Here is a 57,255-nt window from a genome sequence, read left to right on the forward strand (position 1 = left end):
CGGCCAGTAGCCCTCGGGGTGGACCTGGTCGAAGGACGCCTGCCCGGTGCGGATGCTGTGGTCGAAGTGTGCCCACGCCTCGATGTCGGGTTCGAGCAGCGGGTACGCGTCGCGCAGCGACAGCGGGTGGTCGGTGCGCAGCGGCTCGGCGAGCTTGGTCAGCCCGAACACCTCCGGCTCGACCTCGGTGAAGATGCCCTTGCCGGCCAGCGCCCGCAGGGCGCGCAGCAGCGACGGCGCGTGCGCGCCGGTGGCCTCGGCCAGTTCGGTCACCGGTCGTGGCCCGTCCACGAGCTGGTCGGCGACACCCAGCTCGGCGACGGCGCGCACGGTGAACGGCACGATGTAGTCGGCCAGCTCGGTCAGTCGGAACACCGATTCGATGTCGATCCGGGGTCGGGTCGGGGCCATCGATACCTCCTAGGGGGACGTCGGCTGCGGCCCGGCGGGACCGGCGGCGATCACGGTGAGCGTGGGGGTGGCGGCGATGCGGTCCAGTCGCAGGCCGGCGCCGGCCAGCAGGTCGACGAGCTGGTCCCGGGTGCGGTGCCGGCCGCCGGTGAGCACCAGGGTGTGCAGGTCGACGAGCTTCGCGACGTCGAACACGTCGCCAGTGGGGATGATCGCCTCCAGCAGCAGCAGCCGGCTCTCCGGCCGCATCGCCTCGGCGATCCGGCGCAGGATGACCGTGGCGTCGGCGTCGTCCCAGCCCGGCAGGATCGTCTTGAGCACGTACAGGTCGGCGCCCGCCGGCACCGGGTCGAAGAAGCTGCCCGGGATGATCCGGCAGCGATCGGTCACCGCGGCGCGGGCGAGCAGCGCCGGCGCGGCCGCCACCACGTGGGGCAGGTCGAGCAGGGTGCCGCGCAGCTGCGGGCAGCGGGTGAGCAGGCCGGCCAGGAACGCGCCGTCGCCGCCGCCGACGTCAACGACGTCCCGGGCCCGCGCCCACGGCCACGCCGGCAGGACGGTACGCAGGTGCAGCCGGGTCAGGCTGGACATCCACCGGTCGACGGCGAGGCTGTCCGCCGGATTCCCGGCAAGGTAGGACCAGTAGTCGGTGCCGTGGATCCGGGGAAAGGCGGCCTCCCCGGTGCGCAGGCAGCGGCCGAGCCCCGCCCAGGCGCGGACGTCCGCGGCCATCAGCGGGTACGCGTCGCGCAGCGACAGTGGATGGTCGGTGCGCAGCGGCTCGGCGAGCTTGGTCAGCCCGAACACCTCCGGCTCGACCTCGGTGAAGATGCCCTTGCCGGCCAGCGCCCGCAGGGCACGCAGCAGCGACGGCGCGTGCGCGCCGGTGGCCTCGGCCAGCTCGGTCACCGGTCGTGGCCCGTCGACGAGCTGGTCGGCGACGCCCAGGTGGGCGATCACCCTTATGGCGAACGGCACGATGTAATCGGCGAGTTCGGTGAGCCGGGTCAACGCACCGAGGTCGGTACGGGGCCGCGCCGCCAGCATCAACCGCCTCCACTATCACGTGTCTTGTATCTCGCGTATCTGCACACTAGCTTGTGTTCCGGGTCGCTGTCACCGTCGTCGCGGGAGGCACTGAATGCTGGACGGATGGGTGAGCTGGCCGAGCGAGCTGGCCGAGCGCTACCGCACGGAGGGCTACTGGCGCGGCGAGTCGCTCGCCGACCTGGGCCGGGAATGGGCGCGGACGGACCCGGAGCGCACCGCGTTGGTCACCGCTGAGCACCGGGTGAGCTACGGCGACCTCGACCGCCGGGCCGACCGGATGGCCGCCGGGCTGCGGGCCCGCGGTGTCAGCCGGCACGACCGAGTGGTCGTCCAGCTGCCCAACGGCGTCGAGTTCGTGGTGGTGTGCCTGGCGCTGTTCCGCCTGGGCGCCCTGCCCGTGCTGGCCCTGCCGGCGCACCGACGGGCCGAGATCGGCCACCTGTGCGCGCACACCGAGGCGGTCGCCTACGTGACCGTCGACCAGGTCCAGGGGTACGACCTGCGCAAGCTCGCCGCCGATGTCCGCGCCGAGACGCCGTCGCTGCGGCAGGTGTTCGTGGTCGGCGACCCCGGCGAGTTCACCGCCCTGGCCGAGGTGGACGCCGACCCGGTGCCGCTGCCCTCCCCGGACCCGTCGGACGTCGCGTTCTTTCTGCTCTCCGGCGGCTCGACGGGCCTGCCGAAGCTGATCCCGCGCACCCACGACGACTACGCGTACCAGCTGCGGGCGACCGCGGCGGCGATGAACTTCGGGCCCGACGGTGTCTATCTCGCCGCGCTCCCGGTCGCCCACAACGCGGCCCTGGGCTGCCCCGGCGTGCTCGGCGCGCTGCGGGTCGGCGCCACCGCTGTGCTCGCCGGCAGTCCCAGCCCCGACGAGGCGTTCCGGCTGATCGCCCGCGAACGGGTCACCCTGACCACGCTGATGCCGCCCTTCCTGCCGTTGTGGGCCGACCTCGCGCCGATGCTCGGCGCCGACCTGACCGGCCTGGTGGTCGAGGTCGGCGGCGCCAACCTCAGCCCGGAGGTGGCCGCCCGGGTGACCCGGGAGCTGGGCATCCGCCTGGCCCACTTCTTCGGCATGGCCGAGGGCCCGATCTGCTGCACCCGCCCCGACGACCCGCCGGAGCTCGCGGCCCACACCCAGGGCCGTCCCCTGTCGGCCGCCGACGAGTTCCAGGTGATCGACGAGGACGGCCGGCAGGTCGCCGCCGGCGAAGTGGGCGAGCTGATCGTGCGCGGCCCGACCACGCTGCGCGGCTACTACCGGGTGCCGGAGTACAACGCGCGCACCTTCACCCCGGACGGCTTCCTGCGCACCGGAGACCTGGTCCGCTGGACCCCGACCGGCGAGCTGGTCGTGGTCGGCCGGATCAAGGAGGTCGTCAACCGGGGCGGCGAGAAGGTCCCGGCCGGCGAGGTCGAGGAGCACCTGCTCGCCCACCCGGCGGTCCGCGAGGTCGCCGTGGTCGCCGTGCCGGACCGGGTGCTCGGGGAGAAGACCTGCGCGGTGGTGGTGCCGCGCTCGGACGCCCCCACACTGGGGCAGCTGCGGGACTTCCTCACCGACCGGGGGCTGGCGGCGTACAAGCTGCCCGACCGGTTGGAGCTGCGCGGCGCGCTGCCGCACACCGGGGTGGGCAAGGTGGACAAGCGGGCGCTGGGCGCCGAGCTGACCGGCTGAGCAGGGCCACCCGTAGCTTTTCAGCGAAGAACGACGCCGAAAAGCTGCCGAACCATCCACTCAGGAGTGCCGGTGGTAGGCCTTGTTGGCGATGCGCCAGCTGTTGTCGACGTAGACCAGCAGGAAGATGTCGGTGAAGGTGTCCGTGCCGTGCCAGAGCGTCATGGTTGCGGTCGCGACGGTGCCGTGGACGTCGATGGAATCGATGCGGCGGGAGCGAATCGGTTCGTTCGGGGCCGGGTGGCCGTGGAAGAGAGCGCAGTAGTCGTCCAGGCGCCACGAGGCGAATGCGCCGTCCCGCATTCCCTCGATGTGGGCGGTGGGCAGGAACGCGTCGCGAAAGTGGGTGGGGTCGCCGGTGGCGTGTCCGCGGATGTAGGCGCGTAGCGGTTCGAGCACGGCGTCACCTACGGCGGGGACCGTGGCGGCAACGGCGATGTCGGCCTCAGGGTCGGCCGGGGTGTCGGCCAGGTCGGCTGCGCTGCGCAGCGGGGTGTTTGACGCGACCGCCAGCAGTGCCATGTCCTTGGCCAGCGCGCCGATCGTGAAGTCGGCCGTGGCAGCGGCTGGCTGGCCGCTGAGGAAGGGCCGTTTGCGGGCGACAAGCCCGCCGAGCTGGCCCAGTTCGAGGACGTCCAGCACCTGGGCACGGGGCAGGCCCAAGGCGTCGGCTTGCCGCAGTGAGTCGCGCAGCGCGAGGACGGCGCCGGCGAGGCTGCTGTTGGCGACCAGCTTGAGCGCCGCGGCGGCGGAGGCATCGTCGACGCGCCGCACGGTGCCGAGCGCTTCCAGAACCGGTCGGACCCGGTCGAACGCGTCCTGGTCGGCGGCGGCGAGAATCTGCAGGGTGCCGGCGGCAGCAGCTGGCACGGAGCCGAGCACCGGCGCATGGACGTAGGACGGGCCGAGTTGCCGGGCCAGCCTCGACGCCTCGGCGGGGGCGATCGTGCTGGTGTTCAGCACGATGGCGTCCGTTCTCAGCGAGTCGCGGACGTGGTCGACGACCTGCTGGCAGGCCCGGCCGTCGAACAACGCGAGAAGCGTGATGTCGGCCTTCGCGACGGCGTCGTTCGGGTCGCCGGTCGTCTCGACAACGCCTGCCGCGCGCCCGGAGCGTGTCCAACCGACGACGTCCCAGTCGTAGCCGGCGAGTCTTGTCGCGATCGCAGCGCCCATGCGGCCCAAGCCAAGAACAGCGATAGTGCGCGGTTCGGTCATGCGTCCCAGAGTGAGGTACCGCGATAGCTGCGACAAGCGCAGATCTCGCACGACAGCCATGCGGGACATGCATACCGACAAGGCACACTCGTGCCATGGAGTTGCTTGTGTGGCGGACGTTCGTGACGGTGTGCCGGCTCGGTTCGCTGTCGGCGGCGGCCGCCGAGCTCGCTCACACACAGTCGGCCGTCTCCCGACAGATCGCCGGTCTGGAGCGCCAGCTCGGCGTGCCGCTGTTGCAGCGGCACGCGCGCGGTGTGCGCCCGACGCCTGCCGGCGAGGTGTTCCGTCACCACGCCTTGGCCGCGCTCAACGAGGCCGACCGCGCCGTTCGCGCCGTACGGGACATTCGTGACGGGACGCTCAACCGGCCACTGGCCGTCGGCGCGACGCCATCTCTGGCCGCCGGGATTGTGCCCGCGGCGATCCGCCGCCTGATGGATACGGCCGGACCCATCCGGTGGAGTCTGCTGCCCGGGCTGAGCGCACAACTGCACGACCGCGTGATCGCCGGCGACCTCGACGTCGCTGTCGTCACCGATGCGCCACCAGGGCTACCCAACGACTCACGTCTCGAACGCCGATTCCTGGGGATGGACGAGATGGTCGTCGTGCTGCCCGTCGACCACCCGCAGGCCGGTCACGGTCCGGTGCGCATTCAGGCGCTGGCCGACCAGACCTGGGTCGAGGACAACGACGGCTCGGCGGCGCTGCTGCACCAGCACGCCGCCCGCGCCGGAGTCACCGCCCGCATCGACCTCACCGCGGCCGACCTGCCCGGCAAGGTGGCCCTGGTCGCCACCGGCCACGCCATCGCGCTCATACCTGGGGCGCTGACGTGCGCGCTGCGGACCGACGTCACCACAGTGACCCTCGCTGATCCCCCGACCCGCGGCATCTACACGATCACACCACGTCGCGACACACACCCGAGCGCTGCACCCCTGTTCGACCAGCTCACGCTAGCCTTCGACTCGGTTCGTCCTGCCCAATCCGCGCCTTGGCCGGCCGAAACGGGCCCCCGCTGAAAGCTACGGGCGGCCCGAGCCGGCGTGGGGAAGGAGCTGACGGCCCCTTCCCCACCCCCAACTCAGCCCGTCAGGTGGTACAGCCGGTGGAAGCGGTCGTCCACCGGCACGATCTGCACGTCCGCGAAGCCGGCCTCGGTGGCGAACCGGCGGACCTGGGCGGGACGCAGGACCGTCCCGGTGGCCGTCGAGTCGGGTCCGGCCAGACCGGCCGGCAGGCAGTGCAGCACGCTGGTGGCGTACTGGAAACGCTCGATCTCGTCGCCGGGCGCGACGAACCGGTGCGCCACCTTCGCGTCCAACACCAGCACCGCGCCGCCCTCGCCGCGCAGCCGACGGCAGGCCCGCAGCACCGACACCGGCTGGCACATCTCGTGCAGCGCGTCGAAGACGCAGACCAGGTCGTACCGGCCGGCCAGCTCCGGGTCGACGGCGTCGCGCCGGTGGAACCGGACCCGGTCGGCCACGCCGGCGGCCGCGGCGTTCGCGTCCGCCGCGGCGACCGTCGGCGCGTCCAGGTCGTAGCCGTCGATCTCGGCCAGGGGGTACGCCCCGGCCAGCGCGATCGCCGCCCAGCCCGCGCCACAGCCGATGTCGGCGATCCGGCTCGGCGCGGCGCCGAGCCGCTGGTGGATGCGCGGCAGTGCCGAGGAGAGCCAACCGGGCAGGGCGTACGTGAACAGCGCCCGGTTGGCGCCCGAGTGGCCGTGCCGCCAGTCGTCGCCGTACACCTCGTCCGGCACCCCGGCTCCGGTGCGGTACGCGTCGAGCAGCGCCGGCAGCGCCCCGGCCACCCCGCCCAGCGGCAGCATGGTCAGCGAGACCAGCGACAGCGGGCTGTCCGAGGCGAGCAGCACCTCGGCGTGCCCCGCCGGCAGCCGGTAGACCCGCCGCTCGGGTGCGGCCGCCACGTCGTCCACCTCGACGAACCCGGCGACCGCCTGCTGTTCCAGCCACTCCCGCGCGTACCGAGCGTCGATACCGGTACGCGCGCACAGCTCAGCCACGTCGGCCGGGCCACGGTCGAGTGCCTCGTACAGCCCGAGCCGGGCGCCTAGGTAGCCGGCCAGCAGCTCCTGGGTGTGCAGCATGGCCAGGAACAGCCGCAGCGACAGCGCCCTGGCCCGCTGGTCCCCGTCGCCGGGCGTCGCCGGGCGCAGTGTCGCCGCGCCCGGCCGGTGCCCGGAGCGCGCGGTCAACTGGCCAGCTCGCCGCGGGCCCGCAGTATGTCGTTCACGTGCTCCGCCACGGCGTCGATCGTGACGATCTTCCGTGCGGTCGTCTCGTCGATCGGCGGCAGCTCGAACTCGTCCTCCAGGGTGAAGGCCAGCTCCAGCAGCGCGAGCGAGTGGAAGCCGAGGTCCTCGACCAGCCGCGAGTCACCCGCCCCCTCGATCTGCTCCGGGTTGGGCGCCAGTTCGGTGACGATCGCCGTCACCGAGTCGCGCACCTCCGCCTCGGTACGCACCTCGGCTGTCGTCGACCTGGTCGCGTCGGTCATTCCCGCCTCCTGTCCGAACGTCCCTCAGGACGCCGTCGTCGTCTGCTCGGTCTAGTCCCGCTGACCGGCCGGTGCCGTGGTGACCACGGTGCCGGGCAGCCGGTCATCGACGAACGCCTGCCACAGCTGGCGCCGTTTGGGTTTACCGCTGGAGGTGCGGGCGATGGTGCCGCGCGGCGCGTCCACGATGACCACCCGCGCACCCTCTGCCCGGCGGCGCAGCTCCCGCTCCGCCTGCGCCAGCCACTCGGGCTGGGCCTGCTCGAACACGGCCACGACGGTCGCGGCGCCGGCACGGTGGCCCAGCAACGCGGCCATCCGCTGGGCCGGCACACCGGGGCGGCAGATGGCCCACTCGAGATCCTCGGCGAACACCGCCCGACCCCGCACCTTCATGCTGTCGCCGAGCCGGCCGAGCACGTGCAACTGCCCGTCGTGCAGGAAGCCGGCGTCGGCGGTGCGCAGCACACCTTCGCCGAGCGCGGTCTGCGACGCCGAGTCGCCCTCGTTGATGTACCCCTGCGCGACGGACGCGCCGTGCACCTCGATCTCGCCGACCACCCCGTCCGGCAGCGGCGTGCCGGACTCGTCCACGATCCGCACCCGCACCCCGGTCAGCGGCCGGCCGCAGCCCACCACCGGGTACGCGTCGACGGCGTCGTCGACCGGCTCGGCGGGGTCGGGTACCGCCCGTGCGCCCAGCCGTAGCCGGTCGGGGCGCAGCTCGACGGCGTGGTACAGCTCGTCCAATGGCAGCCCGGTGACCGCGAGGGTCGCCTCCGCCAGCCCGTACGCGGGCAGCAGGGCGCGCGGGTCGAAGCCGTACGGGACGAGCAGCGCGCAGAACCGGCGCAGCGCCTCGGCGTCGACGCGCTCGGCGCCGACGATGACCGCGCGCCAGTCGGAGAGGTCCAGCCCGGTCAGCGCGTCGGGGCGTACCCGGCGGGCGATGTACTCCAGCCCGAAGTTCGGCATCGAGGTCAGTCGCGCGCCGTGCGCCCCGAAGCAGCGCAGGTAGCGCCCGGGGTTGCGGACGAACTCCTCCGGCGGCATCAGCCACAGGTCGCTGGTGTTGACCACCGGGGTGACGAGGCACCCGATGAGGCCCATGTCGTGGTGCACCGGCAGCCAGGACGCGGTCGGGTCGTCCGGGGTCATGGCCAGCCACCGCCGGATCGCCGTGACGTTGGCGGCCAGGGCCGCGTGCGGCACCTGCACGCCCCGGGCGCGGCCGCTGGAGCCGGACGTGAACTGGAGCAGGGCGAGCGGGCCCGGTGCCGCGACCGCGCCCCGGGCTCCGCCGGCGGCGTCGGCCAGTTCGTCGGCGCAGAGGACCCGGCGGACTCCGGCGGTCGCGGCCAGCGGCTCGATGGCCGCGGTGAGGGTGGCCGCGCAGACCACCACCCGTGGCGCGGCGGCGCGCAGGAGGCCCAGCACGTGCTCGCCGTAGACCTCGCGGTCCTGAAAGGCCAGCGGTGGGGCGATCGGTGAGGGCGCCGCTCCGGCGGCCATCGCGGCGAACAGCGTCGCGACGAAGTCGGGGCCGGCGGGCTCGACGATGGACACCACGTCGCCCGGGACCACCCCGACGGCCCGCAGGCCGGCGAGGATCACCCGGGTCCGGTCGGCCAGTTCGGCGTACGACAGGAAGGTCCAGTCGTCACCGCTGGCCGCGAAGTGCACACCCCGGTCCTGCCTGGGTCGTTCCAGCCAGCTCAGCAGCGGCGAGCCCGAAACGGCGCGTACGGTCATCGGCCGGTCACCTCCTCCCCTGTACGTCTATCCGAGATCGATAGCAGATACAAGGCTAAACAAGATACGAGTGAGGCGATAGGGTGTATCCGTGACCAGTACGCTTCCCCGGGTCGACGGACTGCTCCCCGCGCTCGCCGAGCGGGCGCCGGAGATTGACCGGGCAGGCCGGGTCCCGGACGACGTCCTCGCCGACCTCAGCGCCGCGGGCTGCCTGCGGATGCTGGTGCCGTCCGCCCATGGTGGCGCCGACCTGCCGCTGGTTGAGGCGCTGCGGGTCATCGAGCAGCTGTCCACCGCGGACGGCTCCACCGGCTGGCTGATCGGCCAGGTGGGCCTGGCGCACCTGCTGTTCGCCTGTTTCCCCGAGGCCGCCCGGGACGAGATCTACGCGGGCGGTCCGGACGTGTTGGGCGCCGGCGCGGTCGCGCCCAAGGGCCGGGCAGCCCCGGACGGCGCCGGCGGCTGGCGGGTCAACGGCCAGTGGCCGTTCGTGACCGGCAGCCCCCAGGCGAGCTGGATCTACCTGAACTGCATCGTGCTCGACGGCCGCACACCCCGGACCCTGCCCAACGGGGCGCCGCTGACCCGGATGGTGCTCTTCCCCGCCGGCGAGCTGGAGCAGATCGACACCTGGCAGGTGCTCGGCCTGCGCGGCTCCGCCAGCCAGGACGTGCGGGCGGCCAACCGGACCTGTCCCGAGCACCGCGGCTTCAGCCTGGTCGGTGACGGCGACGACGTGCGCCGAACGGTCTTCCGGATCGCCCAGGCCGGTCTGCTCATCGCCGCGGTCGACCTCGGCATGGCACAGGGCGCCGTCCGCGACGCCGCGGCCCACGCCGCCGCCGGCCGCCGCCGTACGTTCAGCACCCGGTCGCTGGCCGACTCGCCGGTGTTCCACGACCGCCTCGGCGAGGCCCACGTGGCCCTGCGCGCGGCCCGGGCGCTGCTGCACCACGAGGCGGAGTCTGCCTGGGAGACCGCCCGGCGGGGCGAGGTGCTCAGCGCACTGGACCGGGCCTGCCTGCGGGCCACCGCCACGCAGGTCACCACCGCCGCGCTGCAGGCCGTCCAGACGGCGTACGCGCTGGTCGGCGCGTCGACCGTGTTCGACTCCTCGCCGCTGCAACGGCGACTGCGCGACATCAACACCGCGACCCAGCACTTCGTGAACAGCCGGGACAGCTACGGCACGGTCGGTGCACTGCTGAGCGGCGCGGACGTCGACACCACGATGTTCTGACCACGGCGTTCTGACCACGGCCCGGCCCGCACCCACCGCGCCGGGTCGCGGTCGGCGCCGGGAACCCGGCAGGTCAGCCGCGGGCGGGGGCGGATTCGACCGCTGCCCGCGGGTCCAACGCTGGCACCCGGGCCGGCACGGGCGCCCCGGCACCGAAGTAGCGCTCCCGCAGGGTCCGCTCCGCCGGGTCGTACGCGGAACGGAACAGGCCACGGCGCTGCAACTCCGGCACCAGCAGGTCGCAGATGTCGTCGATGCCCTGGGTGGTCGGGCAGGGGATCAGGTTGAAGCCGTCCACGTCGGCCACCGCGCACCACTCCTCCATCCGGTCGGCGACCTGCTCGACCGTGCCGAAGAGGGTCACCGGGGCGCCGGTGCGGGGCCGGCGGGCGGTGGCCACCAGGTAGCGCACGTCACCGACCGTCCAGGTGCGCTCGGGCCCGAGCCGGCGCAGGAAGCCCACGAAACTCTGACTGCCCTGCCCGGCGATCTCGGCCACCGGCGTCTCGTCCGGATACGCCGCGAGGTCGACGTCCATCCAGCCGCACCACTTGGCCAGCTGCCCCTCCCCGCTCCACAGCGCGACGTACTCCTCGGCCCGCCGGCGGGCCTCGGCGCGGGTCGGTGCGACCATCACCATGCTGCCCTGCAGCGCCTTCACCGAACGCGGGTCGCGCCCGTGCGCGGCGACCTGGGACCGCAGCCGGGCCACCTGCGCCGCGCCGCTGGCCGGGTCCGCCATGGTCAGGAAGACGACCTCGGCGTGCCGGGCCGCGAAGGTCATCCCCCGCCCGGACGCGCCGGCCTGGTACAGCACCGGGGTGCGCTGCGGCGACGGTTCACACTGGTGCGGGCCCCGCACCGAGAACCAGCGCCCCTCGTGGCCGATCTCGCGTACCCGGTCCGGGTCGGTGAAGACGTTCGCGGCGACGTCGCGGACCACCGCGTCGTCGTCCCAGCTCTCCTCCCACAGCCGGCGCGCCACCTCGACGTACTCGTCGGCCCGGTCGTAGCGCTCGTCGTGGTCCAGGTACGAACCCAGCCCGTTCGCGGACGCGGACCGCAGATACGAGGTGACGATGTTCCAGGCGACCCGTCCGCCGGTGAGGTGGTCCAGGGAGCTGAACACCCGGGCGCACTCGTACGGGGCGTGGTAGGTCGTCGAGTAGGTGACGGCGAGGCCCAGCCGGGAGGTGGTGGCGGCGATCGCGGGCAGCACGAGCAGCGGGTCGATCGACGGGAGCTGCACCGCGTGCCGCACGGCCGCTCGCCAGGATCCCTGGTAGACGTCGTAGGTGCCGTGCACGTCGGCGAAGAAGAGCGCGTCCAGGCAGGCTGCCTCCAGCCGCTGGCCCAGCTCGACCCAGTAGGCGAGGTCGCGGTAGCCGGTGGCGCTGCGGTCGGCGGGGTGCCGCCAGAACCCCTTGAACTGCGGCGACGGCGAGCACTGGGTGAACAGATTGAGATGCACGTATCAAGTGTCTCGTATGCTATCTGGTATCGCAACGCTCGACCGGATACGGTACGGACATGTCCGTGACGCCTCGCATCGACCTCGCGTCGGTCACCCGCCTCACCGAACTGGCCGACTACATCGTTCCGTTCACCATCCGGGTCATGTGCGACCTGGCGGTCGCCGACCACCTGGTCGAGGGCCCGTTGCCGGTGGACGTGCTGGCCCGGCGGGTCGGCGCGCATCCCGGCGCGTTGACCCGAGGCCTGCGCGCGCTGGCCGGGCGGGGGATCTTCACCGAGGTCACCCCCGAGGTCTTCGGGCTCACCCCGCTGGCCGAACCGCTGCGCAGCGACCACCCGTTCTCGGTCCGCGAGTGCTTCCCGTTGATGCCGCCGGACATCTACTCCTGGGCCCGGTTGACGCACAGCCTGCGTACCGGTGCGACGGCGTTCGGGCACGTGCACGGCGGCACCCGGTACTACGACCACTTCGCCGACCACCCGTACGAGTGCGTCCGGTTCGAGAAGTCGGCCGAGAGCGTCAACCCGTTCGTGCTGCGGACCGTACTGCCGGTGCTGGACCTGGCCGGGGCCCGGACGCTGGTGGACGTGGGCGCCGGGCACGGCACCTTCGCCGGTGGCCTGCTCGCCCGCCACCGGGAACTGCGCGCGATCCTGCTCGACCTGCCGCACGTGGTGGCCGAGGCGCCGGGCGTGCTGGCCCGCGCCGGCGTCGCCGACCGGTGCGAGATCCGCGGCGGAAGCTTCTTCGACCCACTGCCCGCCGACGCCGACGTGTACCTGCTCAAGACGATCATCCATGACTGGCCGGACGAGCAGGCCGCCGAGATCCTGCGCAACGTCCGCGCCGCCGCCCGGCCCGACAGCCGGCTGGTCATCATCGAGTCGGTCAGCCGCTACGGGAACCACGACGACACCGGCAAGGTGATGGACGTCAAGGCGCTCGCCCTGTTCGGCGGACGGACCCGGACCGAGCCGGAGTTCCGCGCGCTGCTCGCCGAATCCGGGTTCCACCTGTCGCGGATCACGCCGACCTCCTCGATGTCGGTCCTCGAGGCCGTGCCGGCGCCCGACGGCGAACCCGTCGCCGTCCGGCCGGCCGTCGCGGCGGCCGGCCGGACGGCCTGACGAGGCCCGCCATGCCGCGCCTGGACGGTCGCAACCACGTCAACCTCACCGTCGTCGACCTGGAGCGCAGCACCTCGTTCTACTGTTCGGTGTTCGAGATGGTGGTGGTCAACGACGTCACCCCGCCCGAGTCCGGCTTCCGCTTCCGCACCCTGCTGCACACGGCGTCGTTCGCCTCGGTCGTGCTGGGCTGCGTCGAGGGCCCGGCCGACGCCGAGGTGGGCGAGGTCGACCCGCAGCGCTTCGACGAGCGGCGCCCGGGGCTGCACCACCTGGCCTACCACGTGCCCGAGCGCGGCGACCTGGACGAGTGGGTCGCCCACCTGGACGGCATCGACGTCCCGCACTCCGGCATCACCACCTCCAAGCACGAGGCCGGATCGCAGATCTGGCTGCGCGACCCGGACAACATCTGGCTGGAGTTCTACTGGGTGAACCGGGACTTCTTCGTCGACCGGCTACGGCAGGTCTGGCGACGCGACCGTCGGACGGCCCGGGCCTGAGCGGGGGTTGAGGAACATCGGAACGAAAACCGGCGCTAAGCACCTGTCGGCCCTGGTGGGCGCCTGACGGGACGTCGGGCGCGGGACGATCTTGAAGTCATCCCACAGATAACGCCGCACCGCCCGGCTGCTGCCCTGGCTGCTCAAGGGCCGCACCCGCGGTCCGGTGTTCGTCACCGCCCGCCGTGCGGGGCCGGGGAAGGTCATTGGCCCTCGGGACGTGTGCCCAGACACCGGGGCGGCGCGCCTGTCCTACGGCCAGGCCCGCGCCCTGCTGGACATCCACACCGCCACACAGGGCCCGGGGACGGGCTGGGACCTGCACAAATACCGCCACTCCGCGCTGACGCACCTGGGCGAGGCTGGCGCGTCGCTGCTGATGCTGATGGCCAAGTCCCGGCACCGCAAGCCGGAGAACCTGCGCCGCTACTTCAAGCCGTCGCCGGACGCCATCGCCGAACTCACCAGCCTGCTCGCACCCGGCGACACACGCCGAGGCGGCGGCAAGTGACCGAGTCGGCCGACCCGTCGATCCTGATCATCCCGACCGACCCGAAACCACCGAGCCCTGGAGTTGACATGGCTGACATGATCGTGCCCGACCCCGTCACGCGGGACATTCTCGCGATCTTCGAACGCGCGCGATCCCGGCTGTTCGAGCGCCTTGAGGACCTGACCGACGCCGAGTACCACTGGGAGCCGGTCAGCGACTGCATCAGCATCCGCCCCGGCGACGACGGCGTCTTCCGCGTCGCCACGCTATTTCCGGAATCGAGTCCGGAGGCGCCGGACCCCCTCACGACGATCGCCTGGCGCATCTGGCACATCGGCAGCCTCTGCCTGCGCGGCTATGTGATCCACTTCTTCGAGGACGTCCCCGAGTTCGGCGACCGCCACGAGTGGCCGGGCACCGCGAAAGAGGGCGTCGAGGCGCTCGCCGAGGACTGGGAGCACCTCATCTCCCGTATCGCAGCCCTCGGCGACAAGCGCCTGTTGGCGCCGATAGGCCTGGGCCCCGGCGGTTGGGCCGATGAGACCTATCTGAAGCTCGCGCTGCACGCTCTGGTCGAGGTCGCGCATCACGGCGGCGAGATCGGCCTGCTGCGCGACCTGTACCTGCGCGAAGGCGTCTGATTTCGGCGGTGGGCGACCTTGCCCGGCGGCCGTGTGCCGCCAGGTCAAAGCGCTCTCAGGCCCGCGAGCGGCTTGGCGCCGGTTTCGTTCCGATGTTCCTCAACCCCCTGAGCAGCGGACCGCGCGAAGAAGGGGCCTCCCGGTCGGGCGGCCCCTTCGCATGTCAGGCCGGCAGGTCGGCCTCGCTGCGCGCCACCACCGCGTCCCCGAGCACCAGCAGGTCGATCTCCTTGGCCCGGACGAACGTGTCCACCGCGTCGGCGGCCGAGTTCACAATCGGGTCGCCGGCGAGGTTGAACGAGGTGTTGACCACCGCCGGCACTCCGGTGAGCTGCCGGAACTGCTCGATCAGCGACCAGTAGCCGGGGTTGGTGTCGCGGTACACGGTCTGCGGGCGGGCCGAGCCGTCCACGTGCGTCACCGCCGGGACCCGCAGCCGCGCGTCCGGGCGCAGCGAGGCGGCGGCCAACATGAACCGGGACGGATCGCCGACCGGACCGTCGACCAGCTCGGACACGTGCTCGGCCAGGACACTGGGCGCCACCGGACGCCACATCTCCCGCCCCTTGAGCACGTTGAGGCGTTCCAGGCTGCGCCGACCACGCGGGTCGGCCAGCAGACTGCGCGCGCCGAGCGCCCGCTGCCCGATCTCGGCCCGCCCGCGTGCCCAGCCCACGATCCGGCCAGCGGCGAGTTCACCGGCCACGGCGCGGGCCAACTCGTCGTCACCCAGGCGGCGGTGCACCATGCCGGCCCGAGCCGCCGCCGCCTCACCGGCCTCCGTGGTGATCGGCTGACCCCAGTACGCGTGGTCGAGACGGGTGGGCGCGAACTCACCGCACTCCCGCGCGGCGACCAGCGCGGCCCCCAGGGACACCCCCGCGTCGGTCGGCACCGGCGGCACGTAGACCCGCTCGAACAGGCCACTGCGGACCAGCACGCCGACCATGGTGCAGTTCATCGCCACCCCGCCCGCGAGCGCCAGCACCGGGGTGTCGACCCGCCGACGCAGCTCGGCGGCCAGCGACAGCACCGTCTCCTCGAGCCCTTGCTGGATCGTCGCCGCGAAGTCCGCGTACGCGATCGGCTCCTCCCCGGTGCGCGGCGCGTACGGGAACAGCTTGCCGAACTGGGGTTTGAGGGACTCGGCGACGGCCGGGTAGTACGCCATCAGCGGGCCGAGGGTCGCGGCCCTTCGGGCGGGCACGTCAGCGGTGGGCGTGCCACGGACCAGCTCGTACCCGCCGGGAACCGCCCGCACTGGCGCGCCGGGGCCGGGCCTTCCGTACGCGGCGAGGCCCATCAGCTTGCCGGTGCCCCAGTAGCCCAGCCCCGCCCACTCGGCGGCGGCGTTGTAGTAGAAGCCCAACGACTGCTCGACGGGCCACTCCCGCAGGATCTCGATGTCCCCGTCGGCGTAGCGCCCGAACGAGGTCGACTGCGTCTCGCCGGCGCCGTCGAGGACCAGGACCGCCGCCTCGTCACAGTCGACGCTGAACGCCGCGCTGGCCGCGTGCGCGACGTGGTGCGGCACCCAGCGGATCGCCGGCATGGTCAGGTCCTCGTGGCCGGGGAAGAGCATCGCCCGCAGCCCGTCGGGGGTGAACCGTCGGTTGCGCCCGAGCGGGATGTCCCGGAAGTCCCAGCCGATGGCGACGGTGTCCACCTCCTGCGGGCCGATGCCGGCCATCGCCAGGCAGGCGGCGACGGCGTCGGCGGGCGGTTGGCCCACCGCGTGCTTGCGCCGGCTGACCCGCTCCTGCTCGACGAGGCCGCAGAGCGCACCGTCGCGGACCAGCGCGGCGCTGGAGTCGTGGAAGCCGATGTTCACCCCGAGTACGTAGCGCGCCGACATGGTCGGCCTCCTTTCCGGTGTCTGGCGGTCATCCGACCTGGCGGGCCTCGTCGAGGGCGAGCACGGCACGGACGATGTTGTGGTAGCCGGTGCAGCGGCACAGGTTGCCCTTCAGGGCGTGCCGCACGTCGTGCTCGGTGAGCGGCCCCGGGTTCTCCTCGAGCAGGCTCACCACGGCGAGGACCATGCCGGGAGTGCAGAAGCCGCACTGCAGGGCGTGGTGCTCGTGGAACGCCTCCTGCACCGGGTGCAGCCGCTCGCCGTCGGCGAGCCCCTCCACGGTGCGGATCTCGGCGCCGTTGGCCTGCGCGGCCAGCAGGCTGCACGACTTGACCGACCGCCCGTCCAGCAGCACCGTGCAGGCCCCGCAGGAGGAGGTGTCGCAGCCCACGGTGGCCGCGGTCAACCCCAGCTCCTCGCGCAGCAGATGGACCAGCAGGGTACGGGCCGGCACCCGCCGGCTGTCCGGGCGACCGTTGACCGTGGCGGTGACGGCGACGGTCGTCGTACCGGGACGGGCGTCGATGCTCATCGTGACTCCTCCGGGATGGTGCCGTTCTCGGCCAGGGCGCGGGCCACCAGCACCCGGCTCAGGTGCCGCCGGTAGGCGGCCGAGGCGCGTACGTCGTCCGGCGGGTCACACCCCTCATCGGCGCGCGCCGCCGCAGCGACACCGGCGCCCTCAGCGAGGGCCACCTCGACCCCGTGCGCCCGCCGGATGGTCGGCCCCATGCCGGCCAGCGCGACCCGACCGTCGGCGACGGCGACGGCCACCAGCGACCACTCCAACGCCGGCCGGGCGAAGGTCCGGTAGCTCCACCGTGCCGGGCCGGGCAGCGGCACCCGTACCTCGGTGACGAGTTCGTCGGGCCGGCACACCGTCGCCCCGGGCGCCACGGCCAACTCGGCGGCGGGCACCTGCCGGGCGCCGGCCACGCTGCGCAGCACCACGACGGCGTCCAGCGCGACCAGGGCCAGCGGCAGGTCCGCGGCCGGGTCGGCCTGGGCGAGCGCGCCGCCCACGGTCCCCACATGCCGCACCTGCGGGTCACCGACCGCCGCGGCGGCGACGGCCAGCATCGGGGCGTACCGCTCGACCAGCGGGTCGGTGAGCAACCGGCGGTAGCGGGTCAGCGCGCCCACGGCCAGGTGGTCGTCACGGTGGGCCACGTACGACAACTCGCCGACCCGGCCGAGGTCCAGCAGGGTGTCGACGCGGTCGTGGCGCAGCTTCAGCGCCGGCAGCAGCGACTGCCCGCCGGCCAGCGGCCGCAGCTGGTCGCCGTACGCCTCGCGCAGCTCCAGCGCCTCGGTCAGGTCCCGGGCCCGGTGGTAGTGCAGGTTCGCCGGGATCACGGGCCGGCCGCCGACCAGGTGGGCACCGGGCTGCGGTGCGTGGCGCGCAGGATGGTCTCGATGAGCTGGTTGCGGCGCGGGAGCAGGTAGAAGTGGCCGCCGGGGAACGTGTGCAGGGCGAAGCCACCTCGGGTGCGGTGGGCCCAGTCGCCGGCCTCGTCCGCGGTGACCTCCGGGTCGTCCGCGCCGACGCAGGCCAGCACCGGCGTCCGTAGCGGCACCGGCGGCCGCGGACGGTAGGTCTCGGCGATCCGGTAGTCGGCGCGCAGCACCGGCAGGGCGATCGCGCGTACCCCCTCGTGTTCGAGGGCCTCCCGGCCGGTGCCGCCGAGCCGCCCGGTCTCCGCCCACAGCGCGTCGTCGTCGGCCAGGTGCACGCTGGTGGCCCGCAACCGGTCCGGCCCCGGGCGGCCGGAGACCACCAACGCCCGTAGCACGCTGCCGGGGCCGTCCAGCCGGCGTGCCGTCTCGTACGCCACGGACGCCCCGAGGCTGTGCCCGAACAGGACGACCGGGGCGTCGGCCGGCAGCGCCCGCACCGCTGCGGCGACCCCCTCGGCCAGGGTCGGCAGGTCGGCGGCGAACGGTTCCCCGGCCCGGTCCATGCGACCCGGATACTGCACGCCGTGCACCTCGACGTCGTCGGGCACCTGACCGGACCAGGGCCGGTAGAAGGCGGCGTTGCCGCCGGCGTGGGGGAAGCAGACGAGGCGCAGCGCCGGCCAGCGCAACGGCCGGGGGCAGCGCAGCCAGGTACGGCCGGCGGGCGTCACGGTCGCGCCCCGATCCGCACCGGCTCCGGCGTGTCGACCGCCCCGGCGGCAGCTTCGGCCAGTTCCGCCACGTCGGACGCGACGAGCATCCGCGGCGGTACGGAGTGCACCAGGTCGGGCGGCCCCAACCGGGTGGTGACGTCCTGCCACAACTGGCACAGGCTCAGGTGGTACTGGCCGTGTCGGGCCAGCTTCTCCCCGCCCAGCGCCGCCCGGTGCAGGTTGCCCAGGGCGTACCCGACGCCGGCCGGCCAGACCTCCTCGAACACGGTGCGATAGCTGGGCGCGACCGTGTCGGCCAGCGGCTGCGCGCTCGGCACGTCCAGGTGGTCGGGCTCGGCGCCCTCCCCGTCGGCGAAGTGCGGCCGGCCCACCCCCCGGTCCTGCACCTGCTGCGGAAAGTCCGGCCGAGGACTCCACACGGTGGGTCCGTGTGTGCCGACGAGGGTCAGGTTGCCGGCCTCGGTGCCGATGGTGACCCGGTGCAGCAGGTGCGCGTAGTTGTCCGGGTCCGCCGGGTCCATCTGGTTCTGCACCCGCAGGGTCAGCGGCACCCCGGCGAGCACCCCGTCGAGGCTTCGGAACGGCACGTCCACCCGGGACAGCCGGCGTACCTGCTCGGGCAGTTCGACCGCCGGGGCCAGGCCCCACGGGCGTACCCCGCCGAGGGTCTGGCCGAGGATGTCCAGCAGCGCGTACGCGACCTGGAAGCCGCAGGCCGCGTCGACGTAGCGCGCCGGCTGCCGGGCCAGCAGCGCCCGGGCCGCGGCGAGGAACCGGCGCACCGGGGCGGTGTGCACGTAGAACGAGTTCAGGTGGTAGACGACCCCGGCCCGACCGGCGGTCCGCAGACACTCGACCAGCTCGTCGTGGTGCAGCGGATGCTCCTGCAGCACGTGCAGCCCTCGTTGCATCAGCGCCCGGGCCACCTCGCCGCCCGGTCCGCCGAGCAGACCGCCGCGGATCACCACGCAGGCCAGCGTGACGTCGGCGGGCACCTGGGCCACGTCGGTCCACAGCGGCACCCCGTAGTGCCGGGCGCACGCGACCGAACGGGCGCTGCCCCCGGCGAGGATCCCGGCCAGCTCGAACGGAAAGTCGGGCTGCCGAAAGGCCTGCAGGTACACCTGGCCGAACTTGGTGCCGGCGACCAGCACTCTCGGTTTCACGCCACCCCCTCCTCGATCAGGTCGTGTGACCCCAGCGGGACGTCGTCGATGGTCAGCGACGTGACCGCCGGGCTGGTGCGCAGCAGGTCCACCGCCCATCCCGGGTCCACCGCCTCGGCGAGGTGGTGCACGCCGGGTGGCACGGCGCCGGCGGCGACCGCCAGGGCGCCGAGGGCGACCGCCGCGCCGGTGAGCGCGTTCGCGCCGACCCCCCGGCAGGCCAGCACGCGGCTGCCCGCCGGGCCGGTCACCTCGATGACCAGCAGCTGGTAGCGGAGCCGACCGAAGGCGTCCAGCTCGGCCGCCCGGCACAGCTCGGCTGCCGCGTCGGCGAGCTGCGCCGCCGTCGCGCCGTCACGCGCTCGCCGGGCGCCGGCGGCGAGCGCGGCCGGCAACCGGCTGCCGGCGAACGCCGACCACCAGTCGACGTCGGTGAGGCCGAGCCGGCGGGCGACCCGCTCGGTCTCGGTGCTGAGGTACGGCTGCAGCAGCACCGGCTCGTCGAAGAACGGCACCGCCACGTCGGCGCGGGCGGCGAGGACTCGGCTGTGCCGCCCACCGTTACGCCACGCGGCCAGCGGCTCGCCGTAGTCGGCGTTCCCGGCGGCGATGAAGTCCAGGGCGGCGCCGAAGGTGAAACCGTCGCGGCCACCGACGTACCCGGTCATCCGCCGTGCCGCCGGCAGCTGCGCGGCGAGGTAAGCGGGAAGCAGCCCGGACAGGCCGGGCATCAACCCGGCGGAGAGCACCGCGACCCGGTCCGCGGCTGCCGGCAGGGCGGACACCGCCGCGTGCAGCGGGTCGTCGCCGGCCGCGTCGACGTAGCCTGCACCGCTGCGCGCCGCCGCGCGGGCCACCGTGTCACCGATCGAGGCGGCCGGCCCGGCGCAGTTGACGACGGTGTGGCAGCCGGCGCAGAACGCGTCCAGGCTGGCGGCATCGGTGACATCCACCGCCCGCACGTGGACCCGCGGGTCGTCGGCGACGAGCCGGGCGGGATCGCGGGCGCCGGCCCGTACGGTGTCGACGCCCCAGGCCAGCAGGTGCGCCAGCGCGTGCCGGCCCACCCCGCCGGTGGCGCCCACCAGGGCCACCGTCCCGGGCACGTCAGCCGTCCCCGGCGATCGGGCCGGCCCAGGCGCCCGGATCGTCCGGCACCCGGCGCACGGTCAGCTCGCCCAGGCACACGTCGCGCCACCAGTCGACGCTCGTCGGGTCCGGCTCGGACGGGCAGAGCAGCGTGACGTCTCCCGCGTACGGGGAACTGCCGTAACCGTCGCCAGTCACCGGGTCGGCGACCACCAGCCCGACGACGTCCACCCCCGATTCGGTGAGCTGCCGAGCCAGCTCCAACGCCAGCACCCCGGCCTCGCCCCGGCCAACCAGCGTCAGCGACCCGGTCGACAGGTGCTCGGCCAGCGCCGCCGTGTAGTCGGCCGCGAGGCGTTGCACCAGCGGCGCCGGGTCCAGGCCGGCGTAGCGGTGCAGGCCGGTGTCCGCGATCCCGCACACGGCTCCCGAGCCGGCCAGCCGCTCGGCCAGCCCGGCGTACCCGTCGAGGCCGCCGCTACCGTCGTGGACCAGGACGTACCGGGGCGGGACCCCGCCGGCCAGCGACACCACCTCGCCGGTGTCGCTGCCCGCCGGTTGCTCGTCGGGCCGGACGCTGCCGACGGCAGCCAGGTGGTCGGCGAGGTCGGCCACGGTCGGGTGCTCCAGGATCCGGCGCAGCAACTCGTCGAAGAAGACGTCGGCGGCGGCCGGCACCCGCTCGGCGAGCTGGCCGGCGAGCTTCGCGGCGAGCAGCGAGTCACCGCCGAGGGCGAAGAAGTCCGCGTCCCGCCCGACCCGATCCACCCGCAGCACGTCGGCCCAGACGGCCGCGATCCGCTCCTCCAACTCGGTGAGCGGCGCCGCGGCGGCCACCTCGGGACCGGCCGTCGTGGCCGCCACCAGCCGTCGTACGGCCGTGCGGTCCAGCTTGCCGTTCGCCGTGCGGGGCAGCTCGTCGACCACCCGCAGCACGCCCGGAATCATGTAGTCGGGCAGCCGCTCGGCCAGGTGTGTCCGCAGCTCATCAGGTACCACCCGCCGCCGGTCGGCCTTGACCCGGGCGGCGATGATCCGCATGCCGAGCCCGGCCATCGGATCGCCGGCCGCCGGCAGGTCGAGCACGGGGGACGCGCCGGCGGCGGCGAGCAGGCTGCGCCACTCGTCGCCGGTGAGGAACGTCCGGTCGGTGCCGTGGCGCAGGTCGGCGAAGTCCCCGAGGTCGTCGTCGAGCCGGACCAGCAACTCCAGCGACGTCATGATCTGGTAGTGCTCCCGGGTCATCTCCAGCAGCACCAGGTGCCCGCCGGGGGCGAGCAGGCCGCGCAGCCGCGCCAGGGTGGCCGGTACGTCCCGGGTGGCGTGCAGGACGTCGCCGGCGATCACGATGTCGGCGCTGTTCGGCGGCATCCCCTGCCCGGCCAGGTCGGCGTCGAGGTCCAGTTGCGCGAAGCGGATGCCCGGCCGGTCGGCGAAGCGTTGCCGGCCGGCACCGAGGAAGAACGCGGACAGGTCGGTGTAGAGGTAGTCGACGTCGAGGCCGTCCAGCGCGTCGAGCACGGCCGCGGTGGTGCCGCCGGACCCGGCGCCGACCTCGACGATGCGCACCGGCCCGGTCAGCCGCTCGGCGAGGGCGCGGACGGTCGCGGCCGCGACCGTGTTGGCCCACCGGTTGAAAAGGGCGTCGGCGTAGAGGTTGTCCGACACCGACAGTTCGCCGCCGGGGAAGAGCAGCGCGAGGGGGTCCTCGTCGCCGCGCAGCAGCGCCGGCAGCGCGGCGGCGCTGGCCTGGAAGTACCGGACCAGCTCGGGAGACTCCCCGACCGACGCGGCCCGCTCGGCCGCCGCGTCCCAGGCGCGCGCGGCGGGCGGCGGCGCTGCCACCAGCCGGTAGCCGTCGTCGTGGCGAAGCACCCCGGAGTCGGTGAGCGCCCGCAGCCAGCGGCGCAGCAGCCGGCGGTGCCGGGGCGCGACGCGGGTGGCGGCGTACACCTCGGCCAGGCTGTGCGGGCGGTCGTCGAGGGCGAGCCCGGCGGCGCGCAGGGTGTCCAGCATGGCGGCGAGGCCGAGGCGGTCCAGCTCGCGCAGGTACGCGTGGTACACGCCGAGGTCGGTGCCGGCGACCAGGGCGGTCCCGGCCGCGGTGGGCCCGGCGGAGTCGACCGGCTGCCCGGGACCGGGTTCGACGGCGGCGGGCTGGACGACGGCGGCCAGTCGCTTCTCCAGTGGACGGTCACCGTCCACCACGGCGATCGCCCCGCCCACCGCGGGGTGCGTCAGCAGCGCCGACTCGACCTCGGCCAACTCGATCCGATGGCCGCGGATCTTGACCTGGAAGTCCTCCCGACCGAGGAACTCGATGGTGCCGTCGGGCAGGTAGCGCCCGAGGTCACCGGTGCGGTACAGCCGCTCGCCGCTGGCCGGGTCGGTGACGAACCGCTCGGCCGTGCGCGCCTCGTCGCCGAGGTAGCCCAGCGCCAGCCCCGCCCCGCCGATGTACAACTCCCCGGTGACCCAGTCCGGTCGGGGTCGCAGCGCGGCGTCACGCACGTGCCAGGTCTGGTTGGTCAGCGGCACCCCGTACGGGATGCTGCGCCAGGCGGGGTCGACCCGGCCGATCGGGTGGATGATCGACCAGATGGCGGCCTCGGTCGCGCCGCCGAGGCTGACCACGGCCAGGCCGGGGACCAGGTCGCGGATCTGGTCCGGCAGGGTCACCGGAATCCAGTCGCCGCTGAGCAGGGCCAGCCGCAGCGAGGGGATCCGGACCATCGGCGCGGCCGCGAGGTAGTCGGCGAGCATCTGCAGCTGCGCCGGCACCGAGTTCCAGACGGTCACCTCGTTCTCGGCGACCAGTTCGGCCCAGTGGGTGGGGTCACTCCGCCGCTCGGGCGCCGGCAGCACCAGCGCGGCGCCGACCGCGGGCGGGCCGAACAGGTCGTAGACGGACAGGTCGAAGCCGAGGTTGGCCAGGCCGAGCACCCGGTCGTCCGGGGTCACGTCGAACCGGCTGTTGATGTCCACCACGGTGTTCAGGGCCGCCCGGTGGGTGATCACCACGCCCTTCGGCGTGCCCGTCGACCCGGACGTGTGGATGACGTACGCCCGGTCGTCCGGGCCGACCATCCGCGCCGGCAGCTCCGTCGGCGCCGGACCGTCGCAGTCGTCCACCGCGATCGACTGCACCCCCGCCGGCCAGTCGCCGTCCACCCGGGCAGACTCGGTGAGGACGTGCCGGATCCCCGCGCCAGCGAGGATCAGGTCACGACGGGCGGGCGGCTGGTTGGTGTCGATCGGCACGTACGCGGCGCCCGCCAGCAGCGCCCCGAACACCGCGACCACCTGCCGCCAGCCCTTGTCGGCGACCACCGCGACCAGGTCACCGGGCCGGCAGCCCTTCTCTGCCAGCCGGGCGGCCACGGCGGCGGCACGGCCGGTGAGCTGCCGGTAGGTGAGCGTGCCGTCCGGGGCCACCACGGCCACCCGGTCCGGTGTCCGCAGCGCCTGGGCGAGGACGCCCTCGTGCAGCAGCCCGTCGGGCAGCGTCGCGGCGGTGGCGTTGACCTCGGCGCGGCGACGGGCGCTCGCCTCGGGCAGCGCGACCGGGGCCAGCTCCTCCCACGCCTCGTCGGTGCGCGCCAGCCGGCGCAGCAGCGCGGCGTACGCGGCGAACATCTCGTCGACCACGCCGTCGGGAAAGACGCCGTCGCGGACGTCCCAGTTGGTGGCCAGCCCGCCGGAACGCTCGATGTTCTGGCAGTCGATCCACACCTGCGGGGTCTGGCTGATGCCGTACCCCAGCTCGCCGAAGCCCTCCACGCCGGTGTCGCCGCCCAGGCCGATGGCGCTGGTGAAGACGATGGGCATCAGCGCGGCGTCGGCGCCCCGGCGGCGGGCCAGCTCGCGCACCACGTCGACGCCGGAGAACCGGCGGTGGTCCAGGTCGGACCAAAGCTGCGCCTGGATCCGCTTGGCCCGCTCCTGGACCGGCGCGTCCGGGCTCTGCTCCACGGCGAGCAGGCTGACCGAGGTGAAGTCGCCGACGATCCGATCCACCTGCGGGTGCGTCGGCGTCCGGTTGAGCAGGGTGACGTCGACGGTGAAGCGCGGGTGCGCGCTCCACGCGGCGATCACCTCGACGTACGCGGCGAGCACCGCCCCGGAGGGGCTGATCCCGTGCTGCCCGGCGCGCTGGCGCAACCCGGCCCACTCGGACGGGTCCAGCCGCAGGTCGAGGCGGCGGAAACGGGGCGGCGCGGCCGTGCCGTCGCCGCACAGGGGCAGTTCCGGGGCGGGGGGCAGGTCGTCGAGCCGGGCCAGCCACCAGTCCCGGTCGGCCTGGTGGCGGGGGCCGCCGCGCAGCGGCTCGGTGGCCAGCAGGTGGTCGCGGAACGTCAGCGTCAGCTCGTCGGCGGGCGGGTCACCGGCGTACCGGCGGCCCAGCTCGTCGAGCAGGATGTTGATGCTGACGAAGTCGCAGATCAGAAAGTCGATCGAGAAGTGCAGGACGCAGCGCCCCGGGCCGCGGGTGACCCGGAGCGTGAACAGCGGCCACTGCTGCGGGTCGTAGCGGCGGTGGTCCAGCTCCGCCCGGGTGGCGGCCACCGCGTCGTCGAAGCCGGCCGCGTCGGCGTCGCGCGCCTCGATCCGGTACGCCGGCACGTCGGGTCGTACCTGCTGGGAGCCGTCGCGGTTGACGACGGCCCGCAGCATGTCGTGTCGGGCGACGACCTCGTGCCAGGCGCGTTCCAGCCGGTCGACGTCCAGCTCGGTGAAGGTCAGCTCGCCGTACCCGTGGCAGCCGACGCCGCCGTAGGCGAAGCCGTCGCCCCGCCCGAGCAGGTACGCGCTCTGCACGTCGGTGAGCGGGAACGGCTCGTGGCGCTGCTCGGGGTGCGGCACGGCGGTGGGCGCGGCGGCGTCGCGCAGCACGGCCAGCACCTGTTCCTTGTGCTGGCGCAGCGCGGCGCGTCGCTGTTCGGTGAGGGCGCCGGTGGGGGCCCGGAAGCGGAGTTGGCCGTCCTCCTCCCAGAGTTGGACCCCGAACTGCGCCAGCTCGGCAACCAGGTCCTGCCCGTTCATATCGCCCCTTCCTCGTACGTGCCGGCGGCGTGCTGCACGGCGGTGGCCAGGTCCGCGATGGTCGGCCGGTCGAGCAGGCCCCGCATCGGCAGGTCGACGCCGTACCGCTCGCGCAGCACGGCCAGCAGCCGGGTGGCGAGCAGGCTGTCCCCGCCGAGGCTGAAGAAGTTCCGGGTGCGGCCGGGGACGGGGCAGCTCAGCAGGTCGGCCCAGAGCGCGCCGAGGTCGCTCTCCAGGCCGGGCCGGGGCGGCTCGTCGGCCGGCCCGCTGTCCCCGCTGGCCAGCAGGGTGGCCACCGCGCCCCGGTCGATCTTGCCGTTGCCGCTCAGCGGCAGCCGGTCGAGCACCGCGACGTGCTCCGGCACCATGTACGCCGGCAGCCGGTCGACGACGAACGTGCTGGTGACGTCCGGGTCGAGGGTGACGTCCGGCTCGGGCACGACGGCGGCGGCGAGCCGGCGGGTGCTCGTGCCGACGGCGACCACGACCGCGTCGCGTACCCCGGGGCACTCCAGCAGGGCCGCTTCGACCTCGCCCAGTTCGATACGGTGTCCGCGAATCTTGACCTGGAAATCGGCCCGGCCGAGGAACTCCAGCGTCCCGTCCGGCCAGTACCGGCCCAGGTCACCCGTGCGATACCACCGCACCCCGTCCTGCGCCACGAACCGCTGTGCCGTGCGCTCGGGGTCGCCCCGGTAACCCGCCGCCACCCCGGCGCCACCGATCCACAACTCCCCCACCACCCAGTCCGGACAGTCCCGCCCCCGCCCGTCCACGACCCGGTAGCGCTGGTTGGGCAGGGGGAAGCCGTACGGGATGGACCGCCAGTGCGCGGGGACCACGTCCACGTCGAACGCGTTGGACCAGATGGCCGCCTCGGTGGCGCCGCCGAGGGCGGTCAGCCGGGCGTCCGGGCGGCGGGCGACGAGCCGGTCGCGCAGGTCCAGGCCGACCCAGTCGCCGGAGACCAGGGCGTGCCGCAGCGCGCCGAGCGGTTCGTCGCCGGCCGCGGTGAGCAGCATGTCGAGCAGGGCGGGCACGGTGTTCCAGATGGTGACGCCGTGCTGGCGGACGAGGCGCAGCCAGGTGCGGGCGTCGCGCCGCTGCTCCTCCTCGACGAGCACCACCGCGCCGCCGACGCCGAGGAGCCCGAAGATGTCGAACACCGACAGGTCGAAGTCGAGCGCCGACACCGCCAGCACCCGGTCGTCCGCGCCGAGGCGCAGGCGGTCGCTGACCGCGGCGAGGGTGTTCAGGGCCGCCGCGTGGGACACCTCGACGCCCTTGGGCTCGCCGGTGGAGCCGGAGGTGAAGATGACGTACGCCAACGCGTCCGCGTCGACCGGCACGCACCCGTCGAGGGCCGGCCCGCCGTCGCCGGCCGGGGCGAGTCCGTCCGCGCCGACGACCGTCTTCACGTCGGCCCGGGTGAAGATCCGCTCCCGGCGGACCACCGGCTGGTCGACGCCGACCGGCACGTACACGCCCCCTGCCGCGAGCACACCCAACACCGCGACGACCTGGTCGACACCCTTGGGCAGGCACACCCCGACCGCGTCCCCGGGACCGACACCGGCCCGGCCCAAGGCCCCGGCCAGCGTCAACGCCCGTCCGGCCAGCTCCCCGTAGGACACCACCACCTCATCGCCCAGCAGCGCCACCCGCCCCGGCTCCCGCCCCGCCCGCGCGAAGAACCCGTCGTGCAGCAGGCCCGGTGGGGTCGGCGCGGTGGTCGCGTTCACCCGGTGGCGGACCGCCCGCTGCGCCTCGGGGAGCCCGACCGGCGCGGTTCGTGCCCAGTCGCCGGCGGCCAGGGTGGTCAGCAGCTCGACGTACGCGGCGAACATCGCCTCCACCATGCCGGCCGGGAACAGCTCGGCGACCACGTCCCAGTTGACGCTCAGGCCGCCGTCGCGTTCCATGACCTGGTTGTCCAGCCACACCTGCGGGGTCTGCGACGCTCCCCAGATCTGCTCACCGAACGGCAGGGACATGTTGACCAGTTCGTCGCTGATGCCCAACGCGCTGGTGAAGACCACCGGCATGGTGGCGGCGGGCGCGCCGGTACGCCGGGCGATCTCCCGCAGCACCCAGATGGCGGAGACCCCGTTGTGCTCCATGCCGTCCCACATCCGCTCCTGAAGGCGGCGGACCAGGGTCAGGAAGTCGTCGTCGACGCCGGGCCGGTGCGGGACGAGCAGCAGCGAGGTGAAGTCGCCGAGCACGTGGTCGATGTCGGGGTGGACCTCCCGGCGGTCGAAGAGGGTCAGGTTGAGGGTGAGGTCGCCTCGCCCGCTCCAGGCCGAGAGCACCTCGGCGTAGGCGGTGGCGAGCACGGCGGCCGGGCTCACCCCGTGGGCGCGGGCGGCGTCCACCAGGGCGGTCCACGCCGCCGGGGTGAGCCGAGCCTCGTGGCGGACGAAGCGGGGCGCGCGTACCCGTTCGGGGTCGACGGCGAGCGGTAGTTGCGGCGCGGGCGGCAGCTCGGCCGACTGCGCCGACCAGTAGCGCTGGTCGGCCTGGATGGTGGCCTCGTCGGGCTGGGCGGTGAGCACATAGTCACGGAAGGACACACCGATCGGGCGCAGTGGCGCGTCGAGGTCGACGTAGAGGGCGGACACCTCGGCGAAGACGGTGACGATGCTGAGCGCGTCGAGCACGATGTAGTCGAAGCTGAACGCCAGCCGGACCCGGCGCTCGCCGTACCGCACAGCCTCGATGGCCACCAGCGGCCAGCGCGTCGGGTCGGCGACGCGGTGTGACAGCCGCTCGCGCAGGTCGGCGAGCGCGGCCTCGCCGTCGCCGACCGGGATGGTCACCTCGGGCGCCTCGGGCTGGATGCGCTGGCGCCCGTCGGGGTCGAAGACGGCCCGCAGCATCTCGTGTCGCCGGACCAGCCGGTTCCAGGCCGCGGTGAGCCGTTCGAGGTCCACGTCCGCGCCGTCGAACTCCCAGTACCAGTGGGATCCGACCTCGCCGAGGGCGAAGTCGCCGGTCCGGCCCATCCAGTACGCCCGCTGCACGTCGGTCGCGGGGAACGGGTCGTGGCGGTGCGCCGGGTCGGCGACGAAGGTCCCGGTCAGCCCGGCTCCCGTGTCGAGCCGGACTCCGGCGGCGAACCCGGCGAGCGTCGGCTCGGCGAAGAGGCGGCGCAGTTGGCCGCCGGCGAGCCCGGCCGCGCGCATCCGGCCGAGCAGCCGGGTGGCGAGCAGGCTGTCCCCGCCGAGGGCGAAGAAGCTGTCGGTGCGGCCGACGGTCGGCACGTCGAGCAGGTCGGCCCAGAGGGTGGCCAGCGTCGTCTCGACCGGCCCGACGGGCGCTTCGACGGTGGTGGGCCGATCGGTGCGGTCGGCGAGCCGGCGGGTGAGCGCCGGCCGGTCGATCTTGCCGTTGCCGCTCAACGGCAGCCGGTCGAGCACCGCGACGTGCTCCGGCACCATGTACGCGGGCAGCCGGTCGACGACGAACGCCCGGACCGCCTCGGGATCCAGGTCGGACTCGGGCACGACGGCGGCGGCGAGCCGGCGGGTGCTCGTGCCCACGGCGACCACGACCGCGTCGCGGACCCCGGGGCACTCCAGCAGGGCCGTTTCGACCTCGCCCAACTCGATACGGTGTCCGCGGATCTTCACCTGGAAGTCCGCCCGGCCGAGGAACTCCACCGTCCCGTCCGGCCAGTACCGGCCCAGATCCCCCGTGCGGTACCACCGCACCCCGTCCTGCGCCACGAACCGCTGCGCCGTGCGCTCCGGATCCCCCCGGTAACCCGCCGCCACCCCGGCACCACCGATCCACAACTCCCCCACCACCCAGTCCGGACAGTCCCGCCCCCGCCCGTCCACCACGCGGCAGCGCTGGTTGGGCAGCGGAAAGCCGTACGGAATGGACCGCCAGTGCGCGGGTACCGCGCCCACCTCGAAGACGGTGGAGTGGATGGCGGTCTCGGTGGTGCCGCCGAGGGCGACGAGCCGGGCGTCCGGGCGCAGCGCCACCAGCCGGTCGCGCAGGTCCAGGCCGACCCAGTCGCCGCCGAGCAGGGCCAGCCGCAGATGCTCCAGCCCTTCCTCCGCCTCGGCCGCGGTCAGCAGCATGTCCAGCAGCGCGGGGACCGACTGCCAGACGGTGACCCGGTGCGCGGCGACGAGCCGACGCCAGGCGTTCGCGTCGCGCCGCTGTTCCTCGCCGATCAGCACGACGGCGCCGCCGGCGCCGAGGAGCCCGAAAATGTCGAACACCGACAGGTCGAAGTCCAGCGCCGACACCGCCAGCACCCGGTCGTCCGCGCCGATGTGGAAACGCCGGCGGATGGCCTCGATGGTGGTGCCGGCGGCGGCGTGCGGCACCTCGACGCCCTTGGGCTCGCCGGTGGAGCCGGAGGTGAAGATGACGTACGCCAACGCGTCCGCGTCGACCGGCACGCACCCGTCCAGGGCCGGCCCGCCGTCGCCGGCCGGGGCGAGCCCACCGTCGCCCACCACGACCGTCGCGCCGGCCCGCTGCCAGATCCGGCTGCGCCGTGCGGCCGGCTGGTCCACGCCGGCCGGCACGTACACGCCGCCGGCGGCGAGCACACCCAACACCGCGACGACCTGGTCGACACCCTTGGGCAGGCACACCCCCACCGCGTCCCCCGGACCAACCCCGGCCCGCGTCAACGCCCCAGCCAACGTCAACGCCCGCCCGGCCAGCTCCCCGTAGGACACCGCCACCTCATCACCCCGCACCGCCACCCGCCCCGGCTCCCGCCCCGCCCACGCGAAGAAGCCCTCGTGCAGCAGGCCGACCGGCAGTGTCGCCGCCGTATCGTTGGCGCGCCGCCGGACCGCCCGCTGCCCAGCGGGCAGCAGGTCGGGCGCCGGCGCCGTCCAGTCGTCGGCGGTCAGCCGGGTCAGCAACTCGACGTACGCGGCGAACATCGCCTCCGACACACCGGGCGGGAACAGCTCCGCCACCAGGTCCCAGTTGAGGTAGAGGCCCCCCTCGCGCTCGGTGACCTGGTTGTCCAGCCACACCTGCGGGGTCTGCGAGGAGGTCCACACCGGGTCGCCGAAGCACGCGCGGACGTCGGCGCCGAACAGGTCGCCGAGGCTGAGCGCGCTGGTGAAGACCACCGGGGCGAACACCCCCCGGTCGGACCGGGCGCGGGCCAGGTCGCGCAGCACGTCCACCCCGGAGTACGCGCTGTGCGCCACGTCCCGGGCGAACTGCTCCTGAAGCCGGCGGGCGCGCTCGACGAACGGCACCTCGTCGGTGGCGTCGACCTCGAGCAGCAGCAGGTTGGTGAAGTCCCCGCTCAGCAACGGCACGTCCGGGTGGTAGGGCGTCCGGTCGTACAGCGGCAGGTTGAGCAGGAAGCGCTGCCGGCTGCTCCAGGCGGCCAGGACCTCGGCGAAGGCCGTCAGGAACACCATCGACAGGGTGACGCCGTGCTCTCGCGCGCGGGCGGCGAGCCGGTCCCGGTCGGCGCCGGAGAGCCAATGGTGGTGCCGCAGCACCCGGTGGCCGGAGATGCGTTCCGGGGCCACGGCCACCGGCAGGTCGGGCCCGCCGGGCAGGTCGGGCACCCGCTGCCGCCAGTAGCGGGCCGCGGCATCGCGGGCGTCGGCCCGGCGCCGCTCGTGGGTGGCCAGATAGCGGGGGTAGCTGTAGCTGATCGCCGGCAGCGGCTCGTCGGGCCGGCGGTAGAGCCGGGCGAGGTCGGCGAGGAGCACCCGGAAGCTGTGCGCGTCGGCGACCAGCATCTCGATCTCCACGTGCACCCGGCTCGCCCCGTCGGGCAGCAGGGAGAGCTGGACGTCGAACACCTCGCCGCGGTCCACCCGCAGGGTGCGGTGGGACAGGGTGGCGCGCAGGTCGGCGAGCCGCCGGTCCCGCTCGCCGTCGGGCAGGTCGCGCAGGTCGTGCACGGTCAGGCCGGGCCAGGCGCCGTCCGGGGTGATCTGCTGCCGCCCGTCGTCGAGGAAGCGCGCCCGGAGCATGTCGTGGCGGCGGACCAGCGCGCGGATCGAGTGGTGCAGCCGGTCCGGGTCCACCTGCCGGCCGTCGAACTCGTTGTAGAAGTGCGCACCCACACCGCCGAGGGCCTGGTCCCCGGCACGTCCGACCCAGTACGCGTGCTGCATGGTGGCCAGGGCGAACGGCTCGTCCGGGTCGACCTCCACCTCGTCGTCGTCCTCGGCCGACTCGCCGGCGGGCGGCGTGTCCCCGTCCGCCGGGTGGGCCAGCGCGTGCCACTGCCGAACGGTGCGGTGCTCGATGAGCTGGGCGAAGGTGAGCCCCGCGCCGGCCCAGCCGGCGGCGAGTCGCATCAGCCCGATCGAGTCCAGGCCGCGCTCCAGCAGGTCGTCGTCGGGCGACACCGGTTCCTCGAGCAGCGCCGCGACGTCGGCGCACATGCCGTCCAGGGTCAGCGTGGTCAGCACTGGCATGTCTACTCCCGACAGGTCAGGCACGGGGGACGCGGATCGAGCGGTCGGCGAACCCGATGAGGTCCAGTCGCTCCAGGCCCTCGCGGACCCGGGGGGTCAGCAGGCCGATGTTGGCCAGGGCGGTCACCACCCGGGCGAAGATGGCCTGCCGGTACTTGATCATCAGCTCGTTGTGCGACGCGAAGTCGACGCCCTCGCTCCGGTCGACCTCGATGCGATCCCAGACGTCCTCGAGCAGGAACCGGCGTCGCATCAGGCTCGCCGAGTCGAGCACCATCTCCTCGCGGTCGGCCAACTCGGCGCTGGTCATCTCCCGGTAGATGCCCTCCAGCGACAGCACTCCGAACGACACGTGCCGGGCCTCGTCGCGGGCGACCAACCGGGTGATGTCGCAGATGAGACGGTCGTGAAAGGTGCTGTTGGCCAGCCGGAACGCGGCCATCGCCAGGGCCTCGACCACGATCTGCATGCCCAGCGCCGTGATGTCCCACCGGGAGTCGGACAGCAGGTCCTTGATGAGTTCGGACAGCGCCGGGTTGATCGGGTACGGGTGCGGCACCTTCTCGCGCAGGTAACGGGAGAAGGCCTCGACGTGTCGGGCCTCGTCGGCGGCCTGGCTCGCGGCGTAGTACTTGCTGTCCAGGTCGGGCACGACCTCGACCAGGCGCGCGGCGACGACCAGCGCCCCCTGCTCACCGTGCAGGAACTGACTCACCATCCACGACTGCAGCTCCCACCGGAAGGTGTCCCACATCGGGCGTCCCCGCCGCGCCAGCGGGGACGACTCGAAGGACGCCATGGCGAACGCGGAGTCGTCGGGTAGCGGCGCACCGAACGGCACCTCGATCGACCAGTCGACATCCGTGCTGGCGTTCCACTGCGCGCTCTTGGCCCGTTCGTAGAGGGAGAGCACGCGGGGCATCTCGGACTCGTACCGCCACGTCAGCTGCGCACGCACGGGGGTGGTCACCGACAGACCAGACATGCGCCCAAGGTACCGAGAGGCAACACAAGATGCCAGACCCTTGATGACAGATACAACGACGGGCGGTACGGTCGTGCCGTGGCTCCCCGACCCGTACCGGCCTCCGTGGGACAGCGGCTGCTCGGCATCATCGAGCACTACCGGGCGGACCACGGGGCGTTGAACTGCCCACTGCTGTGCCGTCTCTCCGGCGACGTCGATGTGGTTACGGTGCGGCGGGCGCTGACCGCGCTGACCGCGCGGCACGAGGCGCTGCGGACCACCTTCACGGGGCGGGGGCCACGGCTGTCCCAGCTGGTGCACGAGCCGCGGCCCGTCGAGCTCACCGTGGTCGACCTGCGGGGCGAGCCCGATCCGCACGCCGCGGCCGACGCGGCCGTCGCCGCGGAGCTGGCCACCCGGGTGGACGTCGCACACTGGCCGACCCGGGCCACCGCCTGGCGGGTCACCGACCACGAGGTGATCCTCTGCTTCACCATGCACCACCTGGTCACCGACGCCTGGTCGTGCGGGCTGCTCTTCGAGGAGCTGCGCACCCTCTGCACCGGGTCACCCGCCGAGCTGCCCCCGGTGCACTGGCAGTACCCGCAGTTCGTGGCCTGGCAGGAGGATCGGCTGGCCGGCGCGGAGCTGGAACGGCAACGCGCGTTCTGGCGCGACCAGCTGACCGGGCTGCGGCTGCCGCGCCTGCCGTACCGCGAGCCGCCACCGGGGGCCACCCCGGGCGTGCTGGCCCGGGATCTCGACACCGGCGTCGCCGACGGGTTGCGCGCCCTGGCCCGGCGCCACCGCACGACGCTGTTCACCGTGGCCCTGGCCGTCTACTACGCGGTCCTGCACCGCGTGACCGGGCAGGGCGATCTCGCCGTCGCCTCGCTGTTCGCCAACCGGAGCCGGCCGGAGAGCCAGGGCACCGTCGGCTTCTGCGCCAACATGGTGGTGCTGCGCACCCGGCTGCCGCCGTTCGCCACCTTCCAGGCCCTGGTGCAGGCGACCCACGCGACGACCGCCGCCGCCTTCGCCAACCAGGAGCAGCCCTACCAGGCCGTGTCCACCGGCAGTGCCAACCTGGGCGGCCGGGTCGACGACGTGGTGTTCCAGATGATGGCCGAGCTGGCGCACCGCGTCCGCGTCGGCGACACCGAGTTCGAGTTGCTCGTCCCGGAGGCGATCGGCAGCCGCTTCGGCACCGAGCTGGCGCTCGCGCCGCGCGGGAACGGGCTGCGGGTGGTGCTGTTCCACACGCCACGGCTGGCGCCGGCGGACGCCGTCCGGCTGCTCGACGGCTACGTCACCGTCGCCCGGGCCGTCGTGGCCAACCCGGGCGCGGCACTGTCGACACTGCTGCGCCGTTAGCGCTCGCCCGCGATCAGCTCGGCGCCCCGCTCACCGATCATGATGCTGGTCAACGCGGCGGGCGCGCGCAGCGGCACTGGCACGATGGACGCGTCCACCACCCGCAGGTTGGCCACGCCGCGCACCCGGCACCGGCCGTCGACGACCGCGCCCGGGTCGTCCGCCGCGCCCATCCGGGCGCCACCGACCAGGTTCAACCGGCTGTACGTGGTGGCGCGCAGCAGGTGGTCCAGTTGCTCGTCGTCGCCCACGACCGCGTCGTCGACGAGCGCGAACCGGGCGACCGTCTTGGTGAAGGCGGCCTGGTTGGCGATCTCCCACGCGTGCCGGTACGCGTCGCGCATCCGGGCGAGGTCACCGTCGGCGGAGTAGAAGTTGAGGCCCACGACGGGGGCCGTTCCGCTGGCGTCGCGCACGGCGATCCGCCCCCGCGACGCCATCGCCATGTCGCCGATCATCACGGTGTTGACCAGGTCGGCGCCGATGATCCGGTCCAGACCCGCGCCGGCGCCCCGGGAGGTGCTCATGCCGGTGAACAGGCTCAAATAGAACGCCTGGTCGGCCTCGTGCCCCGGGATGCCGGCGAGCCGTGCGATGAGCTGCGTACGCGGCCAGTCGCCGCCCACCGTCTCCGGCTCGGGCACCACCAGGATGATCGCGCCGGGCTGGTCGATGACGTCGGTGCCCACGCCCGGCACGTCGACCAGCGGTGTGATCCCTGCGGCGCGCAACTCGTCGGCGGGGCCGATCCCGGAGCGCAGCAGAAGGGCCGGGCTGTACGGCGAGCCGGCGCAGAGGATCACCTCCCCGGCGCCGATGGTCTCCCCCGCGACCTGCACGCCCACCGCCCGCCCGTCGGCCAGCAGCACGCGCTCGACCTCGGCGTCGCCCCGGACGACCAGATTGGGCCGGGACCGGGCCGGGTCCAGGTGGGTGAGCGCGGTCGACATCCGCAGCCGGTCGCGCCGGTTCTGCGGATACATCCCGATGCCGACGGCGTCGGGGGCGTTCATGTCGTCCTGGTAGTCGTGCCCGAGGTTGAGCGCGGCCTGCAGGAAGCCGTCCATCGCGGGTGTCAGCTCGCCGCGCGACCAGCGGGTGATCGGGACGGGACCGTCGGCGCCGTGGTGGTCGCGCTCGCCGAACTGCTGGTCGCTCTCCAGTCGGCGAAAGGCCGGCAGGACCGCCGGCCAGTCCCACTCCGGCAGGCCGCGGGCGCCCCACCCGACGAAATCGGCGGCCGGGGCACGCATCGCGCCCCGGTCGTTGATCTGCGTCGAACCGCCAACCACCCGGCCGCGCCTCAGCGGCGCTTCCCGGCCGGCGACGACGGTCGCCCGCAGGTCCCAGTCGAAGCCGTCCTCGGCCTCCACCGAGCCGGTCCGCAACGCCTCGGGCACGGCCGCTCCGACGAGGTCGGGGCCGGCCTCCAACAGCAGCACGGAACGGGCCGCGTCCTCGCTCAGGCGGGCCGCCAGCACCGCGCCCGCCGCACCCGCGCCGACGATCACGTAGTCGTAGCGAAGCATGGGGTCAGCCTAGCCGAATACACGACATGCCAGGACGCATCACATGTGCTATCCGCGATTCTTCATTAGACTCTCGTGTATGAGTAGAGGCCCGGAAGTCATCCCCACCCTGCGCTACCGCGACGCTCCGGCCGCCATCCGGTGGCTGGTCGACGTCGTCGGCTTCCGCGAGGAGTTGGTCGTCCCCGGTCCGGACGACTCCATCAGTCACGCACAGCTCACCTGGGGCAGCGGCATGATCATGCTCGGTTCGCAGACGGACGGCAGCGACGGCCGGATGGTCCTGGACACCGGGCCCGCCGCGACCTATGTGGTCATCGACGACGTGGCAGCGCACTACGAGCGGGTCGTCGCCGCCGGCGCCGAGGTCGTGCAGAAGCTCCGCGACGAGGACTACGGAGGCCAGGGATACTCCGTCCGCGACGCCGAGGGCAACCTGTGGAGCTTCGGCTCCTACCGACCCGGCTCGTCCTGATCCCCGCCGGCTGATCCGGCGCGCGGCCGGCTGGCTCAGCCGTCGAGCAGCAGCCCGGCCAGCTCGCCCCGAACGTCCGCGACCGTCCCGTCGTAGGTGGCCAACCACCACGCCCGGCGGTACCAGTGGTGCAGTGGCTGCTCCCAGGTGAAGCCACTGCCGCCGTGGGTCTGGATGGCCGCCTCGCAGGCGGTCATCGCGGCCTCGCGGGCCGCCACGCTGGCCGTGAGCACCGCCCGGTCGGCGATCGGGCCCGGCTCCGCGTCGACCGACCACGCGGCCCGGTAGGCCAGCGACCGGGCCGTCTCGACCTGCCCGTAACTCTCGGCCAGCGGATGCGCGACCGCCTGGTTCGCACCGATCGGCTGGCCGAACTGGGTCCGGGTGGCGGCGTACCCGCTGGCCCACGACAGAGCTCTCGCCGCCACGCCGACGGCCTCGGCGGCGAGCAGCGCCAGGCTCCGCCGTCGGGTCACCGCGAGCACGTCGGCTGCGGCGTCCGCGGCCACGAGGGGCGCCGAGGGTACGCCGGTCAGCTCCACCGTCGCGACGGGCCGGGTCGGGTCGAGCGCCTGCCCGCCGGCACCGGCCGGCGCCGGCCGCAACGCGGACGCGTCGACCAGACGCAGCTCGACGCCGCGCGGGCCGCTCGCCGTCACCACCAGGTCCACGGCTTCGGTCACGTTCGGCACTCGGACCTTGCGTCCGGTCAGTGTCCCGTCGGAGGCGACGGCGCAGCCGAGCGCCGGGTCGGTCACCGGCCGACGGACAGCGGCCACGGCGCCGGCGAGAGTGCCCGGGCCGTTCTCCTCGGCCCAGGCCAGCGTCGCGGGAGCGCAGAGAGGGCGACCCGCCGCCCGAAGCGCCGGACCGGCCAGCCCGATCGTGGCCCACCAGGGCGACGGGCTGCGCGCCCAGCCGAGCTGCTCGGCGAGCAGCGCCAGCTCGACCGTGCCCAGCTCCGCGTCCAGCCAGCCGAGGTCGGTCATCTCGGTCCAGGCCCGGCCGTCGCTCAGGGACCGGTCGTCGGCGAGGTACTTGGCCGCGGTGTCCCGCAGCGTCTCCTGTTCGCCGGTCAGTGCGAAGTCCATGGGGTCTCTCCTCGTCGTGGGCGTCGCCGCGAGGCGCGGGTCAGTACGACCGGGGCAGGCCCAGTACGCGCTCGGCGACCAGGTTGCGCAGCACCTCGGAGGTGCCGCCCTCGATGGTGTTGGCGCGGCTGCGCAGCATCTGGTGCCGCCAGTAGCGGTCCCAGCCGTCCGGTTCGGCGCCGGCGCCGAGCAGTTGCACGGCCAGGGTGGTCAGCCGCTGGTGCGCCTGCGACCAGCGCAGTTTGATCACCGAGGTCTCCGGGCCCGGCACCCCGGTACGCGCCAGCTCGGCCAGCCCGCGCCGGTTGGTCCAACGCAGACCCTCCAGCTCGACGTAGCGGGCGGCGATCTGGTCGCGTACCAGGGGGTCGGTGTCCCGGCCCCGGGCCCGCGCGGTCGCGACCAGGCGCCGGAACGCCACCTCCAGCCGGGCGGTCAGGGTGAACCCGAACGTGCCCCGCTCGTGAGCGAGGGTGGTCATCGCGACCCGCCAGCCCTCACCGATCCCACCCACCACCGCGTCGAGCGGCACCCGGACCTCGTCGAACTCGATCTCGGCAAACTCCGCCGCACCGGTCATCTGGCGGATCGGTCGGACCGTGACGCCGGGCGAGCGCAGGTCCACGAGCAGGCAGGACAGCCCCCGGTGGCGCCGCTGCTGCGGATCGGTGCGCGCCAGCAGCAGGCAGTGGTCGGCGAGGTGCGCGTACGACGACCACACCTTGCGCCCGGTCACCACCAGCTCGTCGCCCTCGTGGCGCGCGGCGGTCCGCACGGCGGACAGGTCGCTGCCCGCCTCCGGCTCGGAGAAGCCCTGGCAGAAGATGCTCTCTCCGGTGAGGATCCGCGGCAGGTACCAGGCGCGCTGCTCCGGCGATCCGCAGGCGATGATCGTCGGCCCGACCATGCCGAGGCCGATGACTCCGATGTGCTCGGCGGCCTCGGCGCGGGCCGTCTCCTCCAGGTAGATCGCCTGGTACGCCGGGGCCAACCCGCGCCCGCCGTACTCGGCCGGCCAGGTCAGGCCGGCGTACCCGGCGGCGTGCAGGGCGGAGGTGAACGACCGCACCGCGGCGATGTCGCCCCACCGCCCCTGTGGTGGGGCCCCGTCCGGCCCGGTGGTCGCCGGCACCGCGCCCGCCAGCCACTCGCGCAGTCCCGCCCGGAACTCCGCCTCCTCGGCGCTGTCATGCAGATCCATGCGCCGCATCGTACTCGTATCTGCTTTTGATCTGCAGTATCTTGTTTTTACGCGTTCCAACACCGGAAGGGGTCCTCGATGGCCAGTCTCGCGGACGACGCCGCGGTGCGGCAGACCGCGCCGGGCCGGTACCGCGCCCACCTGGCCGAGGACTGGTCGGTGTGGGGGCCCAACGGCGGCTACCTGGCCGCGATCGCGCTGCGCGCGGCGGGCGAGGAGGCCGGCGCCATGCTGCCGGTGAGCCTGAACTGCCAGTTCCTCGCACCACCGCGCTACGGCGAGGTCGACATCGAGGTGACCCGGGTGCACGGCACCCGCCGCACCGCCGCCCTGCACGTCACCTTGCGGCAACGCGGCCGGACCCTGCTCACCGCACACGTCTGGACCATCGCCGCCGGGCTGCTCGGCCCGGAGCGACGCTGGATGCCGCCACCGGACCTGCCCAAGCCCGACGAGTTGCCCACCCTGGTCGAGCTCATGCGCCGCGACGGCCTGCCCGTGCTGCCGATCTGGGAGCGGTGCTACGAGGTACGCCTGGCCGGCTGGCCCGCCGGCGGCTGGGAGCCGCAACGCGACGGCGTACCGACCATCCGGGGCTGGCTGCGGTTGCACGAGGAGCTACCCGCCGACGCCGGCCCCTGGCTGGCGGCGGCCCGGCTGGTCTTCGCCGTCGACGTGGTGCAGTTCCCGGCGGTCGTGCAGGCGTTCGAGCGGACCACCTTCATGGCCCCGAGCATGGACCTGTACGTGGGTTTCCAGGGCGGCGACAACGGCGCCGGCTGGCTGCTGGTGGAGGGGGAAGCCGCCGCCGCCACCGGCGGGGTGCTCGGCGCCCGCGCCCGCGTCTGGTCGGACACCGGGCTGCTGCTCGCCACCGGCGGTCAACAGATGCTCTACCGGATGGCCAGCCCGGTCTGACCGGCTCCGACTGCTTTCAGCGAGCCGTGCGCCGGCCGAACCGGCGCAGGGCCACCAGCAGGCAGACCGTGCCCAACCCAAGCACCCAGCCGATCGTCTGCAGCACCGGAACGAGGACCGGCCCGCCGCTGGACAGGCCCACCAACGCCTCGGTGGCGACCGAGAAGGGGTTGGCCCGCACCACCGGCTGCACCACCGACGGGAACGCCGACACCGGCACGAAACCCGAGGAGAAGATGAACAACAGGGTCGCCGGACCGGTCAGTGACGGCGGCAGCGACTCCTCGTCACCGGGCCCCGACCCCCGCCACAGCGCGATCGCCGCCCACATCAGGCCGAACAGCGCGATCACCGCGAAGAAGCCGACGACCGCCAGCGGCCCCTCCCGGAACCGGAAACCCAGCAACATCGCCACGCCCGTGGTGAGCGCTCCGATCAGGACGATGCGCAGCACGTCCCCGGCGACCCGGCCGGCCAGCAGCGCCCCCGGCGCCACCGGCATGGTGCGCAGCCGGTCGACCAGCCCGCCCCGCAGGTCACGCAGGAACCCGACGGCGCTCGACGGCGACCCGAACGCGGCGGTGGACAGCACCACCAGTGGGGCCAACCGCTCCAGGTAGTGCTGCCGGTCGCCGTCACCGACGATCCGGCCGAAGACCGCGTACTGGGTGAGCAGGAGCAGCACCGGAAACGCGAACGAGTAGACCAGCGCGGGCGGCGCCCGGAAGAACCGGCGAAGGTTGCGCCCGGCGAACAGCGAGGCCTGCGTGACGGTACTCATCGGCTCCTCCGAAACGAACGTGCCGCGGCCACTCCGAACAGCAGCCCCAGGACCAGCAGCCAGACGAGGGCCGGCCACACCCTCTGCTCGGCGCCCTCGGTGGACAGCGCGCGCAACGCGTCGACCTGGGCGGAGAACGGCGACACCTCCACCACCGGTTGCAGCCAGCCCGGGAACGCGTCGACCGGGACGAAGGCGGTGGAGACCGTGGTGAGCACCAGGTACGGCAGGGTCAGCGCCGAGTACACCTGCTCCGGGTCACGGGCGCCCAGCCCCAGGGCCGCGCAACCAGCCGCAAGTACCACCGCGAAGCCGACCGCCAGCAGCACGAAACCCGCCGCGCCGGCCGCGCCCGCGCTGAACCGGAACCCGACCAGCACCGCGGCGACGAGGATCACCGCCACCGCGACGGCGGCCCGGGCAGCGTCCACCACGAGCCGAGCCGCCGGCACCACGACCGCGCTCATCGGCAGCGTCCGGTAGCGGGCGATCAGGCCGCTGCGAGCATCGCCGGCGATCATGTAGCAGGCCGACATGGCGACCAGGGCGGTGGTCTGCACAACGATCGCCGGCGGGAGGAACTGCTCGTAGGCGATCCCGTAGTCGGACATCAGCCGTCGGAAGACGACCATGAAGCCGGCGAAGAACGCGAGCGGAAAGACGACGGTCAGGCCAACCGACCGGCCGGCGCGGGCCTGCTGGAGGTTACGGGCGGCCAGGACGGTGAACTGCCGCAGCGGGCTGGCCCCGGCATTGGCCGTGGTGCTCACCGGCCGGCCCCCGCCACGCCCGGCGCCATCCTGGACCGGTCCGCGTCCGCGTCGAGGGACCCGGTCACCGAGAGGAACACCTCGTCCAGGGTGGGCCGCCGGACGGTGACGTCGTCGGCCTCCACGCCGGCTGATTCGAGCCGCCGGACGACCTCGGTCAGCGTGCCGGAACCGGCGGCGAGCCGCAGCACGTCCTCGTCCTCGGTCAGCCCCGGGAAGGCGGCACGCAGCTGCTCGACCGCGACCGCCCGCGCCCGTGGGTCCTCCACCCGCACCTCGCAGACCGCGCCGCCGAGCTGACGCTTGAGCTCGTCCGGGGTGCCCTCGGCGACGACCCTGCCGTGGTCGATGAGCAGGACCCGCCCGGCCAACTGGTCCGCCTCCTCCAGGTACTGCGTGGTGAGCAGGACGGCGGTGCCGGCGTCGCGCAACTCCCGGACGATCTCCCAGAGCGCCCGCCGGCTGCGCGGGTCCAGCCCGGTGGTCGGCTCGTCGAGGATCAGCACGGGCCGGTCGACCACCAGGCTCGCGGCCAGGTCGAGGCGGCGGCGCAGGCCACCGGAGTACGTGCGGACCGCCTTGCCCGCCACCTCGCCCAGGTCGAAGCGCTCGACGAGCTCGTCGGCCCGGGTGGCGGCGGCGCGCCGGCCCAGCCCGAGCAGCCGGCCGAACAGGACCAGGTTCTCCCGGCCGGTCAGCAGTTCGTCGAGCGCCGCGAACTGCCCGGTGACCGCGATGCTGCGGCGCACCTCGGAGCCCTGGTCGACCACGTCGAAGCCGGCGACGCGGGCGGTGCCGGCGTCCGGCCTCAGCAGCGTGGTGAGACAGTGGATGGTGGTGGTCTTCCCCGCGCCGTTGGGCCCGAGCAGACCGACCACCTCACCCGCGGCGACCTCGAAGCTCACCCCGTCGACCGCCGCCGTCGTGCCGAACGACCGGCGCAGATCGCTGACCTGGATCATCTGTTGTGACATCGCACCACCCTCATGCCAGGAATCCCGGAACCATATCAACGCTCGTCTTCGCAAAGCCAGATACAAGAATGGATAGTTCAGCCGTCGACGGGGCTGCGTCGCCCCCGGAGTCGCTGCCGGGACGACGCCGCGAACGCCCCGGCGATCCGCCCCACCACACCCGAGCGGAAACACTCCCCGGCGATTCCCACGCTCGCCTCGACGTCGGCCGCCGTGGCCGTCCCGTGACAGATCACGCACACACCGCCTACCCCGAGCAGCGCCCCGCCCGGCTCGGCCGCGAGCCCGTCACGCACCGCCCGGGTCACCCGCCGCTGCCGGTCCCGGGCCAGGACGCCGATCGGCGAGAACGCCCGCACCGCGTCCAGCGCCAAACCGACGGTCGCGTCCAACGTGCGCTCGTACGTCTTCAGCGCCACGTCACCGGTGAATCCGTCGGTCACCGCCACGTCGACGCGGCCTCCGAGCACGTCGTACGCCTCGATCTGGCCGGTGTAACCGGGCATCGTGGCCAGCAGGAGGTGCGCGTCGCGGCGTACCGGCCCGCCCTTGACCGCCTCGTGGCCGTTGGACAGCAGGCCGATCCTCGGTCGGGCCAGCCCCAGCCGAGCCCGTGCGTACTCCGCGCCCAGCACCGCGAACTCGACCAGCCACTCGGGCACGGCCGCGGCGGTCGCGCCGATGTCCAGCAGCACGGTCGGGCCGGCGCCGGGCACCGGCAGCACCATCGCCAGGGCCGGGTTGCTCACCCCCGGCACCCGACCCATCCGGACGGCAGCGGCGAGCACCGCCGCGCCGGTGTTGCCCGCGGTCACCATGGCGTCGGCCCGACCCGCCGCCACCTCCCCAGCGGCGACCAGGAGTGAGGAGCGCCGCTTGGAGTACGTCGCGGCCACCGGATCCTCGGCCATCGCGACCACGTCGGGGGCGTCCACCAGTCGTACGCCGGGCGGCGGGACTCCACCGGGCAGCAGGGGACGGACGAGCGCCGGCGGGCCGACCATCAGCACGTCCACGGTCGCGGCCGCGGCCAGCGCGCCGGCGACGACGGGCTCCGGGCCGAGATCCGCCCCGGCGGCGTCGACCGCCACCCGCAGCCGCCGGCCCGGCCGGTCACCGGAACGTGCCACTATCGCGTCCCAGCCATCCGGCACCTCACCACAAACACGTGACAGCAGATACGAGATGCATGCTAGCCCTCCGGGCCGGCCGGATCACCCCCGGAGCTCTTCGCGGCCTGGTTCAGGCGGGCTCCGAGAAGCCAGAACCGAAGGAGAGCCGGGGCTACACTCCGCGCATGGCTACGGCGGGACTGCTCCTCGCGGCGGGTGCCGGCCGCCGGTTCGGCATGCCGAAGGCTCTCCTGTCGTACCGGGGGCGGCTCCTGGTGGAGCACGCCGCGGAGATCCTCACGGCCGCCGGCTGCCGGCCGGTCGTGGTGGTGCTCGGGGCGCAGGCCGACCGGATCCGCGCCCGGACGCGGCTACCCACCGTGGTGCTCAACGACGACTGGGAGACGGGCATGGGCTCGTCTCTGCGGGCCGGGCTGTCCGCCCTGACGTCCGGCACGGCCGTGGCAACCGTGGTCACGTTGGTCGACATGCCTGGCCTGACCCCCGATGCGGTACGCCGGGTCGCCCGCGACGCCACCGCCGACTCCCTCGCGGTGGCCACCTACCAGGACGGTCGTCGCGGGCATCCGGTGCTGCTCGGCCGTCACCACTGGGCCAGCGTCGCGGCGGCGGCGATCGGGGACCGGGGCGCCCGGGACTACCTACGGGCGCAGGGTGACGCCGTGCGGCTGGTGCCGTGCGCCGACGTCGCCGACGACACCGACATCGACCTGCCCGAACAGGCCGCGGCCCTTGAGGAACATCAGAATGAAAAGTAGCGCTAACGGTGATCTTGAGGCTACCGCTGCTTATCGGCACTCCTGCTGACCTGGCGCGTCGTGCCAACTCGGTCGCGTAGTGCGGTGTTGATGTCGGCAGACTGATCGCATGACAGGTCTGACCGCCGAACTTGTTGTTGATGGGTGCACCCCGCAGGCCCCGGCTCTCGCCCCCAGCGGGCATCTGCTCAGCTACGTCCTTGCTCCCACCAGCCGGACCGGTGACCACCTCAACACTGAAGTCTGGCTCTTCAACATCGATGGCACCGACGCTGCGGGCAGGGTGACGGGCGACACCGCAACGGAGTCCCGGCCACGCTGGTCCGCGGACTCGAACACGCTGTTCTTCCTCTCGGACCGTGCCGAACGCGGTATCCCGCAGCTGCACCGGCTTGTCCCCGCCGATGGCAGGGTGACCGCGTTGACCAGCTGGCGTTCCGGCATCATCGACCACCAACCACTGGCCGCCCCTGGCTTGGTCGCTCTGCTCGCCGAGGACGAACCCACCGAGCAGGACGCGCGCCGTGCCCGGGATCGCGACGACGCCGTTGTCGTCGGCGAGCGGGAACCGTGTGCCCGGTTGCGCCTGCTTGACCTACGTACCGGCCGGATCGCCACGCCGGACGCGTTCGGCGACCGGCACGTCGTAGAACTGCAGCAACGGCCCGACGGCGGGCCCGTCGCCGTGCTCACCCGAGCGAGCGCCGACAACGACTACGGTCCCCGCACCGGCCGGCTGCACCTGTTCGACCCGGTCACTGGGACAGCAGAGGACCTTGGACCGGCCGAGGCCGAAGCGCGCTCTCTGGCCTGGTGGCTCGCCGAGGACGGTTGGCACCTCGGCTACATCGCACTCACTCCACCGGTCCTCCAAGCCGGCACCGCCGTGTTCGACCTGGCCCTGGTCGACCGCATCCAGCGCAATCGAACAGTCGGTCTCTCGATGTGTCCCACCGAGCTGCGCCAGACCGATGCCGTCCCACTGGTCGTGTTCGCCGACGGCCTGAACGCGACCCTGGCCCGGCTCGACCCCACGGGTCTTACGATCCTGTCGCGGCACCCCGGGCGCCTCGACGGCCTCACCACCACGCGCAGCGGCGAGGCCATCGCGGTGCTGACCGGCAGCCGCTATCAGCCTGCCAACGTTCATCTCGGGCCACCGGCTGGGCCGCTGCGGAAGATCACGAATACTCGCCCGGAACTGGACGGCATCACTCTCAGCACGCAAGAACCTTTGACCTACCGTGCCTCCGACGGCCTCGACTTGGACGGATTGCTCGTCCTCCCAGCCGGAAAGAACGCGTCCGAGGGCCCGTTCCCACTCGTCACGATCGTGCACGGCGGCCCGTACGACCGCTACGCCGACCGTTGCCAGTTGTTCTGGTTCCCCAGCGCACAGTGGCTGGCCGCCGCCGGCTACGCGGTGTTCCTGCCCAACCCCCGTGGTGGTCAGGGGCACGGCCACCAGTTCGCTGCCAGCGTCGCCGGCCGGGTCGGCCAGCAGGAGTGGACCGACATCCTGACCGGCATTGACCTGCTCATCACCCAGGGCATCGCCGATTCCGACCGGCTGGGCATCGCTGGCTGGAGCCACGGCGGGTTCATGTCCGCCTGGGCCATCAGCCAAACCGAACGGTTCCGCGCCGCGCTGGTCGGCGCCGGCGTCAGCGACTGGGGCATGCTCGCCGCCACCGGGGAGAACGGCCAGTTCGAAGCCGCGCTCGGAGGCAGCACCGGCTGGTCCGGCATCGGCCCGCACCCCCATGACGCAGTCAGCCCGATCTCCTACGCCAGCCGCATCCGTACTCCGGCGCTCATCCTGCACGGCGCCGAGGACACCAACGTCCCCCTCGGGCAGGCCATGTATCTCCACCGTGCACTGCGCCACTTCGGCGTCGAGCACGAGTTCGTGACCTACCCGAGAGAGGGCCACTCGATCCAGGAACGCACCCACCAGCTCGACGTCATGCGTCGGACCCGCGCGTGGTTCGACCGCTGGCTCCGCCCCTGATTGCCGGCGCGTTGTCCTGCTCATCACCCGGCGAGCCGGGAAGGCGAAGAGATTTCGGAGCGCGGCGGCAGGCAACTGCGTCCGGCCAGTCCGCGCGTGCTGCGCCTTCGGGGCTGGTGTCGGCCGGGTCCTCGGGTCGTAGCCGCAGGCGTCAACGCCTGCGGGAACCGGCCATAGGTGGCCGCCTGCTCATCAGTGAGGAAGCTCAGGCGCTGCCGAACCGGGTCGACGTGAAGTCCTCCTCGTCATGGGCGACATGGAAGCCGATCTCCTCCAGCCGCTCGATCTCGGTAATGGGTACCCCAGCCGGCTGGGCACAGACGGTCAGCTCACCCGGCGTGCAGTGCAGCGGGCTGATGTCGTTGTTGTGGGCCGGGGCGAGGATCGCCAGGGCCTCGACGAGCTCGCACCACGCAGGCGGCGCGTCGGGGCCGAGTAGCTGCCTGACTAAGGCCCGGCGGGTCTCGGGGTCCATGGTGATCTCAGGCTCGTCCTCGTAGCTGAAGATTTTCATGCCACTGCCTCCGTCTTGATCTGCTCTAAGGCTTGCCTGATACGCCTGCCGCTATCGGCCCTTGAGGAGCATCGGAACGGAAAGTAACGCTAGGGATGATCTTGATCGGCAGGGCTCCCGGGTGGACACGTTCGGGGTACGTCGGTTGTCGTGATCGACTGACCGTTAACCTGTCTTCGATCATGTTCGATATCTTCTACCGTTTCGGCCTGTGCCGGTTGAGTTCCTCACTGATGAGCAGGCGGCGGCGTATGGCCGGTTCCCGGCTGGGCTGACGCCGACGGAGCTGGAAGGCCTTTTCTTCCTCGATGACGCGGACCGGGACCTGATCGCGGAGCGACGACGGGATGAGAACCGGATCGGGTTTGGTTTGCAGGTGGCCACGGTGCGGGCGCTGGGCCTGTTTCTGGAGGATCCGCTGGATGTGCCGACCGAGGCGGTCGACTATGTCGCGGTGCAGGTCGGTGCGGCGGATCCGTCGGTAGCCAAGGAGTATCTGCGGCGCCGGCCGACTCGGTTCGAACACCAGCGCGAGATCGCCCAGGCGTACGGGTACACCGATTTCGCCGGGGCGGAGCCTGACCTGACGCGCTGGATCGACGACCGGGCGTGGACCACCGGGGACGGACCGAAGGCGCTCTTCAACGCGGCGGTGGGCTGGCTGCGCGAGCGCAAGGTGCTGCTCCCGGCGGTGAGCACTCTGGCCCGCCTGGTCGCGCGGGTCCGGGCACAGGCAACGGACCGGCTCCACCAGCGGCTGTCCGACCTGGTGTCGGCCTTTCAGGCCCGACTGCCGGAGGATCTGCTCGAGACGGTGGACAAGGCCGCGTACGTGTTCTGCGTGCTCGAGCAGTTCCACCAGCGGCTCAAGCGCCGCGACATCTTCGCCGCGGTCTCCGAACGCTGGGGCGACCCGCGGGCCCGGCTGCTCGACGGCGAGGCCTGGCAGCAGGCCAAGGCGCCCGCGTTGAACGCGCTGCAGCTGCCCGAGGAACCGCGCGAGCTGCTTGGCGGGCACGCCGCGGCGCTGGACGAGGCGTGGCGGCAGGTCGCGGCCGGGCTGGCCGTGGACACGGCGGCCCGGCTCGACGACGAGGGCCGGCTGCATGCGCAGAAGGTCACCGCAGTGCCGGACCCGTCGAGCTTGGTAGACCTGCGTAACCGGGTGGAGGCGATGCTGCCGCGCATCGACCTGGGCGAGCTGATCCTGGAGGTGATGGCCTGGTATCCCGGCTTCGCCGGCGCGTTCACCGCGCTGTCGGGGGCGACCACCCGTCTGGACGACCTGCACGTGACGGTCGCCGCGACGTTAACCGCGCACGCGCTCAACGTCGGCTTCGGGCCGGTGATCTCCGACGGAATCCCCGGGTTGACCCGAGGCCGGATCAGCCATGTCGACGCTACCTACCTGCGGCCGGAGACCTACGCTGCGGCGAACGCGGTGCTGATCGACGTCCAGGACGGTATCGGCCTGGCCCGGGCCTGGGGCGGCGGTCTGGTCGCGGCGGCCGATGGGATGCGGTTCGTGGTGCCGGTCCGTACAATCCATGCCCGGCCGAACCCGAAGTACTTCGGCCAGCGGCGCGGCGCGACTTGGCTGAACGCGGTCAACGACCAGGCCGTCGGCACCGCCGGGATGGTGCTGTCGGGCACCCCGCGTGACTCGATGCACCTCATCGACCTGCTCTACCGGCGCGACGGTGGCCGCCGCCCCGAGGTCGTCATCGCTGACACCGGCTCGTACTCCGACGTCGTCTTCGGGCTGCTGCAGCTGCTCGGCTTCGACTACCGGCCGCAGCTGGCCGACCTGCCCGATGCCAAGCTGTGGCGGATCAACCGCACCGCCGACTACGGCCCCCTGAACGCGACCGCCCGCGGCACCGTCGACCTCGACCGGATCCGCCGGCACTGGCCCGACATGCTTCGCATTGCCGGATCCATCCACACCGGGCAGATCTCCGCCTACGATGCGCTGCGGGTGCTGTTGACCGGTGGGAACCTCACCCAGCTCGGCGAAGCCCTGGCCGGCTACGGGCGGATCTTCAAGACCCTGCACGTGCTGACCTTCGTCGACGACGAACCGTACCGGCGCCAGATCAAGGGCATGCGCAACCTCAACGAAGGCCGCCACGACCTGGCCCGGCACGTCTTCCACGGCCGCCGCGGCGAGCTGCACCGCGCCTACCACGAAGGCCTGGAAGACCAACTCGGCGCGCTCGGCCTCGTCCTCAACTGCATCACCCTGTGGAACACCCTCTACCTGGACCTCGCCCTCGCCGGCCTGCGCGCCCAGGGCTATCCCGTGCTCTATGCCGACGTCGCCCGGCTCTCGCCTTACGTTCGCCACCACATCCGGGTCCACGGCCACTACACGTTCACCCTGCCCGACCTGGGCGGACGCACCTACCGACCGCTGCGCGACCCGGACGCCGGCGACGACGAGTAGCGGGTGCTGCCACCCTTATAGTGATCGCGCCGGATGCTCTTCCCCCGTGGAGCATCCGGCCTCTTTTCCCTCACGGGGCGCACTCGCCGTCGGGGGCATTGCCCCTCAGGGGTCCCTTCAGTAGTAGGCGCCGAAAAGACAACGCTTAGCTGCGTCGGCGCTGGGAGAGGTAGGTACTCGCGGATCTTGCCGGGCACGTGCGGCCGCTGGTCGCCGAGCGAGATGCCCAAGCGTCGGGAACGGGTTGGCGATCTCCAGCGCGGTGAGGGGGCCTGGCTGGCGCTCTAGCTGTGTGATCAGGCGTTCGGGGGCCCAGATCGCTCACACTCCCGCTCGCGCAGCGAGCGCGTCGAGCGCTACCGCAACGCCTCTGCGAAAGTAGACAGCCTCTGTTGCAGGTGGCCGTGGAAGGCCTTCCCGTCCGGGCAGTCGGCAGTAGCGGCCGGAGAGAGCTGGGCCATGGGTGCGCCGCTGCCCGTACGAGGGTGAAGTCGAGATTCGGTGGGTAGTGCTCGAGCCCACCCGAGTACGCCGTGCCGAGTCCGGAACGCGAGGACTATTTGCGGACGCAGATCGCGCACCGATTAGGTTTGCGCGCCGTGCCCGTCTGTACGTGTGAGATCGACTACGAGAGGCTGGCACGATGCGGAAACTGATCTTCGGCATGAACCTGAGCCTGGACGGCTACATCGCCGCGCCCGGCAACGACCTCGGCTGGAGCGTACCGAGCGACGAGCTGTTCCAGTGGTGGTCCGACCGGGTGGGGGCGACCGGCCTGGCGCTGTACGGGCGCAAACTGTGGGAGACGATGAGCTCCCACTGGCCGACCGCCGACCAGCAGCCCGGCGCCACACCGGCGGAGATCGAGTACGCCCGCCGCTGGCGGGACATGCCGAAGGTGGTGTTCTCCTCGACGACCCGCACGGTCGACTGGAACACCCGCCTGGTCACCGGCGACGCGGTCACCGAGATCACCCGGCTCAAGGCCGAAGACGGCGGCCCCATGGACATCGGCGGCGCCACACTTGCCGCAGCGGCCATGCGGGCCGGGCTGATCGACGAGTACGTGCTGCTCACCGCACCGGCCTTGCTGGGCGGCGGCACGCCGTTCTTCACGGCCCTGGACAGCTGGGTGAACCTGAACCTGGTGGAGACGCGGACGTTTCCCGGCGGCGTGGTACTGACCCGATACGAGACGAGGCGATGAGCACGGGCCAGGTCCTGGGCTCGTGACGCCAGGACGAAATCCCTTCCTGGCGTGCTCACCGTGACCCCTCGGCCTTGAGGGAACCTTCCCCGGGCCCTTCCCTGCGCTCCGAACGATGATCTTCTGGCATCAAGATTCCCCGCCGGCAACGCCGGCGGGGCGGTGGTGTTCGCATTGTCGCGTTTGGTGTTCAGGCGGTCGGGGTGCTCATTCCGTGGCGACTTCGGTGACGGCGGCGTGCGCTGTACTCGTCGACGATGGTGACATGTGTGATCACAGTGTCGGTGGCAGGTCCAGCCATGGTTTGTCGGCGGCGTCGAATCCTGTGAGCTCGGCGATCTTCCCGTCGACGATGTGCAGGACCGCGATGGCGAATAGCCGGTACTCCGGGTCGTCGGGGGTGCGGAGGTACAGCACGGCGGCAGGCATGCGGTTGACCGTCGTGGTGATACCGCGCCAGTCGTCGTAGCCGCGCTGGAAGAGCCCACCGGAGACCCAGCCGTCCACCGCGTCCTTGGCCGTCGTGGTCACGGTGCCCGGATCGGGCAGCATCGCGAAGCGCAGGTCGTCGCGCAGTAGGGACGTCAGCCCGTCGAGGTCGTTGCGCTCATGGGCCTCGATGTACGACTTCACCGCGCCGCGCTCGTCATTCGACAGCTCGTGGGTGGCGGGGCTCCGCCAGTCGAGGCGGCGGTCGGGCAGCTGCTCGCGCATCGTCACACGGGCCCGCTGCAGTGCGCTGGTCACCGATGCGACGGTCAGATCGAGGGCGTCGGCGGCTTTCGACGCCGGCCAGCCGAGGACGTCGCGCAGGATGAACACCGCCCGCTGCCGCGGCGGCAGGTGCTGGACGGCGACGATGAACGCCAGCTCGATCGTCTCCCGTGCCACCACCGATTCCTGCGGGTCCTCGGGGAGCATCCGGTCGGGGTACGGCTGCAGGTACAGCACCTCGGAGTCGGGGTCCGGCAGCTCGGACGGTACGGGTGTGCGGTTGTTGCGCTTCTCCAGGAAGTCGAGGCAGGCGTTCGTCGCGATCCGGTACAGCCAGGTCCGCAGGGCCGCGTGGCCCTTGAACGACTCCCGCTTGTTCCACGCTCGCAGGAACGTTTCCTGCGTCATGTCCTGAGCGTCCTCGTAGTTCGCGAGCATCCGGTAGCAGTGCACCTGCAGCTCACGCCGGTGGCGCTCGGTCAGGAGCGCGAACCGCCCGGAATCCTCCGCGCGGACCGCCGCGATGAACGTGGCCTCGTCGGCGCCCAGCCGTCTGGCGTCGGTCATGGTCATTAATCCTTCCACCGGTGCGAGAGGGCTAACAGAACTGACGACGTGGCGGAGGATTTCTGATCGGTGAAGCCGCTGACACCGGGTCGTTCGCCAGGCCGGATGGGTCGGGTCGATCCAGGGGACGTGCTCCGGTGTCGGGCACGCCCTCGATGTCGAGGTGGGGCCAGCACGGCTAAGCGTTGTTTTTCGGCGCCAGCTCGGCGTCGATCGGGTCGAGGACACGGGCGGGCCGGGGGCGCACGATCGCCGGAAGGTCGGCGCCGGTGCGCTGCGCATGCTGGATACGGGCTTGCTCGACGGCGGCTGGGTACGCCTGGGTTTTCTCGTGGGCGGCGAGCGCGCGGTAGATGCTGGCCACGCTCGGGTTGCGGCCCTTGCGCTTACCGGTCGCGATGAACAGGTCAGGGCGGATCTGCTCGACGGTCTCACCGTTGGCACGCCGGCGCAGCACGGTATGCAGCATGTCCTCGGTGATGACGGCCGGGCGGCCGCCGTGTTTGCCTTTGCGGGCGGCGGCGTCGAGGCCTTCGAGGGTGGCCTCGCGAATGTTTTCCCGTTCGGTGTCGCCCATCGCGGCGAAGAAGGCGAACAGCATGCGCCCGGAGCCGGCCGGGTCGTAGAGGCCGGGCAGCGGGCCGGCGAGCATCTCCAGGACCAGGCCGTGCGCGCTGAGATGATCGGCCAGCGCAGTGAGTTCGGCGGCGTCACGGCCAAGGCGTTTCATCTCGTTGACGGTCAGGATGACCCGGCAGTGCGAGGCGTGGGCCTTGATCTGCCGGGCCAGCGCGAGTGCCGCCTCGAACTGCGGTCGCATCCGGACCCGGGTGGAGATCTTCTCGGCGAAGATCTTGTCGCGGGGGATGCCGTGCGCGGCGAGGGCGTCCAGCTGTGACTGGAGTTCCTGGGTCAGGGTGCTGCATCGGGCGTACCCGATCCGGATGTCCGCGGCCGGGGCGTCGGCGGGCAGCGGTGCCGGCGGCGGGGTGCCCGGGCGCCGCAGCTGCCCGGGGCCGCGGTCGGCCGGGGTCAGCACCCGCAGAGCCTTGCTCAGTCGGCGGACCTTGGTCAACCGGCCGGTGTGGTACGAGGTGGCCACCACGCCGGACCGCGATCGGCACGGCGAGCCGGGCTGCGCCTGACAGCGCGGGCACGGGTGCGCTCGACATCATCGGCGTCTCGGGTCTCCGGATCGCGGTCTTCTTCACCAGCCATGCCCAGCATGCTCGCACAAACGTTGCTCAGAACATCACAGCGACACTTTTGCGTGAGAACGGATCCGGGTCCGGATCAGCGATTCCTGACCGGATGCTGATCTGTTCCCAAAATGGACCGTTTCTGCGAAAGCGGTAGCAGCCGGGCAAGCTGTTCCAGCCAAGATCATCGCTAGCGTTACTTCTCGTTCCGATGTTCCTCAAGGGCCCTATCGGCGGCCGGCCCACGATCATCAACCTCGAGATCCTGCGCGCCGGCCGCGACATGCTGCCCAACCCCAAACTTCCCGCCACTATCGGTCTCGGCTAGGCAGGGCAACCACTAGGTGGCAGTTTCTCGTCCCTGGGGCGAGAATCCGCGACAGTTGAATAGGCGGTCTCACCAGTCTCAAGGGCCGCCGCCTACCGGCTCACCCGGGGTACGGCGGACGCCTGACGTGCGAGCCCCCGGATAGAGTGACGTGTGCTCAGCAGGGTCAACGGCTTGTCCCGCCACTTCACTGAGGACAGCCTCCGCCGATATCTCCTGGAGCGTTCGGTCCGGCAGGCCGACGGCTGCCTGATCATCCGCGGGTACGGCACCCAGCGCGGCGTGTACCAGAAGGTCGCGGGCCGGGCCTGGGCACACATCGCCGCCTACGCCGCCTTCGTCGGGGGCTACGACCCCGACCTGGACGTCGACCACCTCTGCGACGCCCGGGACTGCGTGGAGCCCACTCATCTGCGGCAGGTCACTCACGCGGAGATCTGCCGTACCCGGGCGCAGCCGTCGACCTGCCGCAACGGGCACGACCGCGAGGTCGACGAATCGACGGGGCGGTACCGGCGGACGTGCCGCGCCTGCAACCGGGACAGTCAGCGCCGTTGGCGAGAGCGTCAGGCCGCCGAGGTGGCGCTGGCCCGCTCGGCGATCATCGCGAAGACGGCCAGGTCATGAGGCTCGCGCCCGTCCTGCCCGGCCATCCGTAGTGTGCCCTCGCGCTGGTACCCGGCCTTCTCGGCCACCCGTAGGGAAGCCACGTTGTCGACCCGGCAGTGCAACTGAACCCGTCGCATCCCGCCGTCGGCGAGCGCCCACCGTCCCACCGCCCGAGCTGCCTCGCTCGCGAAACCGCGACCTCGCTGACTGGCGTGTACGCCGTAGCCGATCTCGGTGCGACCGGCCTCCCAGTCGGTGTCCCGCAACCCGGTGCTGCCGACGATCTCGCCGGTGGCCCGCTCCAGGATCACCAGGTGTACGCCCTCGCCGCCCAAGCGCCGCTGATGCACCGCATCCGCCAGCCACGCGTCCACGTCAGCGACCGCCTCGGGGAAGCCGGGTGGCAGTGCCGTTCGATCCCCCGCCGCCACAAACGCCGCCACAGCCGCGGTGTCCTGCGGCCCGAACTCGCGGATTTCCAACCGGTCGGAGGTGATCTTCACTGGAGGGAACATGGCGTGCAGGCTAAGCCTCACCCGTACGTAATGCAGGGGAATTACGCCCGTTCGGCGCCTGACGGTCTCGGCTGAGCACCACGACACGCCTCCCACATCCCGCGGGTCATCTCGTACTCGACCTCACCCAGGTCCGCCCCCGGCAGCGGGTCGTCCCAGACCGAAACCCACGTGCGCACGTACCGCATGCCGATGGCCTCCATCACACCCCGGGACCCGGCGTTGACAGCCATGGTCTGCGCGATCACCCGGCTCTGCCCGACGGTGTCGAAGGCATGTCGCAGCAGGACGCGGGAGGCCTCGCTGGCCAGGCCTTGGCGCCAGTACCGGCGAACGAGGCGGTAACCCAGGTCCGTGACGGTGGGGTCGTCAGGTTGGTCGGGGCCATGCGCCGGCGGAAGCATCATGAGCCCGACGAACTCGCCCTCGTCCTCACGTGCTGGCGACGTCGAGCCACGCGCGCCGCCAGCAGACCCGAACGCCATCCAGTAGCCCAGGCCGTCCACCACGCGCGCCAGGGCCATCCTCTGCGCATGGGACGCGAGCACCTCGTCCCTGGACCGCGCCCGGCCGCTGAGGTAGCGAAGCACCTCCGGATCGGAATCGAGCTGGATCTCCAGCTCGAGATGCCGGTCGGCGAGCGGAACCAGCAGCAGACGGTCGGTACGCAAGATCGGTTGCGGCATACGGCGACGATCGCACGACTCACGCCGGCGGGGCGATCGGATTTCGCCGCAGGTCAGAGGCGCACTCCTGCACAGTCGTGGTGCTGCACCCCAGACACCATCCTGAAGTCTTACGCACAAGAACTGTCATTATGATGCATGCACGCTATGCCCCTTATGTGGCGACACATTATCGGATTATCGTTACTGGTAAACCGACAATCTAGCGTCAGTCTCGGGCAACGCACCCTCGCTGGCCTGGCCGCTGCCCGTGCCCGCGGCCGCACCGGCGGTCGCAAACCTAAGATGACCCCCGCCCTGATCAACAAGGCGCAGCGCATGTACGACTCGAAGCAGTTCACGATGGCCGAGATCGCCGCTTCCTGCGGCGTCACCCCCATGACCATCTACCGCAACATCCGCACTGACACCGCGGAGCGGCCCACCACGGCGACCGCGTCTACCGCCGCACCGAGAGGCGGGCCCCGGTGAACCGGCCGGGCTGGCTACTCGACGTCGACGGCATCCTCAACGTCTCCCGCCCCCGCGTAGCGCAGCGGCCCGCCCGCGGCCGCAGCTCCCGGTACGACGAACGTGATTACATGTACCGGGCCGCCGTGGACGTCATCACCATGAAGATTCGGCTACGAGACCTCACGCGGGACTCGGGGTGACACGGTCAATCGGCCAGCTCATCAACGCTGCGTACCGCCGCCGAGAGCAACGCCGGGTCGGGCGCGGCGGCGAGTACGTCGGCGACCGCGTCGGCGTATTTGATCGCGTGCGGATCGCCGATCGCCACCGCCCGGTCGGCCAGCTCCGCGATGGTGAGGTCGGGGCGAGGCTGCGGTAGCAGGCGCGGTTCGGCCGGTGCGTATACGGCAGTGACCGCAGCCGTTGCCGCCCAGGCCGCGGCGAGACTTGCCGGCCACATCGCCTCGGGAAGAACCGGCAGGACGCGCATGACCGCGTTCGGTGCGGTGACGGCGTGCACCAGCATCACCGGGTTGCCGTACCCGTAGCTGCCGCGCCGCTCGGCGGCCGCCGTCACCACAGCCGCAAGCCGCGCCGCCGTGCGTAAGCAGATGACCGAACTCACCGAGCAGACCCGGCAGTTGATCAGCTGCTCGTCGCTGGTCCTGGTCGCCAGCGTGGACGCCGAGGGCAACTGCGACGTCTCCCCGCGCGGCGGCCCCGCCGGGTTCGTCGCCGTCCTGGACGCGCGGACGGTGGCGACACCGGACGCGACGGGCAACAAGCGCCTGGACAGCCTGCAGAACATCGTCGCCACCGGGCGGGCCGGGCTGCTGTTCGTCATCCCGGGGCGCACCACGACACTCAGGGTGAACGGCCGGACCTGCGTCTCCACTCGCCCCGAGCTGCTGTCGCAGCTGACCGCCGTGGGCAAGCCACCGGCCAGTGCGCTGGTGCTGGGCATCGAGGAGGTCTACCCGCACTGCCCCAAGGCGCTGCTGCGCGGCGGGGCCTGGAAGCCGGAGCAGTGGCTGCCGGCGGACGCCCAGCCGACCTCGGCCGAGGTGACGCTGGCCCAGCTGCGGATGCCGGCGCTGACGATCGCCGACATCGAACAGGTGGAGGCGGACTCGCTGAAATACCGCTACGAGTGACGGGCCGCGGACCCACCGCCGTGCGCTGAGGCCGAGGTCGGCGCAGGGCGGTGGGTCCGTCGTCGCGTCCTATTCCTCCGGCTCCCAGGCGATCAGCTGGTCGAAGACGCGCCGGTCGCCGTCGAGCCGCAGCGAGTCCATCGGAATGCGGCCGTAGCAGAACATGACCAGCTCATTGGCCGTGCCCCGGGCGGAGACATAGGCCGCCTCCGGGCCCACGCCGGCCACCGGCGTGGGGAGGCGGGCGGTCCGGGCGCCGTCGGCGGAGAACCAGAGCCGCCAGGAACGGCCCTCGGTGGCGTGGTAGTCGATGACCGCGGGCTTGTGCGGCCACGCGGCCGTCGTCGCGACGCAGGTGGTCACGAACTCGTCGACACCGTCGAGGGCCACCTCGTCCGGCAGCGGCTGCGGGGCGCCCACGGCGACCTGGGCGTCGTAGGTGTGCACGGCGACCTGCTGGAGCTGGTGCCGGGCGACGGCACCAGTCGTCTGCGGCGACTGCGACGGACCCCACCACGTCCAGCAACCACGATCCGGGCCGGCCTCCCGCAGCGCGTCCAGCAGCTCCCCCGTCGACGCGGCGAACCAGGCCAGCAGGGCCTCGCGCTCCCGGGGCGCCGCCGGGGCGGACATCGCCGGCGGAGCGTCGGCGGGCCCCGCGGCCACGATGGCGGCCCACTTGCGGCGCCCCTCGCCCAGGTGCTGCACCAGGTCGAACAACGTCCACTCGGGGCAGGTCGGCACCCGCACGTCGAGGCTGGGTGCCGCGGCGACCGCCGCCCGGAAAGCGGTCGATCGTTCGTCCATCAGCCGCAACAGGTCAGCGAACTCCAGAGTCTTTTCCACCGCGGCTTTGTACCACCCCCTCCGACAACCGACAGCGGATTTCCCCACCCCCGGCGGCGGGGCCACGCGGAAAATCCGTTGCTCGGCGGGCCACGGGTTGACCATGCTGACGCGCATGGATCAGTGACCAGTGGCGCACGTGCGCGATGAAGACGGGTTCGAGTCACCTCCTCGTCTCCGTCCGCCGTGCCACT

General features: G+C 72.7%; 48 protein-coding genes (1 of these 48 running past the window's edge). 18 read left to right on the forward strand and 30 right to left on the reverse strand.

Features of this window, described 5'->3' with window-relative positions:
- Positions 1 to 411, reverse strand: the start of a protein-coding gene (locus ACFYPS_RS03925) for a methyltransferase (protein WP_387322593.1). The gene continues 615 nt to the left of window position 1, outside the view; 411 of the gene's 1,026 nt are visible here — the first part of the coding sequence; the start codon lies at positions 409 to 411; the stop codon falls past the left edge of the window.
- A gap of 9 nt (positions 412 to 420) precedes the next feature.
- Positions 421 to 1,458: a methyltransferase gene (locus tag ACFYPS_RS03930; RefSeq protein WP_354965218.1), complete on the reverse strand. Its 1,038-nt coding sequence runs from the start codon at positions 1,456 to 1,458 to the stop codon at positions 421 to 423.
- A 94-nt stretch (positions 1,459 to 1,552) separates the two neighbouring features.
- Between ACFYPS_RS03930 and ACFYPS_RS03935 the strand changes: the two genes are divergently transcribed.
- Entirely contained in the window at positions 1,553 to 3,145 is a 1,593-nt protein-coding gene (locus tag ACFYPS_RS03935) for an AMP-binding protein (RefSeq protein ID WP_354965219.1), read from the forward strand.
- A gap of 60 nt (positions 3,146 to 3,205) precedes the next feature.
- Here the strand turns inward: ACFYPS_RS03935 and ACFYPS_RS03940 are convergent, their stop codons facing one another.
- Complete coding sequence (locus ACFYPS_RS03940; RefSeq protein ID WP_387322596.1) at positions 3,206 to 4,432, reverse strand: nuclear transport factor 2 family protein; 1,227 nt, start codon at positions 4,430 to 4,432, stop codon at positions 3,206 to 3,208.
- Between the two features lie 26 nt (positions 4,433 to 4,458).
- On the opposite strand from ACFYPS_RS03940, the gene ACFYPS_RS03945 reads away from it, so the two are divergent.
- Positions 4,459 to 5,391 (forward strand): LysR family transcriptional regulator, encoded by a 933-nt coding sequence (locus ACFYPS_RS03945; protein ID WP_354965221.1) that lies wholly within the window; start codon positions 4,459 to 4,461, stop codon positions 5,389 to 5,391.
- A gap of 62 nt (positions 5,392 to 5,453) precedes the next feature.
- Here ACFYPS_RS03945 and ACFYPS_RS03950 read toward each other — a convergent pair whose 3' ends face one another.
- Genes ACFYPS_RS03950 through ACFYPS_RS03960 form a run of 3 tightly spaced genes read right to left on the reverse strand, consistent with a single transcriptional unit; the run spans position 5,454 to position 8,644 of the window.
- Positions 5,454 to 6,590, reverse strand: a complete 1,137-nt coding sequence (locus ACFYPS_RS03950) for a class I SAM-dependent methyltransferase (RefSeq protein WP_354965222.1) — start codon at positions 6,588 to 6,590, stop codon at positions 5,454 to 5,456.
- A complete protein-coding gene (locus tag ACFYPS_RS03955; protein ID WP_354965223.1) occupies positions 6,587 to 6,892 on the reverse strand; it encodes a phosphopantetheine-binding protein in 306 nt (101 codons plus the stop codon). Before ACFYPS_RS03955 ends, ACFYPS_RS03950 begins: the two co-directional genes overlap by 4 nt.
- Before the next feature lie 51 nt (positions 6,893 to 6,943).
- On the reverse strand, positions 6,944 to 8,644 hold the full coding sequence (locus tag ACFYPS_RS03960) for an AMP-binding protein (RefSeq protein WP_387322598.1): 1,701 nt from the start codon (positions 8,642 to 8,644) through the stop codon (positions 6,944 to 6,946).
- Positions 8,645 to 8,735: 91 nt separating this feature from the next.
- On the opposite strand from ACFYPS_RS03960, the gene ACFYPS_RS03965 reads away from it, so the two are divergent.
- On the forward strand, positions 8,736 to 9,887 hold the full coding sequence (locus tag ACFYPS_RS03965; protein WP_354965225.1) for an acyl-CoA dehydrogenase family protein: 1,152 nt from the start codon (positions 8,736 to 8,738) through the stop codon (positions 9,885 to 9,887).
- Between the two features lie 73 nt (positions 9,888 to 9,960).
- Here the strand turns inward: ACFYPS_RS03965 and ACFYPS_RS03970 are convergent, their stop codons facing one another.
- Complete coding sequence (locus ACFYPS_RS03970; RefSeq protein WP_354965226.1) at positions 9,961 to 11,358, reverse strand: LLM class flavin-dependent oxidoreductase; 1,398 nt, start codon at positions 11,356 to 11,358, stop codon at positions 9,961 to 9,963.
- 59 nt (positions 11,359 to 11,417) lie between these two features.
- Here ACFYPS_RS03970 and ACFYPS_RS03975 point away from each other — a divergent pair, with 59 nt between their 5' ends.
- The 4 genes from ACFYPS_RS03975 to ACFYPS_RS03990 all read left to right on the forward strand — a co-directional run bounded on the left by ACFYPS_RS03975 (position 11,418) and on the right by ACFYPS_RS03990 (position 14,128).
- Positions 11,418 to 12,491 carry a methyltransferase gene (locus ACFYPS_RS03975; RefSeq protein ID WP_354965227.1) on the forward strand — a complete coding sequence of 358 codons (1,074 nt, stop codon included), beginning with the start codon at positions 11,418 to 11,420 and terminating at the stop codon, positions 12,489 to 12,491.
- An 11-nt stretch (positions 12,492 to 12,502) separates the two neighbouring features.
- The gene (locus ACFYPS_RS03980) at positions 12,503 to 12,994 is read left to right on the forward strand and encodes a VOC family protein (protein ID WP_354965228.1); all 492 of its coding nucleotides are present in this window, start codon (positions 12,503 to 12,505) and stop codon (positions 12,992 to 12,994) included.
- 220 nt (positions 12,995 to 13,214) lie between these two features.
- Complete coding sequence (locus tag ACFYPS_RS03985; RefSeq protein ID WP_354965229.1) at positions 13,215 to 13,505, forward strand: hypothetical protein; 291 nt, start codon at positions 13,215 to 13,217, stop codon at positions 13,503 to 13,505.
- Positions 13,502 to 14,128, forward strand: a complete 627-nt coding sequence (locus tag ACFYPS_RS03990; protein WP_354965230.1) for a DinB family protein — start codon at positions 13,502 to 13,504, stop codon at positions 14,126 to 14,128. Before ACFYPS_RS03985 ends, ACFYPS_RS03990 begins: the two co-directional genes overlap by 4 nt.
- Positions 14,129 to 14,291: 163 nt before the next feature.
- Here the strand turns inward: ACFYPS_RS03990 and ACFYPS_RS03995 are convergent, their stop codons facing one another.
- Genes ACFYPS_RS03995 through ACFYPS_RS04035 form a run of 9 tightly spaced genes read right to left on the reverse strand, consistent with a single transcriptional unit; the run spans position 14,292 to position 32,826 of the window.
- Entirely contained in the window at positions 14,292 to 15,983 is a 1,692-nt protein-coding gene (locus ACFYPS_RS03995) for a carbamoyltransferase C-terminal domain-containing protein (protein ID WP_354965231.1), read from the reverse strand.
- A gap of 28 nt (positions 15,984 to 16,011) precedes the next feature.
- Entirely contained in the window at positions 16,012 to 16,515 is a 504-nt protein-coding gene (locus tag ACFYPS_RS04000; protein ID WP_354965232.1) for a (2Fe-2S)-binding protein, read from the reverse strand.
- The gene (locus tag ACFYPS_RS04005) at positions 16,512 to 17,339 is read right to left on the reverse strand and encodes a xanthine dehydrogenase family protein subunit M (protein WP_354965233.1); all 828 of its coding nucleotides are present in this window, start codon (positions 17,337 to 17,339) and stop codon (positions 16,512 to 16,514) included. Before ACFYPS_RS04005 ends, ACFYPS_RS04000 begins: the two co-directional genes overlap by 4 nt.
- Positions 17,336 to 18,112: an alpha/beta fold hydrolase gene (locus ACFYPS_RS04010; RefSeq protein WP_354965234.1), complete on the reverse strand. Its 777-nt coding sequence runs from the start codon at positions 18,110 to 18,112 to the stop codon at positions 17,336 to 17,338. Before ACFYPS_RS04010 ends, ACFYPS_RS04005 begins: the two co-directional genes overlap by 4 nt.
- Complete coding sequence (locus ACFYPS_RS04015; protein ID WP_387322603.1) at positions 18,109 to 19,281, reverse strand: Gfo/Idh/MocA family oxidoreductase; 1,173 nt, start codon at positions 19,279 to 19,281, stop codon at positions 18,109 to 18,111. The genes ACFYPS_RS04010 and ACFYPS_RS04015 overlap by 4 nt, the downstream gene beginning before the upstream one ends.
- Positions 19,278 to 20,387, reverse strand: coding sequence for an NAD(P)H-binding protein (locus tag ACFYPS_RS04020; RefSeq protein ID WP_387322605.1), 1,110 nt, complete (start codon positions 20,385 to 20,387; stop codon positions 19,278 to 19,280). The genes ACFYPS_RS04015 and ACFYPS_RS04020 overlap by 4 nt, the downstream gene beginning before the upstream one ends.
- 1 nt (position 20,388) lies before the next feature.
- Complete coding sequence (locus ACFYPS_RS04025) at positions 20,389 to 25,413, reverse strand: amino acid adenylation domain-containing protein (protein ID WP_387322607.1); 5,025 nt, start codon at positions 25,411 to 25,413, stop codon at positions 20,389 to 20,391.
- Entirely contained in the window at positions 25,410 to 31,841 is a 6,432-nt protein-coding gene (locus tag ACFYPS_RS04030) for an amino acid adenylation domain-containing protein (RefSeq protein WP_387322609.1), read from the reverse strand. Before ACFYPS_RS04030 ends, ACFYPS_RS04025 begins: the two co-directional genes overlap by 4 nt.
- A 16-nt stretch (positions 31,842 to 31,857) precedes the next feature.
- Positions 31,858 to 32,826 (reverse strand): ferritin-like domain-containing protein, encoded by a 969-nt coding sequence (locus ACFYPS_RS04035; RefSeq protein WP_354965239.1) that lies wholly within the window; start codon positions 32,824 to 32,826, stop codon positions 31,858 to 31,860.
- Between the two features lie 78 nt (positions 32,827 to 32,904).
- Here ACFYPS_RS04035 and ACFYPS_RS04040 point away from each other — a divergent pair, with 78 nt between their 5' ends.
- On the forward strand, positions 32,905 to 34,182 hold the full coding sequence (locus ACFYPS_RS04040) for a condensation domain-containing protein (RefSeq protein ID WP_354965240.1): 1,278 nt from the start codon (positions 32,905 to 32,907) through the stop codon (positions 34,180 to 34,182).
- Here the strand turns inward: ACFYPS_RS04040 and ACFYPS_RS04045 are convergent.
- The gene (locus ACFYPS_RS04045; protein WP_354965241.1) at positions 34,179 to 35,711 is read right to left on the reverse strand and encodes a GMC family oxidoreductase N-terminal domain-containing protein; all 1,533 of its coding nucleotides are present in this window, start codon (positions 35,709 to 35,711) and stop codon (positions 34,179 to 34,181) included. The two genes, ACFYPS_RS04040 and ACFYPS_RS04045, sit on opposite strands and share 4 nt — an antisense overlap.
- Positions 35,712 to 35,790: 79 nt before the next feature.
- Between ACFYPS_RS04045 and ACFYPS_RS04050 the strand changes: the two genes are divergently transcribed.
- Positions 35,791 to 36,186, forward strand: a complete 396-nt coding sequence (locus tag ACFYPS_RS04050; RefSeq protein WP_354965242.1) for a VOC family protein — start codon at positions 35,791 to 35,793, stop codon at positions 36,184 to 36,186.
- Positions 36,187 to 36,221: 35 nt separating this feature from the next.
- Here the strand turns inward: ACFYPS_RS04050 and ACFYPS_RS04055 are convergent, their stop codons facing one another.
- Positions 36,222 to 37,277: an acyl-CoA dehydrogenase family protein gene (locus ACFYPS_RS04055; RefSeq protein ID WP_354965243.1), complete on the reverse strand. Its 1,056-nt coding sequence runs from the start codon at positions 37,275 to 37,277 to the stop codon at positions 36,222 to 36,224.
- Positions 37,278 to 37,317: 40 nt separating this feature from the next.
- Positions 37,318 to 38,478: an acyl-CoA dehydrogenase family protein gene (locus tag ACFYPS_RS04060; protein ID WP_387322613.1), complete on the reverse strand. Its 1,161-nt coding sequence runs from the start codon at positions 38,476 to 38,478 to the stop codon at positions 37,318 to 37,320.
- Positions 38,479 to 38,556: 78 nt separating this feature from the next.
- Between ACFYPS_RS04060 and ACFYPS_RS04065 the strand changes: the two genes are divergently transcribed.
- Positions 38,557 to 39,396 (forward strand): thioesterase family protein, encoded by an 840-nt coding sequence (locus ACFYPS_RS04065; RefSeq protein ID WP_354965245.1) that lies wholly within the window; start codon positions 38,557 to 38,559, stop codon positions 39,394 to 39,396.
- Between the two features lie 16 nt (positions 39,397 to 39,412).
- Here the strand turns inward: ACFYPS_RS04065 and ACFYPS_RS04070 are convergent, their stop codons facing one another.
- From ACFYPS_RS04070 to ACFYPS_RS04085, 4 genes are all read right to left on the reverse strand, one after another.
- Entirely contained in the window at positions 39,413 to 40,177 is a 765-nt protein-coding gene (locus ACFYPS_RS04070) for an ABC transporter permease (protein WP_387322615.1), read from the reverse strand.
- A complete protein-coding gene (locus ACFYPS_RS04075; RefSeq protein WP_354965247.1) occupies positions 40,174 to 40,947 on the reverse strand; it encodes an ABC transporter permease in 774 nt (257 codons plus the stop codon). The genes ACFYPS_RS04070 and ACFYPS_RS04075 overlap by 4 nt, the downstream gene beginning before the upstream one ends.
- Positions 40,944 to 41,921 carry an ATP-binding cassette domain-containing protein gene (locus ACFYPS_RS04080; RefSeq protein ID WP_387322618.1) on the reverse strand — a complete coding sequence of 326 codons (978 nt, stop codon included), beginning with the start codon at positions 41,919 to 41,921 and terminating at the stop codon, positions 40,944 to 40,946. Before ACFYPS_RS04080 ends, ACFYPS_RS04075 begins: the two co-directional genes overlap by 4 nt.
- Before the next feature lie 77 nt (positions 41,922 to 41,998).
- Entirely contained in the window at positions 41,999 to 43,051 is a 1,053-nt protein-coding gene (locus ACFYPS_RS04085; RefSeq protein ID WP_354965249.1) for a phosphate acyltransferase PlsX, read from the reverse strand.
- Between the two features lie 167 nt (positions 43,052 to 43,218).
- On the opposite strand from ACFYPS_RS04085, the gene ACFYPS_RS04090 reads away from it, so the two are divergent.
- On the forward strand, positions 43,219 to 43,812 hold the full coding sequence (locus ACFYPS_RS04090) for a nucleotidyltransferase family protein (RefSeq protein WP_354965250.1): 594 nt from the start codon (positions 43,219 to 43,221) through the stop codon (positions 43,810 to 43,812).
- A 109-nt stretch (positions 43,813 to 43,921) separates the two neighbouring features.
- Complete coding sequence (locus tag ACFYPS_RS04095) at positions 43,922 to 45,823, forward strand: S9 family peptidase (protein WP_387322621.1); 1,902 nt, start codon at positions 43,922 to 43,924, stop codon at positions 45,821 to 45,823.
- A 205-nt stretch (positions 45,824 to 46,028) separates the two neighbouring features.
- On the opposite strand, the gene ACFYPS_RS04100 is transcribed toward ACFYPS_RS04095, so the two are convergent.
- Entirely contained in the window at positions 46,029 to 46,337 is a 309-nt protein-coding gene (locus ACFYPS_RS04100) for a hypothetical protein (protein WP_354965252.1), read from the reverse strand.
- Between the two features lie 211 nt (positions 46,338 to 46,548).
- Here ACFYPS_RS04100 and ACFYPS_RS04105 point away from each other — a divergent pair, with 211 nt between their 5' ends.
- Positions 46,549 to 48,783, forward strand: a complete 2,235-nt coding sequence (locus ACFYPS_RS04105) for a Tn3 family transposase (RefSeq protein WP_387322623.1) — start codon at positions 46,549 to 46,551, stop codon at positions 48,781 to 48,783.
- A 643-nt stretch (positions 48,784 to 49,426) separates the two neighbouring features.
- Entirely contained in the window at positions 49,427 to 49,990 is a 564-nt protein-coding gene (locus tag ACFYPS_RS04110; RefSeq protein ID WP_354965254.1) for a dihydrofolate reductase family protein, read from the forward strand.
- Between the two features lie 273 nt (positions 49,991 to 50,263).
- Here ACFYPS_RS04110 and ACFYPS_RS04115 read toward each other — a convergent pair whose 3' ends face one another.
- Complete coding sequence (locus ACFYPS_RS04115) at positions 50,264 to 51,271, reverse strand: RNA polymerase subunit sigma-70 (protein WP_387322625.1); 1,008 nt, start codon at positions 51,269 to 51,271, stop codon at positions 50,264 to 50,266.
- 178 nt (positions 51,272 to 51,449) lie between these two features.
- Positions 51,450 to 52,373 (reverse strand): recombinase family protein, encoded by a 924-nt coding sequence (locus ACFYPS_RS04120; protein ID WP_354965256.1) that lies wholly within the window; start codon positions 52,371 to 52,373, stop codon positions 51,450 to 51,452.
- A 599-nt stretch (positions 52,374 to 52,972) separates the two neighbouring features.
- Here ACFYPS_RS04120 and ACFYPS_RS04125 point away from each other — a divergent pair.
- Positions 52,973 to 53,425, forward strand: a complete 453-nt coding sequence (locus ACFYPS_RS04125; protein ID WP_354965257.1) for an HNH endonuclease — start codon at positions 52,973 to 52,975, stop codon at positions 53,423 to 53,425.
- On the opposite strand, the gene ACFYPS_RS04130 is transcribed toward ACFYPS_RS04125, so the two are convergent.
- Both ACFYPS_RS04130 and ACFYPS_RS04135 read right to left on the reverse strand, forming a co-directional pair.
- Positions 53,365 to 53,922, reverse strand: a complete 558-nt coding sequence (locus tag ACFYPS_RS04130) for a GNAT family N-acetyltransferase (RefSeq protein WP_354965258.1) — start codon at positions 53,920 to 53,922, stop codon at positions 53,365 to 53,367. The genes ACFYPS_RS04125 and ACFYPS_RS04130 overlap by 61 nt on opposite strands.
- 41 nt (positions 53,923 to 53,963) lie before the next feature.
- A complete protein-coding gene (locus tag ACFYPS_RS04135; protein WP_354965259.1) occupies positions 53,964 to 54,608 on the reverse strand; it encodes a GNAT family N-acetyltransferase in 645 nt (214 codons plus the stop codon).
- Between the two features lie 285 nt (positions 54,609 to 54,893).
- Between ACFYPS_RS04135 and ACFYPS_RS04140 the strand changes: the two genes are divergently transcribed.
- Both ACFYPS_RS04140 and ACFYPS_RS04145 read left to right on the forward strand, forming a co-directional pair.
- Entirely contained in the window at positions 54,894 to 55,079 is a 186-nt protein-coding gene (locus ACFYPS_RS04140; protein ID WP_387322628.1) for a hypothetical protein, read from the forward strand.
- Positions 55,076 to 55,261, forward strand: coding sequence for a hypothetical protein (locus ACFYPS_RS04145; protein WP_387322630.1), 186 nt, complete (start codon positions 55,076 to 55,078; stop codon positions 55,259 to 55,261). The genes ACFYPS_RS04140 and ACFYPS_RS04145 overlap by 4 nt, the downstream gene beginning before the upstream one ends.
- Positions 55,262 to 55,266: 5 nt before the next feature.
- Here the strand turns inward: ACFYPS_RS04145 and ACFYPS_RS04150 are convergent, their stop codons facing one another.
- On the reverse strand, positions 55,267 to 55,686 hold the full coding sequence (locus tag ACFYPS_RS04150; protein ID WP_387322632.1) for a hypothetical protein: 420 nt from the start codon (positions 55,684 to 55,686) through the stop codon (positions 55,267 to 55,269).
- Here ACFYPS_RS04150 and ACFYPS_RS04155 point away from each other — a divergent pair.
- Positions 55,673 to 56,215, forward strand: a complete 543-nt coding sequence (locus tag ACFYPS_RS04155) for an MSMEG_1061 family FMN-dependent PPOX-type flavoprotein (protein ID WP_387322634.1) — start codon at positions 55,673 to 55,675, stop codon at positions 56,213 to 56,215. The genes ACFYPS_RS04150 and ACFYPS_RS04155 overlap by 14 nt on opposite strands.
- Before the next feature lie 69 nt (positions 56,216 to 56,284).
- On the opposite strand, the gene ACFYPS_RS04160 is transcribed toward ACFYPS_RS04155, so the two are convergent.
- Positions 56,285 to 57,061: a maleylpyruvate isomerase family mycothiol-dependent enzyme gene (locus ACFYPS_RS04160; protein ID WP_387322636.1), complete on the reverse strand. Its 777-nt coding sequence runs from the start codon at positions 57,059 to 57,061 to the stop codon at positions 56,285 to 56,287.
- Positions 57,062 to 57,255: the final 194 nt, after the last annotated feature.

The sequence above is a fragment of the Micromonospora sp. NPDC005087 genome, assembly GCF_042872965.1.
Taxonomy (GTDB): Bacteria; Actinomycetota; Actinomycetes; order Mycobacteriales; family Micromonosporaceae; genus Micromonospora.

What these genes read in the sequence shown, in the direction of transcription:
- ACFYPS_RS04055 (WP_354965243.1), bottom strand. Translation starts at nt 37,277, where the DNA reads ATGGACTTCGCACTGACCGGCGAACAGGAGACGCTGCGGGACACCGCG.
- ACFYPS_RS04130 (WP_354965258.1), bottom strand. Translation starts at nt 53,922, where the DNA reads ATGTTCCCTCCAGTGAAGATCACCTCCGACCGGTTGGAAATCCGCGAG.
- ACFYPS_RS03930 (WP_354965218.1), bottom strand. Translation starts at nt 1,458, where the DNA reads ATGCTGGCGGCGCGGCCCCGTACCGACCTCGGTGCGTTGACCCGGCTC.
- ACFYPS_RS04095 (WP_387322621.1), top strand. Translation starts at nt 43,922, where the DNA reads ATGACAGGTCTGACCGCCGAACTTGTTGTTGATGGGTGCACCCCGCAG.
- ACFYPS_RS04045 (WP_354965241.1), bottom strand. Translation starts at nt 35,711, where the DNA reads ATGCTTCGCTACGACTACGTGATCGTCGGCGCGGGTGCGGCGGGCGCG.
- ACFYPS_RS04065 (WP_354965245.1), top strand. Translation starts at nt 38,557, where the DNA reads ATGGCCAGTCTCGCGGACGACGCCGCGGTGCGGCAGACCGCGCCGGGC.
- ACFYPS_RS03980 (WP_354965228.1), top strand. Translation starts at nt 12,503, where the DNA reads ATGCCGCGCCTGGACGGTCGCAACCACGTCAACCTCACCGTCGTCGAC.
- ACFYPS_RS04155 (WP_387322634.1), top strand. Translation starts at nt 55,673, where the DNA reads ATGACCGAACTCACCGAGCAGACCCGGCAGTTGATCAGCTGCTCGTCG.
- ACFYPS_RS03945 (WP_354965221.1), top strand. Translation starts at nt 4,459, where the DNA reads ATGGAGTTGCTTGTGTGGCGGACGTTCGTGACGGTGTGCCGGCTCGGT.
- ACFYPS_RS04140 (WP_387322628.1), top strand. Translation starts at nt 54,894, where the DNA reads ATGACCCCCGCCCTGATCAACAAGGCGCAGCGCATGTACGACTCGAAG.
- ACFYPS_RS03975 (WP_354965227.1), top strand. Translation starts at nt 11,418, where the DNA reads ATGTCCGTGACGCCTCGCATCGACCTCGCGTCGGTCACCCGCCTCACC.
- ACFYPS_RS04135 (WP_354965259.1), bottom strand. Translation starts at nt 54,608, where the DNA reads ATGCCGCAACCGATCTTGCGTACCGACCGTCTGCTGCTGGTTCCGCTC.
- ACFYPS_RS04115 (WP_387322625.1), bottom strand. Translation starts at nt 51,271, where the DNA reads ATGACCGACGCCAGACGGCTGGGCGCCGACGAGGCCACGTTCATCGCG.
- ACFYPS_RS04030 (WP_387322609.1), bottom strand. Translation starts at nt 31,841, where the DNA reads ATGCCAGTGCTGACCACGCTGACCCTGGACGGCATGTGCGCCGACGTC.
- ACFYPS_RS03935 (WP_354965219.1), top strand. Translation starts at nt 1,553, where the DNA reads ATGCTGGACGGATGGGTGAGCTGGCCGAGCGAGCTGGCCGAGCGCTAC.
- ACFYPS_RS04035 (WP_354965239.1), bottom strand. Translation starts at nt 32,826, where the DNA reads ATGTCTGGTCTGTCGGTGACCACCCCCGTGCGTGCGCAGCTGACGTGG.
- ACFYPS_RS03955 (WP_354965223.1), bottom strand. Translation starts at nt 6,892, where the DNA reads ATGACCGACGCGACCAGGTCGACGACAGCCGAGGTGCGTACCGAGGCG.
- ACFYPS_RS04110 (WP_354965254.1), top strand. Translation starts at nt 49,427, where the DNA reads ATGCGGAAACTGATCTTCGGCATGAACCTGAGCCTGGACGGCTACATC.
- ACFYPS_RS04050 (WP_354965242.1), top strand. Translation starts at nt 35,791, where the DNA reads ATGAGTAGAGGCCCGGAAGTCATCCCCACCCTGCGCTACCGCGACGCT.
- ACFYPS_RS03940 (WP_387322596.1), bottom strand. Translation starts at nt 4,432, where the DNA reads ATGTCCCGCATGGCTGTCGTGCGAGATCTGCGCTTGTCGCAGCTATCG.
- ACFYPS_RS03960 (WP_387322598.1), bottom strand. Translation starts at nt 8,644, where the DNA reads ATGACCGTACGCGCCGTTTCGGGCTCGCCGCTGCTGAGCTGGCTGGAA.
- ACFYPS_RS04060 (WP_387322613.1), bottom strand. Translation starts at nt 38,478, where the DNA reads ATGGATCTGCATGACAGCGCCGAGGAGGCGGAGTTCCGGGCGGGACTG.
- ACFYPS_RS04000 (WP_354965232.1), bottom strand. Translation starts at nt 16,515, where the DNA reads ATGAGCATCGACGCCCGTCCCGGTACGACGACCGTCGCCGTCACCGCC.
- ACFYPS_RS04025 (WP_387322607.1), bottom strand. Translation starts at nt 25,413, where the DNA reads ATGAACGGGCAGGACCTGGTTGCCGAGCTGGCGCAGTTCGGGGTCCAA.
- ACFYPS_RS03995 (WP_354965231.1), bottom strand. Translation starts at nt 15,983, where the DNA reads ATGTCGGCGCGCTACGTACTCGGGGTGAACATCGGCTTCCACGACTCC.
- ACFYPS_RS04070 (WP_387322615.1), bottom strand. Translation starts at nt 40,177, where the DNA reads ATGAGTACCGTCACGCAGGCCTCGCTGTTCGCCGGGCGCAACCTTCGC.
- ACFYPS_RS04100 (WP_354965252.1), bottom strand. Translation starts at nt 46,337, where the DNA reads ATGAAAATCTTCAGCTACGAGGACGAGCCTGAGATCACCATGGACCCC.
- ACFYPS_RS04090 (WP_354965250.1), top strand. Translation starts at nt 43,219, where the DNA reads ATGGCTACGGCGGGACTGCTCCTCGCGGCGGGTGCCGGCCGCCGGTTC.
- ACFYPS_RS04080 (WP_387322618.1), bottom strand. Translation starts at nt 41,921, where the DNA reads ATGTCACAACAGATGATCCAGGTCAGCGATCTGCGCCGGTCGTTCGGC.